Below are 56,061 nucleotides of genomic sequence, written 5' to 3'. Positions count from 1 at the left end.
GAAGGCGAGGAACACCATGGAGATGGCAGCCAGCCCGGTCGGGAAAAGTCGCGTGCGATACCCGCCTTCGAGTTGCGCGACGACGTCTTCTAGAGCGAAGCCCGTCGGGTTGCCGCGCGCGCCGTAGGTGAACATGCGTTCGGTGCCGCGGCGGCGGCGCGCGTCGTTCATGTCGTCCATCGAATCGAACAGCACGGTGGAGGCGCGCACGACGGGCGGGTTGACGGCCCGACCGCCTTCGAATGCCGGCGAGGTGCCGCCTTTGACCAGGCGGGTGGCCAGTCGTGGCTCCGTTTTCTGCGATGACATGGTGTAGATCCTGTCGGTTGCGTGTCATGGCTGCACGGCAGCGGCGCCCACGCGGAAGGCGCCAAGTTCCTGCGCATCGAGCTGGGCGAGCAGGCCGGTTTCCCAGGCCAGGTATTGCCTGGCCGCAGCCTTGTTGCCGTCGTGCCGATCATGCACGAAGAAGAGATAGTCGATGCAATCGGCGTCGGGCGGCGCGCTGTCGGAACCGTCGGTGACGTAGCCGGCGGCGGTCCACGCGGCAATGCCGCCGGCCAGCAATTTGAGACGCGATGCGGCCTGCGGCGCGTGTGCGGCCCAGTCTGTCGCGGCGAGCTGTGCGATGCGCGGGTCGTCGGCAATCAACACGGTATCGCGGTCAGCGGCCAGGGCCGGCAGGCGCGGGCGAATGGCCCAGGTGGCGCCAGGCACATGGGCACGGCGGAACGCCATGCTGGGGCGCAAGTCGACGACGTGCGCGGTGCCTGCCGCCAGCGCGCTGGCAAGTGCCTGCGCGCTGATCTCGGGCAACGGCTGCGGCAGCGTGGTCGTGGGCGCCGGCAGGCTCGCATTGCTGTTCAACCCCTCCCGCAGCACATAGGCATCGTGACCGAGTTGCCGCAGCCAGCTCGCAACGATTGGCGCGCGCACGCCGTCGGCGTCGAACAGCACAAGGCGGGCGTGGCGCACGCCGACGTACTGATCGGTTGCCTGGATCAACTGGCCGCCCGGCGCATGCTGTGCACCCGGCAGGCTGCCGTTGGCGAACTCCTCGGGTGTGCGGACATCGCAGAGGAAGAGGCTGTGTTCGCCTTGCGCAACCCAGCGTGCGAGCGTGGCCGCGTCTACCTCGGGTACGGCAAAGCGCGTGGCGAGTTGCTGGCTGGCCTCGCGCATGTCTTTGACGGTGGCCGGGGCAATGACATCGGGATAGCGCCGCGTGCTGCCGTGCTCCAGCGGCAGGTCTTCCAGATACCAGCCTTGCGTGCCATTCTCCAGCGCCATCACCGGGTTCGGGATGCCGAGGTTGATGAGCGTCTGCGCGCCGATGATGCTGCGCGTGCGGCCCGCGCAGTTGACCACGATCGGCGTGGTCGCGTCGGGCACAAGCTCGCGGATGCGCAGGCCAAGCTCGCCATTCGGGCAGCAGATCGACGACGGGATCGTCATCTTCAGGTATTCGCTGACGGGGCGGCCATCGACGATGACGACGTCGTCGCCGCGTTCACGCATGGCCGCAAGTTCACGCGCGGTGACGCGCGGCGTGTGGTACGCCATCTCGACGAGTTCACCGAAGGTCTTGGAGGGCACGTTGACGCCGGCAAACAGCGTGAAACCTGCGTGCGCCCAGCCCTGTGCGCCGCCTTGCAGCACGTGCACGTTGCTGTAGCCGATGGCGTTCAGGCGTTCGGCCGCGCGCTCGGCAACGCCGTCGTTGTCGTCATAAATGACCATGCGCACAGCGCGACGGGGCGCAAGGCGCGGGGCGTCGATCTCAAGACGGCTGTACGGCAGCGGGATGGCGTAGAAGAGGTGGGCTTCGCCGTACTGGCCGTGCTCGCGCACGTCGAACAGCGCAATCTCGGCGCCGTCGTGCAGCCACGCTTTCAGGGTCTGGGCGGTAACGAACGATGTCATGTCGATGCAAAACGAATCAAAAGGGTGAGCGACGCCCCCGCGCACGCAGCGCGGATTTCAAGCAACGCGAGTTGGATGGCGGCTAGCTGGTTAGCGGCGCGTCTTCACGCCGATGCCCATGGTTTGATAGCGGCCGGTTTCGAGGTCGAACGTGATGCGCTCGGTCAGCGTTTCGAGCGCGCGTCCGTACATGTGCAGATGGCGGATCGGCGCCTCGCCCTTGATCTCGACGGCGTGGATGTCCTCGGCCGCCAGCGCGATGCCGGTGCCGGGCTCGACGACGACGGTGTCGGTCATTTCCAGCGTGCCGACGCCGGGCGTGGCGCGGTCGTCGGTGCGGCGGTAGACATAGTTGTATTCCGTGCCGTCCACCGCGGCGATGCAGGCCCACGTGGTGTGGTTGTGCGGCGTGATCTTCTTGCCGGGGCGCATGACGTTCAGGTACAGCGCGTAGGTCTGGTCGGCGTCTTCGTGGATCAGGTAGCGGGCTTGCAGCTCGCCGTCGGCCGGGGCCGGGAAATCGGTGTCTTGCCAGAACTCGGTGCGCGCGGCGAGGCCTTTGACCTCTTCGAGCACGTCGGCCAGGGCGCGACGCGTTTCACCTTCGGGCGCGAGCGCAGCTTTCATGGCCGCAATGGCATCGGTCACGGCCGCTTGGCGTTGTTGAGGAAGAGACGTGGACATGAATGGATTCTCCTGAGGGATTGGGGCGCCTTGCGTTGTATTTCGCGGCGTTGTTGTCGTTGTCCGTATCAGCGTCAGGCGACGAGTTCGGCAATGCGGGGCGCAGGTCGCAGAACGTCTTGCAGGAAGCGCTGTGCGCGGGCGTGCTTCGGGCGACTGAAGAACTGGTCGGGCGGCGCGTCCTCCAGCAGCTGGCCCTGGTCCATGAACCAGACGCGGCTCGATACGTCGCGCGCGAAGCCCATCTCGTGGGTCACGATCATCATCGTGAGGCCGTCGCCGGCCAGCTCGCGCATCACGTGCAGCACCTCTTGCACCATCTCGGGATCGAGCGCGCTGGTCGGCTCGTCGAACAGCATGAGCGGCGGCTTCATTGCCAGCGCCCGCGCAATGGCCACGCGCTGCTGCTGGCCGCCCGACAGGTTGGCGGGCATCGCGTCGATCTTGTGAGCAAGGCCCACCTTGGCAAGCAGCGCCTCGGCCTGCGCCGTCGCTTCGTCGCGCGACAGACCGAGCACCTTGGTCGGCCCGAGAATCAGGTTCTGCCGCACCGAGAGATTCTGGAACAGGTTGAAGTTCTGGAACACGAAGCCGATGCGCGCACGCAGTTCATTGACACGCATGTCGCGTGCATGGACATCGCGCCCCTCGAAGCGGATGCATCCGCCCTGGATGGCCTCAAGCCGCGTGACCGTCCGGATCAACGTGGATTTGCCCGAGCCCGAGGGGCCGCACACCACGACGACTTCACCGCGCGCGATGGTGGCGTTGACGCCTTTGAGCGCGTGGTAGTCGTCGTAGTACTTGTCGACGTTTTCAAATGCCAGCATGGGATGGGGTCTCCGGCAGGGATTGTTCCTAGGCAAGCCCGGCGCGATGGCGGGCAATGCGGCGCTCCAGCTGTCCCGCGAACCGCGAGATGGCGAAGCACAAAACGAAGTAGAAGGCTGCGAGCACGAGAAACGTCTCCAGCGGCTTGGTCAGCGTGATGGTGTTGACCTGCGCGGCCGAGTACGTCAGCTCCGGCACGCCAATCACATAGGCGAGCGACGTTGCCTTGATGATCGACACGAACTGGTTGACGATCGACGGCAGCATGTTGGTCAGCGCTTGCGGCAGCTGCACGTAACGCATGCTCTGCAGCCACGACAGGCCATTCGAGCGCGCGGCTTCCATTTGCCCGCGCGGCAGGCCTTCGAGCCCGGCGCGCACGATCTGCGAGAGGAATGCGCTTTCGTAGACGATGATTGCGCAGACGGCCGTGGTGAACGCAGACACCTCTTTGCCCACCAGCAGCGGCACCGCAAAGTACGCCCAGAAGATGATCATCAGCAGCGGAATGCCGCGCACCAGGCGCGACCACACACCGGCAATGCGACGCAGCCAGCGCCACGGGCTCACGTGTGCCAGCCCGATCAGCACCGCAATCGGGAACGACATCACCAAGCCCAGCACCGAGAGCACCAGCGTCACCGCCACGCCGCCGAGCGGCCCATTCGGCCACGACCCGACCAGGAACAACGCCAGATAGTCATGCAGGATTTCAAGCATGGCGTCAGACCCCCAGCGGCGTCGTTCGACGCTTGGCCACGCGTTCCGACAGTGCCATCAACGCGAGCGTGCCGAGCAGATACAGCAGCGTGGCGATGAGGAACACGTCGAACGTGCGGAAGGTGAGGTTGTCGATCTGCCGGGTGCGGTAAAGCAGTTCATGCACGCCAATGGCCATCGCCAGCGAGCTGTTCTTGAACAACAGCAGCGCCTGGTTGAGCAGCGCGGGCAGCGCCACGCGAATCGCCTGCGGCAGGATCACGTAGCGCAGCGCCTGCAGATGCGTCAGCCCGATCGACCACGCCGCCTCCTGCTGCGTATGCGGAATCGCACGCAGGCCCGAACGCAGATCTTCGGAGATGAACGCGCCCGAGTTCAGCGCCAGGGCAATCGTCGCAAAGAAGAATTCGGTGTTGCCGGCGTTGATCCAGGCTTTGAGCGATTCCGGCAGCAACTGCGGCACGCCGAAATACCACACCAGGATCTGCACCAGCATCGGCACGTTGCGGTGGTATTCCACAACCACGATGACGAACGCCTTGAACACGCGCACCGGCAGCGCCCGCAGCGTTGCCAGCGACACCCCGACGGCGATGGCCAGCAGGCCCGAGACGACAAACAGACGCAGCGTGGTCAGAATGCCGTCCCGCAAGAGGCGCAAATAGCCGTCTTCGAGCAGGAAGGAGAGATCGAACATGTCGGCCGCCCGGGGCTTACTGCGGCTTGATCGGCTCGACCTTGTAGTCGCGCGAGAACTTGTAGACCGACTTGGCGCCGAGCCACTTGTCGAAGCTCGTCTGCAGGCCGCTCGACTGGTCGTACTCCGCCAGCACCTTGTTGACGGCCGCCATGAGCGCAGGCTCGTTCTTGTTCATCACCACGCCCCAGCGCTCTTCATAAACCGGCGCGTTCAGCAGGCGATATTGCTGGCCGCCTTTCTGCGCCGCCTCGTTGGCAAAGCGCGCCAGCACGAGCTGCCCTGCCACCAGCCCATCGACCTTGCCTTGCTGCAACGCCAGATACGCCGATGAAATATCGTGGAACGTCAGCAGCCGCGAATCCGGCAGGCGCGTCACCGACACCGCCGCCGAGCTGGAACCTTCCGAGGCGGCGATCTTCTTGTTGGCGAGCTGATCGAGCGTCTGGATGGGCGAGTCCGCCCGCACCAGCACACGGATCGGCGCGACGAAATACTGGTTGCTGAAATCGACCTGCGCGGCGCGCGCCGGCATCCACGCCACGGCAGCGGCCAGCACATCGACGCGATGCGTCTTCAGTTCGGGAATGCGGGCATCGGTCGACAGCGCACGGTGCTCCAGCTTGACGCCCAGGCCCTTGGCCAACGCGCTGCACACATCCACGTCAAAGCCGACGATCTGCCGCGTTGCGGCGTCGGGAAAGGCATACGGCTCGCTGGCGTTCTGGGTGCCGCAGACCAGCGTGCCGCGCGACTTGATGTCGGCCAGCGCGTCGGCATGCGCCACGGTCGCCACGCCCAGCGTGCCCAAGGTGAGCGTCGCCGCGGCCTGTGCCCATTTCCATACCCACATGATGTTCCTCCTTTGTATACAACCGATTCTGTGTCGGACCGCGATTTCCCTGCGGCTCGGGTGTCTGCCTGAACGTGGTATTCGTTCAGTGTTATTTGTGTTTCCGGCAGGTTATCGGCCAGAATTGCGCAGAACAATTTAATTTTTGGCGGGAAACGATTAGAAACTCTGAAGTATCGGGGCCGAGATGCGTAATCTGGACATCGATCTGCTGCGCACATTCGTGGCGATCGCACAGCACGAAACGTTTGCCGCGGCAGCCGCGCGGGTGGGGCGCACGCAGTCTGCGGTCACGCAGCAAATGCAACGGCTGGAGGAGGAAATGGGCTGCGCGCTGTTCGAAAAACGCGGCCGCCACAAGACCATGACCCCCGATGGCGTGCGGCTCGTGGCCTATGCGCACAAGATCCTGGCGTTGAACGACCAGGCCGTGCAGGTCATCCAGACCGGTGGCCCGATCGAGAAAATCCGCATCGGTTCACCGCACGATGTGGCCGATTCGATCCTGCCGAATCTGCTGCGACGGTTGTCCAAGCTGTCGCCGGAATTGCAGATGGAAATCAACGTTGGCCGCAGCCCGTTCCTAATGGACGCGCTGCGCGACAAGACGCTCGATCTGGCGATCTCCACGCGCTATGACGATGCCTTTCCCGGCATCAAGCTGCGCACGTCGCCGATGGTGTGGATCTGCGCGGAAGACTTCATCTTCAATCCCGCCGCGCCGGTGCCGCTGGTCATGGCCGACGAGCTGAGCCTGTTCCGCCAGCTGTCGATCGAATGCCTGGACGCGCACCACATTCCGTGGCGCACGAGTTATCTGTCGCCCACGCTGACGGGCATCAAGGCCGCGATCAGCGCGGGGCTGGGCGTGACGGCGCGCACGACCGAATTGCTCGACGCCAACATGCGCGTGCTGACCGAAGCCGATGGCCTGCCGCGCCTGCCCGAAGTGGCGTTTTATTTGTACGTGCAGCCGACGTGTACGAGCGCCGTGCTGCGCGATCTGTTCGATTCCACCGATCGCGTCGCCACCCGCTTCGGGCCGCCGTTCATGTGAGCGGCATCGCCTCGGCCGTGACTGCAGCGCGCGGGCTGCGCCACTCGGGCGGTTTCCACAGGTAGCGAATGTCCCGGTCGCGGAACACGTCGGTCCACATGTCGCGCCATTCGTGGAAGGTGAGGGTGATCGGGTTGTGTGTGTGGACCTGCCGCGTGATGCCGAAAACGGGGGCGTCCTCCTCCGGCACGAAGCTGCCGAACATGCGATCCCAGATGGTCAGCACGCCGGCGTAGTTGCGGTCAATGTACTGCGGATTCTTGGCGTGGTGCACGCGATGCACCGACGGCGTATTCACGTATTGTCCGAGCCACCGCCAGAAACCGGCGTAGCGCGAATCCAGCGCGCCCAGCCGCGTATGGACGAAAAACTGGAACGCCAGGTTCAGGCCCACGGCCAGGATCACCCAGTCCGGCGTAAAGCCGATCCACGCAAGCGGAATCCAGAACAGCCACATGCCGGAAATCGGATAGGTCAGGCTCTGGCGGAATGCCGTCGAAAAATTCATGCCTTCCGACGAGTGGTGCGTCACATGCGACGCCCACATCCAGCGCACGCGATGGCTGGCACGGTGGAAGAAGTAGTACAGAAAATCCTGCAACAGCAGGAGCAGCACGAATGACCACCACGTTTCAGGCACCGCGCGCAGGCCGTGGCTGTACGTCCATGCGTACACCGTCTTGATCATCAGCCACAGGAAGAATGCATCCGACGCCTGGTGCATGAGCGCGAGGCAGGCGTTTGAAACGGTGTCCTTGAAGCTGTAGACGGACGGGTCGCGCTTGCGCCAGTAACATGCCTCGGCGCCGATGGTCAGCAGGAAGACCGGCGCGAAGGCCAGCAGAATCAGGCCGGGGTCGAAACTCGACGCGCCCGGGGCGGCGTTGGCAGGTGTCATTGAATTGTTGTGATGTGTGTTGTCTCCAACCGGCAGGTATACGCCCAACACCCGCGCCGCGAAAGGGGGCACGCTAGAGCCCTTCCTCGCTTCAATACGCGGTCGTGTACAGTGCGAGCCGTGATTTCCACAACAACATCCGAGACATGCAATCCACCGCTTCCCCCGCGCCCCAGGCTGAAGTTCAACCCAACGTGATCGCCGAAGTACGCGGCGGCATCGGCTGGCTGACGCTGAACCGGCCGCAGGCGCTGAACGCGCTGTCGCTGGAGATGATCCGCACGATGTCGCATGCGCTGCTGGCGTGGCAGCACGATCCGGAAGTCCACGCCGTCATCCTGCGTGGCGAGGGCGGCAAGGCCCTGTGTGCCGGCGGCGACATCCGCTTCTTCCACCGCGCCGCCACGGCCGGCGACCCGCAGCTCATCACCTTTTTCACCGAGGAATACCGCCTCAACCACCTCATCTTCAGTTATGCCAAGCCCTACATCGCGCTGATGGACGGCGTCGTCATGGGCGGTGGCATGGGCATCTCGCAAGGCGCATCGCTGCGCGTGGTGACCGAACGCACGAAGATGGCCATGCCGGAAACCAACATCGGCCTGTTTCCGGATGTCGGCGGCGGCTGGTTCCTGGCGCGCGTGCCGGGCCATGTGGGCGAATACCTGGGGGTGACCGGGCAGATGATCGAAGCGGCTGACGCGCTGTCGGTTGGCCTCGCCGATTGCCACGTCACTACCGAAGCGCTGGCGGCCATCGTCCAGCGTCTGCGCGGCGGCAACTGGGGCAGCGCCGAGCAGATCGCCGCGTGCTTTACCGAAGCCGCATCGGCGCCCGATGATGCCAAGGCCATCATCGCGCCGCACCGCGAGGCGATCGATGACTGCTTCAGCCAGAGCAGCGTGCAAGGCATCCTCGCGGATCTGGCCGGCAGCACGGATGCCGAATGGGCCGCTCAGACCGCCGCGCACATGGCCAAGCGCTCGCCGTTGATGATGGCGGTGACGCTGGAGCTGATCCGCCGCGGCCGCCACACCACGCTGGCCGATGAGCTGCGCCGCGAACTCGACATGATGACCCACGTGTTTGCCCAAGGCGACGGTATCGAAGGCATTCGCGCACTCGCGGTCGACAAGGACCATGCGCCCAAGTGGAAGCACGCCAGCATCGACGCCGTGCGTGACGACGAAGTGGCCGCCTTCTTTGTTTCGCCTTGGCGCCGTGAGCAGCATCCGCTGCTGGGGCTGTCGGACTAGAACCGGTAAACTGCGCGCCTGGATGTTGAATCGTTGACTTGCTGTGACCGCTGAACGCCCCACGCCGAACCCCCGCCGCTTGTCGGTGGCGCCCATGATGGATTGGACTGACCGACATTGCCGGTTCTTCCATCGCCAGATCTCGCGCCACACGTGGCTCTACACGGAAATGGTGACCACCGGTGCGCTGCTGCACGGCGACGTGCCGCGTCACCTCGATTTCGACGAAGTCGAGCACCCCGTGGCGCTGCAGCTTGGCGGCAGCGAACCTGACGACCTGGCCCAGGCCGCGCGCCTCGGAGAGCAGTGGGGCTACAAGGAAATCAACCTCAACTGCGGCTGTCCGTCGGAGCGCGTGCAGCGAGGGGCGTTTGGCGCGTGCCTGATGGCCGAGCCCAAGCTGGTCGCGCAGGGTGTCAAGGCGATGCGCGATGCGGTGTCGATTCCGGTCACGGTCAAGCATCGCATCGGCATCGACGCCATCGAGACCTACGATTTCGTTCGGGATTTCGTCGGCACCATCGCCGAGGCCGGCTGCGAGACATTCATCGTCCACGCGCGCAACGCCATCCTCAAAGGCCTGAGCCCGAAGGAAAACCGCGAGATTCCGCCGTTGCGCTACGAGGTCGTCTATCAACTCAAGCGGGATTTCCCGCATCTGGAAATCCTGCTCAACGGCGGGGTGCAGACGCTGGAGCAGATTGACACGCATCTTGCCCACGCGGACGGCGTCATGATTGGCCGCGAGGCGTATCACCATCCGCATCTGATGGCCGCGTTCGATGCGCGGTACTACGGCGCAGGCACCGAGGCCCCCACGCGCGCCGCGGTGGAAGACGCGATGATCGGCTACGTCGGCCGCTGGGTTGAGCGCGGCGGCTACGCGGGGGCGGCGGTGCGGCACATGCTGGGGCTGTACCGCGGTGTGGCGGGTGCGCGCGGCTGGCGGCGCGTGCTGTCGGATTCCAAGGCGCTCGGCCGCGTGAAGACGTTGGCCGACGCGCATGCGTTGTTTGATGAGGCGCGGGCGCACCTGCGGCGCGGCGAGGAGTCAGCCGACGAGGCGGTCGCAGCATAAATCGCACGACCCCCTAGGCACGCCGGAAGAATGTTTGTATAATCTCGTTTTTCGCCGAGCAGCTGTCAGTTTTGCTGTTCGTACGACGGTGGCTGTAGCTCAGTTGGTAGAGTCCCAGATTGTGATTCTGGTTGTCGTGGGTTCGAATCCCATCAGTCACCCCAAGGTTTCAGTAAAAAAGCCCGTTTTTGCGGGCTTTTTTGCGTCTGTGCGCAATGTCTATGCGTCAGCGACCACCGTGCCTTGGTGGTACACAACCTTCCAGCCATCCGCCGTCCGCCGCCACAAGGTGGCTCGCCGCGTCGTCCGATTCGACTGCACCAGCGTGTAGGTCAGCAAGTAGTTATCCGGTGCAATCTCCTGGCAGCGGAAATCACGCGTTTGCCAGAAATCCTCGCCGATATGGCCGTGCCGCGCATCGAGAACGCCGAGCACATAGCTGCGGCTGTAGCGTTGGCCAGAGGCACCGGTTTCCCAGAAATCTTCCGTGGTCATGCGCTCGAAGTCTTCGCGGCGCGTGCCGAATTCCGGGCGATGGAAAATGGGCTCACGCCGGCGCAGTTCTTCCAGCACGTTCAGCAGACCGGGGGCGGTATCCAGAGACGGTTCCATGCGGCAAGCCTCCTGGGAAAGCCCCAAGCATACCCCGCAGCCGGCGTGGTTTAACGTTTTTCGCGGTGCACAATGCGTAGCTGGCACTTCGCCCCTATGATGGCGCCTTCGCCTTTTCCGGAATCCACTTCGATGCAACGCACTGCCCGTATTGGCCTGTCTTCGCTGACGATCGCACTGTCGCTGGCTTGCGGCGCCGGCGCCTTTGCCGCCACGCTTCAGAAACCGCAACTCGACGCGCTGCTCGCCGCCGAACAATCCAAGGCATCGGCTGACCTGAACAGCTTTCTCGCGGCAGCCGCGAAGGCGGATCCGCAAGTTGCAGGCAGTGTCGCCGCGTATCAGAAGAAAGCTCCGCTTGCCGGCGATGACCTCGTCAATATCGGACGCCTGCTGGGGTTGTACAACCGCCTGCACAACCAGCAGGCCGTGATTGCTTCGATCGAGAAGATGGTCGCGCTGCCGACGGTGCGTGACGACAAGATCCCGCAGTACGAAAACCCCGCCATCGTCGCGTTTGGCAAGCTGGTCGAAGGCATGGCGCGCGACTTCGGCCTGAAATACCGCAACGTCGACAACCGCGTCTTTGAAGTCACGCTGCCCGGCACCGGCTCGGACGAATTCGGCATCCTGACCCACGCCGACGTCGTGCCCGCAAAGGCGGAGGAATGGGTGCTCGGCGACGGCACCAAGCTCGACCCGTTCAAGGTCACGCGTGTCGGCAATCTGCTGTACGGCCGCGGCACGATTGACGACAAGGGCTCGATTGCCGCCGCGATGTACGCCATGAAAACGGTCAAGGACAGCGGCGTGCCGCTCGCGCGCACGATCCGCCTGATGATCGAAACCACCGAGGAAACGGGTGGCGACGGCATGAAGTATTACCGTGAGCACACGCAATTGCCTGCGTACAACATCGTGCTCGACAGCAAGTATCCGGCCGTGGTCGCGGAGAAAGGTTCGGGTGCGCTCAAGGTGTTCTTCCCCGCGCAGCCTGCCGATGCTTCGCATACGGCCATCGTTTCGATGACGGGCGCGGCGTCGGCCAGCTCCATCCCGCAAACGGCCACCGCCACGCTCAAGGGCGGGGATCTGGGCGTGGCCGCCGCCGCGCTCGAAGCCAAACGCGACGCGTTTGTGAACAGCCTCGCGGCGCAAGGCAAGTTCTCGATCGACATCGCACGCACGGCGGACAGCATCGTCGTGAAGGTGACCGGCACGTCGGCGCACGGTTCGCGTCCGGAAGAGGGCGTCAACCCGCTGCCGCGCCTGGCGCTGTTCCTGCGTGCAGCCGATCTTGGCCTGGCAGACAACGCCTACGCCCACGCCGTGCGGTATCTGACCGACGTTTACGGCACCGATTACCTCGGCAATACCATGGGCGTCGCCTACAAGGACGACTTCATGGGCCCGCTGACCATTTCACCCACCGTGATCGGTGACAAGAATGGCCGCGTGGAGGTGACCGCCAACGTGCGCATGCCTCGCGGCAAAACGCCCGACGCACTGCGCGGCGAGATCGCCGGCAAGATCAACGCATGGGCCAACGCCAACCATGTCGCCCTCGAGATCAACCACGACCAGGGCAACTGGATGGCGCGCGATCCGAAGGGCGCGTGGCTGTCGACGCTGCTCAACATTTACGGCGACACCACCGGCTTCGACGCCAAGCCCGTGCCGACGGCCGGCAGCACGACGGCCAAGCTGATGCCGAACGCCATCAATTTCGGCCCCGCCATGCCGGGCAAGAAATACACCGCGCACAACGCCAACGAGTACAAGGAAGTGCCGGACCTCGACCTCGATATGCAGATGTTCACCGAGATGCTGGTGCGCATCGGCAATCTCCAGTCGATGCAATAACCGACGTCGACGGACGATCGCCATGAACATCATCCGCGCCAAATCGTTCACTGCCGAGCGTGCCTGGGGCGCGCTCGATATTGCCAATATGGGCGGCATTACCACGCGCCTGCACTGGACGGACCAGCCTTATCGCTGGCACGTAAACGATGGGGAGGAAGTGTTCGTGGTGCTCGACGGCACGGTTGACATGCATTACCGCGAAGCCGGCGAAGAGAAGGTCGCGACGCTGGAACCCGGCGACATCTTCTTTGCCGGTGTCGGGTGCGAGCATGTGGCGCACCCGCGCGGCGAGGCCCGCATTCTCGTGGTCGAGAAAGCGGGGAGTGTTTAGGCCCCCAGGGCCGTCGCAGCGAAAAAAAAGCCCGCAATCTGCGGGCTTCGAATTCAGCGATCTCATTGCCCCTGAGGGCACTGGCAATACTACTGTCACGTACGCCAAACAACATCGGGGTAAACGTCCGTTTTGCTGGCGGAACACTGTCGAATGTGCCGCTGCAGCAACTTCCGGACAGAAAAAACAGCCCGCTCAAACGGCGGGCCGAAAATCAGTTGAAGAAAGCCCTGTCCTCAGGGCACGGCAAGTGTATGAAATCAGTTGCGGCGGCAGCATTGGGGTATGCCCTGATCGGGCGCCGCGACGCGGTTTGCGGTCCTTGCCCGTCGTTCTTTTCCTCAGCAGCTTTCCGCCCCAGCGGCACGTGAGGCCACCGGGATCGCATCCAGCATGCGGCAGATGGCGGCCATGCTGCCGACCATCGTACGGCGCTGCTCCCCCTGATAGATGCGCACGCCCTGGGTTTGGCGGAAGGGCACCGGCTGTACCGGGCGGCGGCGGGAAGACATCGATCCGAGTCGCATGGCAGACCTCGTGAGTTCGGGTGGAAAAGCGAGTGACAAGACTCCGCCCTGGCGAGCCCATGGCTCACCTCCAGGTTGGATCAAACAGCGAAGATTTGGCGCGGAGATGCGCCGAAGACTTTATGGAGCGGCAGGCCGGATCAGACCGACGGCCAAGCCCTCCAGGTGAAACTCATCACGATCCAGATCAACGTGGATCGGTTCGAAATCGGGATTCTCGGCAATCAGTTCGACATGGCGGCCCTTGCGCTGGAAGCGCTTGACCGTGACGTCATCGCCAAGTCGGGCCACGACGATCTTGCCGTTGGTGGCTTCGGCGGCACGTTGCACGGCCAGCAGGTCGCCATCCAGAATGCCGGCGTCGCGCATGCTCATGCCGCGCACCTTCAACAGAAAATCGGGCTGTGCAGAGAACAGCGACGGATCCACCTGATATTGGCGATCGATGTGCTCTGCAGCCAGGATCGGACTACCGGCGGCCACGCGGCCCACCAGCGGGAGTGTCAGTTGCATCAATCCCATCGACGGCAGCGAGAACTGATGCTGCGCCGTGTCGCCTGCCGCCCGCAGCCGAATGCCACGCGAGGCGCCCGGCGTCAGTTCGATCACGCCCTTGCGTGCCAGCGCGCGCAGGTGTTCCTCGGCCGCATTGGGCGACGAGAAGCCGAACTCCGCGGCGATCTCGGCGCGCGTGGGCGGAAAGCCCGTGCGCTGGATCGTCTGGCGGATCAGGTCGTAAATCTGCTGTTGGCGGGGGGTGAGGGTGGCCATCGGCGTACTGTATATTTGAACAGGTGCTGTGATTTTATACAGTGACGCAGGAAGCGCAAGTGATTTTGTTGTGACCTGTTGCGCGCGCGCCCGGTCCTTCTGATCGTCGTCAAAACCTACGCGACTGGTTAGAAGCTTATGCGCAATCCATGCAGGCGCGGCTGCAGGGAATCGCATAAAATCAAGGCCTTGACCGATTTTTGCATCGCCACATAACCCGATTGAGCTTCATTGGGTTGGCCCGAATGTCACCATGTCCGCCTTCAATCAAGAGACCGTTCTGAGCGTCCATCACTGGAATGACTCGCTGTTCAGCTTCAAGACCACGCGCGACCAGGCGCTGCGCTTCCATAACGGCCACTTCGTCATGATCGGGCTGGAGGTCGAAGGCAAGCCGCTGATGCGCGCTTACAGCATCGCGAGCCCGAACTACGAAGAGCACCTCGAGTTCTTCAGCATCAAGGTGCAAAACGGTCCGCTGACGTCGCGACTGCAGCATCTGAAGGTGGGCGACAAGCTGCTGGTGAGCAAAAAGCCCGTCGGCACGCTCGTGCTGGATGACCTGCTGCCCGGCAAGAACCTGTACCTGTTCGGTACCGGCACGGGTCTCGCGCCGTTCATGAGCATCATCCAGGACCCGGATACCTACGAGCGCTTCGAGAAGGTCGTGCTGCTGCACGGCGTGCGCCAGGTGAGTGAATTGGCTTATGCCGACTTCATCACCAGCGAGCTGCCGAACAACGAATTCTTCGGCGATCAGGTGCGCGAGAAACTGATCTACTACCCCACCGTCACGCGCGAGCCGTTCCGCAACATGGGGCGCCTGACGGACCTCGTCGACAGCGGCAAGCTGTCTGCCGACATCGGCCTGCCCCCGATGGACCCGGCAGTCGACCGCGCCATGATCTGCGGCAGCCCGGCCATGCTGGAAGACACCTGCAAGCTGCTCGACGCCCGCGGTTTCAAGATCTCGCCGCGTATGGGCGAAGCGGGCGACTACGTGATCGAGCGCGCCTTCGTCGAGAAATAATCGATACGGCTTCTGCTGCAAACGCCGGCCTGTGTGCCGGCGTTTTGTTTTTGTCGGCGCCCCGGGCAATCCCGCGTCGGCAAAGGCGCGGCGGGCGGCTACAATGCGCGCCTTGCCCACCACGCATGTCTGCAACGATGTCCTTGCCTACCATCGCCATCCTCGCCACCGGCGGCACGATCGCCGGCTCTGCCGACGACGCTGGCTCCGCCGCACGCTATCGCGCTGGCGCCGTCCCCATCGATCAACTGCTCGCTGCCAGCAAGCTCGGTTTGGAGCGCCTCGCCAACGTGCGCGCCGAACAGGTCGCACAGATCGACAGCAAGGACCTGACGTTCGACGTATGGGAAAAGCTGGTGGCGCGTATCCGTCATTGGATCGACGTCGAGCGTGTGGACGGCGTGGTCATCACGCACGGCACCGACACGCTGGAAGAAACCGCGATGCTGCTGCACCTGACGCAGCAGACCGATACGCCGATCGTACTGACGGCGGCGATGCGGCCGTCGACGTCGCTGTCGGCGGATGGTCCGTTGAATCTGCTGAATGCGGTGCGGCTGGCGGCCAGCCCGTCTGCCCGCGGGCGCGGCGTTCTCGTCGCGCTTAACCAGCGGGTGCATGCCGCACGCGATGTGCAGAAGGGTCACACCTATGCGGTGGAGGCGTTCGTCTCGCCGGATGCGGGGCCGCTGGGTTTCGTGCTCGACGCCCAGGTGCAGTTTCAGCGGGCAGCGCAGCGCGTGGCTGCGGAAGACGTCTTGCCGATGCCGCCGGCGGGCCAGTGGCCATGGGTTGAAGTGCTGGCGAGCTATGCGCAGCCTGATGCGCGTGTGGTCGATGCGTTGGTCAATGCCGGGGTGAAGGGGCTGGTGATTGCCGCAACGGGGGCCGGCTCCATCCACGCCAATCTTGAAGCGGCGCTGAACCGGGCCAGTCAGCAGGGTGTTTTCGTTGTGCGCTCAACCCGTACCGGTGCCGGCGTGGTGCCCGCGCAGCCGGGTGCGGAACGCTGGGCAGCAAGCGGTTCGCTCAATCCATATAAGGCGCGTGTGCTGCTGACGTTGCTTCTGGCATCGGGCCGCGCCCAGGCAGAAGTTGCCTCCCTGCAGCAAGTCATTGATCGATATTGAAAAAATCGCCAAAGCCTGCGTATAATGGCAGGCTAACTAACCTTGCTGCACCGGAGTGTGACGCCCGGGCGGCTTAATCCACAAGGAGCGTCAATGCGTCATTACGAAATCGTATTCATCGTCCATCCGGACCAGAGCGAGCAAGTGCCCGCGATGATCGAGCGCTACAAGAGCACGGTCACCACGCAAGGCGGCCAAGTGCACCGCGTCGAAGACTGGGGTCGTCGTCAACTGGCCTACATGATCCAGAAGCTCGCGAAGGCTCACTACGTGTGCCTGAACATCGAGTGCGGCAAGGAAACCCTGGCTGAACTCGAGCACGCGTTCAAGTTCAACGACGCCGTGCTGCGTCACCTCATCGTTCAGACCAAGAAGGCTGAAACGGCTCCGTCGCCGATGATGAAGGAAGTCGCACGCGAAGAGGCCAAGAAGGCCGCTGCTCAGACCGAACAGGCCGCCTGATGCCGCGCGGTGCTGCGCAAGCCTGATCGCGCATCGCCAGCATGAACGAAGCCCACGGGGACAACGCCATCAACCATCTGCAGCTCGTCGCCACTTTGGTCGAGCGCGAGGTGATGCGATACACCCCAGCCGGCGTGCCGATCGTCAATTGTCTGCTTGCCTACAGCGGACAGGTGATCGAAGCGCAGACAGTGCGACAGATCGAGTTTTCGATGGAAGCACTGGCGGCCGGCAAGATGGCTTCCGTTCTGGATCGCATTGCTCCGGGCACCGTTCTGGATTGCGTCGGATTCCTGGCTCGCAAGCATCGCAGCAGTAAGGCACTGGTCTTTCACATCTCCGGATGTAACGTATTCGTAAAGGATTGAATCATGGCATTCATGAACAAGAAGCAGCGCGACGCGAAGAACAAGAAGCGCTTCCAGCAGCAAAACCCGTTGTTCAAGCGCAAGAAGTTCTGCCGCTTCACCGTGGCCGGCGTTGAGCAGATCGACTACAAGGATCTGGACACGCTCAAGGACTTCATCGGCGAGAACGGCAAGATCACCCCGGCCCGCCTGACCGGCACGCGCGCGATCTATCAGCGCCAGCTGGACACGGCCATCAAGCGCGCACGTTTCCTCGCGCTGATGCCGTACACCGATCAGCACAAGCACTAATCAGCGGGATAAGGAGAACTCACAATGCAAATTATTCTGCTCGAGAAGGTCGTCAACCTGGGTAACCTGGGCGACGTGGTGCGCGTGAAGGACGGTTACGCTCGTAACTTCCTGATCCCGAACAAGCAGGCCCGCCGCGCTACCGATTCCGCCATCAAGGAATTCGAAGCCCGCCGTGCTGAGCTGGAAAAGCTGGCTGCTGAAAAGCTGGCCGCTGCGCAAGCCGAAGGCGAAAAGCTGAACGGCCTGACGCTGCAACTGTCGCAAAAGGCTGGTGTGGATGGCCGTCTGTTCGGCTCCGTTACCAACCACGACATCGCTGACGCACTGGTTGCACAAGGCTTCAAGGTCGAGAAGGCGCAAGTGCGTCTGCCGAACGGCCCGCTGAAGACCGTGGGCGACCATCCGGTCGTCGTGTCGCTGCACACCGACGTGGCAGTTGACGTGAACGTGTCGGTGCAGGGCGAGTCAGTCTAAGCACGCACGCAGTACCTCGCGGCGCCCGGGTCACCCGTCGACGCGAGTCAAGAAGGCAGGGACGAAAGTCTCTGCCTTTTTTTGTTGTCCTTTGTGTCAGGGGTTCAGATTGAAGACTGAGCAGCGCCGTTATAATCCCGCCATGAACGCGCCCTCCGATCCCCAGCTCGATTCCCTCAAGGTGCCGCCGCATTCCATCGAGGCCGAACAATCGGTGCTCGGCGGGTTGCTGCTGGATAACGCCGCCTGGGATCGCATTGCCGATTTCATCAACGAGCACGATTTCTACCGCTACGATCACCGGCTGATTTTCCACAACATTGGCAAGCTGATCTCGCAGGCCAAGCCGGCCGACGTGATCACGGTGTACGAGCAGCTGCAGGCGGCCGGCAAGGCGGAAGAGGTGGGCGGTCTGGCCTACCTCAACGCCCTGGCACAGAACACGCCGAGCGCCGCCAACATCCGCCGCTATGCGGAAATTGTTCGTGACCGCGGTGTGCTGCGCCAGCTGGTGACGATTGCGGATGAGATCTCCGCCGGCGCTTTTAACCCGCAGGGCCGCGACGTGCGGCAGCTGCTGGATGAGGCCGAATCCAAGGTGTTCGCCATTGCCGAAGAGGGCTCGCGCGGGCAGAAGGGCTTCCTGGAAATCCAACCGCTGCTGACGCAGGTGGTCGAGCGTATCGACGAGCTGTACCACCGCGACAACCAGAGCGACATCACCGGTGTGCCAACCGGCTTCGTTGACCTCGACCGCATGACCAGCGGTATGCAGGGCGGCGATCTGATCATCGTTGCCGGTCGCCCCTCGATGGGTAAGACGGCGTTCTCGCTCAATATCGGCGAACACGTTGCGGTGGAGCAGGGCCTGCCGGTGGCCGTGTTCTCGATGGAAATGGCGGGCACGCAGCTCGCCATGCGTATGTTGGGTTCCGTCGGCCGATTGGATCAGCACCGCCTGCGTACCGGCCGACTGCTCGACGAGGATTGGCCGCGCCTGACGCACGCTATCCAGAAGATGAACGATGCGCAGCTCTTCATTGATGAGACGCCCGCGTTGAACCCGATGGAATTGCGGGCGCGTTCGCGCCGGCTTGCACGGCAGTGCGGGCAGCTCGGCCTGATCGTCATCGACTACCTACAGCTGATGTCGGGCTCGGGCGGCGGTGAAAACCGTGCGACCGAGATTTCGGAAATCTCGCGTTCTCTCAAGGGCCTGGCGAAGGAACTCAACTGCCCCGTGATTGCGCTGTCGCAGTTGAACCGAAGCTTGGAGCAGCGTCCGAACAAGCGTCCGGTGATGTCGGACTTGCGTGAATCCGGCGCTATTGAGCAGGACGCCGACGTGATCCTGTTCATCTATCGTGACCAGGTGTACAACCCCGATTCTCCGGACAAGGGGACGGCCGAAATCATCATCGGTAAGCAGCGTAACGGCCCGATTGGTACCGTTCGTCTCACGTTCCTGGGTGAATACACGAAGTTCGATAATTTCACCGGGGGCAATGCCTTCTTTGACAACGATACGTAACGTGTAATACGTGTCGGCCGGTCACAACGTGCCGCGTGTCGCGGGGCCGGTTCCGGTAAAATATTGCGTTTTAATGACAGCGCCGGCGGTGATCCCGTCCGGCGTTGTTTTTACGACTCCTGCTTTTTTCCGTTCCCAAGGATCATCATGTTCGGTCGCTTCATGCCCACCGAAGGCAAGTTTTTTGAGTACTTCAACCAGCACGCCGAGTGCGCCGTCAAGGCGGCCCACGCGCTCACGGAACTGGTCAATGACTTGCCCAATGCCGAAATGCATGCACGCAATGTGCAGAACTTTGAAAAGAAAGCCGATCGCATCACGCATGACACGATCGAGCTGCTGCACAAGACCTTCATCACCCCGCTCGACCGCGACGAGATCCACAAGCTGATCACGACGATGGACGACATCCTTGACCTGATGGAAGACGTGTCGCTCACCATCTCGTTGTACGACGTGACCAACCTGACGGACGAATCGCGCCAGCTCGCGACGATCTGTGTGGCGTGCTGCGAGGAAGTCCGCAAGGCGGTCGCGCTGCTCAGCGACATGAACAACGGCCGTCAGATTCTGACCATCGCCCAGGAAATCGACCGCCTCGAGTCGGAAGCCGATCGCGTGATGCGCGCCGCCATGGCCAAGCTGTTCCGCACCGAAAACGACATCAAGCTGTTGATCAAACTGAAGGCCATCTACGAGCAGCTGGAAAGCGTCACCGATCGTTGCGAGGATGTCGCCAACATCATCGAAGGCATCGTGCTCGAAAACGCCTGACGAGACGACGCCTCATGCATACGCTTCAGATCAGTCTCTGGGTGGTCGTTCTACTGGTGGCGCTGGCCATCGTGTTCGACTTCATGAATGGCTTCCACGACGCCGCCAACTCCATTGCGACGGTGGTGTCGACCGGCGTGCTCAAGCCACAGCAGGCAGTAGCGATGGCTGCGGCCTGCAACGTGATCGCCATTTTCATCTTCCACCTCAAGGTGGCAACCACGGTGGGGCGGGACACGATCGATCCGTCCATCGTCGATCACTACGTCATCTTCGGAGCGTTGGTGGGCGCCATCGCGTGGAACATCATCACGTGGTACTACGGCATTCCGTCAAGCTCGTCGCATGCGCTGATCGGTGGCTTGGTCGGCGCGGCTGTGGCCAAGTCTGGCACGGGCTCGCTGGTGGCCAGCGGCTTGCTCAAGACCGTGGCGTTCATCCTGATTTCGCCGCTGCTGGGTTTTATTCTCGGCTCGCTCTTGATGGTGGCGGTGTCCTGGCTGTTCTTCCGAACGCCGCCATCCAAGGTGGATCGATGGTTCCGGCGCTTGCAGTTGCTGTCGGCCTCGCTGTACAGCCTTGGCCACGGCGGCAACGATGCGCAAAAGACGATCGGCATTATCTGGATGCTGCTGATTGCCGGTGGGTACGCCTCCGCTACTGCAACCGAACCGCCGATCTGGGTCATCGTCTGCTGCTATGTGGCGATTGGCCTGGGTACGCTGCTGGGCGGCTGGCGGATCGTGCGCACGATGGGGCAGAAGATCACCAAGCTCAAGCCGGTGGGCGGTTTCTGCGCTGAAACCGGTGGCGCCATGACGCTGTTCTTCGCGTCGGCGTTGGGCGTGCCGGTGTCGACCACGCATACCATCACGGGCGCCATCGTCGGTGTCGGTGCGGCGCAAAAAGCTTCCGCCGTGCGTTGGGGGGTGGCAGGCAACATCGTCTGGGCGTGGGTGTTGACGATTCCCGCGTCGGCGTTCATGGCCGCGATCGCCTGGTGGATTGGTCGACACGTCCTGTAACGAAAGCCGGCCGCTGATTTACAGCGAAAAACGAAACGCCCACCAAACCGGTGGGCGTTTTGCATTGGCGCGAGCGATGCGCTATTGCGTGGCGAAGCGCGCGATGGGGTCGTCGTCCGCTGGCGGCGTTGCAGTCGGCGGTATCCGCGTCGACATCAGGCTCTCAGCCTGGGCCTCGCGCGTGCGGGCGAGGGTGCCGAGCGGGTCATCGTCGATCGGGCGGGCAGGGCTGGCAGGTGCCGGCGTGATTGGCGTGTTGGCGGGCGCGGGTCCATCCGGCAGGTTGCTCGCGGCGACGACGCGGCGCGCGCCCATGTAGCGGCTTGCCCAGTACGACTTGGTCATGTCTTCCAGACGCACCGTGCCACCTGTGGCCGGTGCATGAACAAACCGATTCTGGCCGACATAGATGCCCACGTGCGAATTGGGCTGGCCGGTCGTGTTGAAGAAGACGAGGTCGCCTGACGCAACTTCGCGACGGTCGAGCGAGGTGCCGCGGCGGCCCATTTCGGCGGCGGTGCGCGGCAGGTTCACGGAAGCGGCGCGCTGCACGACGTAGCGCACGAGCCCGCTGCAATCGAAGCCGCTGTCGGGCGTATTGCCGCCGTAGCGGTAGGGCGTGCCGACCAGCGCCATGGCTTCGATGGAGATTTCTTCCAGACCCGCGCTCGGATCCTGGATAGGCGCGCCGCGTGTGCGCAGTCCTTGGTCGCGGGAGGCGGTGGAACGCGTGGGTGTCGACGAGCAGGCGGACAGCAGGCAGACCAGTGCAAGCAGAGCCGCGCCTGCGAGTCGGGTAGTGCCATCGGAAGAGCTGTACCGCGTCAGCATGCGCCATCAGGAGAGTCCGGATAGCGAGCATGCTATGCGCGCCGCGTCAGAAAGCCAAACTGCGTGTTGGCGAGGCGCAACGCCAAGCAGGGCGCGGGTCTGCGAATTTTGCCCTGATGGCGTCGCGTTTTGCGGGCAGTTTTACCAGCGCAGTTGGACGTTACGCGTGCTGCCGGTCTGCACCGTTGCTCGTTTGGTGGTGCCTTGGTATGTGGCGATGACGTTATAGCTGGCCGGCGGTGCCTTGATCAGACAGCGCGGGCCGTCGGCGCGAAAGCTTGCGACCTCCTTGCCGTGCCGCGTGAGTTGGACGTCGACATCGGCCAGATACTCGCCGCGCGCGCCTTGGGTGAATAGCAGAGAGAGGTTGTAGTTGCGCGACTCACTGTTCAGCGCCTGCTGTTCGTCCTGTGCAACGCCGCCGCAGACGTAGCTGATCTGGCCGGCGGTCTTTGGCGTGAGGTCGTCGGCGAGCGCAACGGATGCGCCGGCGGACAGCATCATCGCCAGCGCGGCCGACGTCAGGGTCAAGCGCGATCGGGTCTGCAGGTTTGGCTGCATGGGCATCTTTGTCCTCCATCGGGAAAAAAGACAGGTGCCCGGAGTGCAGCAAAAAAAAGGCCGCGCAAAAGCGCAGCCTGATAGCATAACGGTTTGCGGCAGAGGATTTTGCCGCGGCGTGATTTTTACAGCACGTCGGAGGCGTGATCTGCGAGTCGCGAGCGCTCGCCGCGCGCCAGCGTGATATGCCCGCTGTGGCTCCATCCCTTGAAGCGATCCACCACGTAGGTCAGGCCCGACGACCCTTCGGTCAGATACGGCGTGTCGATCTGCGCGATGTTCCCCAGGCAGACGATCTTGGTGCCAGGGCCCGCGCGCGTGACCAGCGTCTTCATCTGCTTGGGCGTCAGGTTTTGCGCCTCATCGATGATCAGGAACTTGTTGACGAAGGTACGGCCGCGCATGAAGTTCATGCTCTTGACCTTGATGCGCGAGCGGATCAATTCCTGCGTGGCTGCGCGGCCCCATTCGCCGGCGTTGTCGTCGGACTTTTGCAGCACCTCGAGGTTGTCGTCGAAGGCGCCCATCCACGGCTGCATCTTTTCTTCTTCCGTGCCGGGCAGGAAGCCGATGTCTTCGCCCACGGGCACTGTGGCGCGCGTGATGATGATCTCGTTGTAGAGCTTCTGATCCAGCACCTGCTCCAGGCCCGCCGCCAGTGCCAGCAGCGTCTTGCCCGTGCCGGCTTGACCCAGCAGCGAAACGAAGTCCACTTCGGGGTGCATTAGCAGGTTCAGCGCGAAGTTCTGCTCGCGGTTGCGCGCGGTCACGCCCCAGACGTTGTTCTTCTGGTGCGTGTAGTCCTTGAGCGTCTGCAGCACGGCGGTCTTGCCGTTCAGTTCCTTGACTTGCGCATACAGCGGCAGGCTGCCGTCATTCGGCTCCAGGAAGACAAACTGGTTGACCAGGAACGACGGCACCAGCGGGCCCGACAGGCGGTAGAACGTCGTGCCCGTCTTCGGGTCCTGCCAGCTCTCGATGTTCTTGCCGTGCTTCTGCCAGAAGTCCGCCGGCAGGGCCATGATGCCGCTGTAGAGCAGGTCGGTGTCTTCCAGCACGCGGTCGTTGAAGTAGTCCTCCGCCGGCAGGCCGAGGGCGCGCGCCTTGATCCGCATGTTGATGTCTTTGGACACCAGCACGACCGATCGGTCCGGACGCTGCTGCTGCAACGCGGCCACCACGCCGAGGATCTGGTTGTCCGCCTTGCCCTGCGGCAGCCCATCGGGCAGCTTGATGTCGTTCAGGCGCGTCTGGAAGAACAGGCGCCCCTGCGCATCGCGGTTACCCAGCTTGGCAAGCGGCAGGCCGTCGTCCATGACGCCGTCGGTGCCCCCCACGAGCTGGTCAAGCGTGCGGCTCACCGTGCGGGCATTGCGCGCGACTTCGCTCATGCCCTTCTTGTGGTTGTCCAGCTCTTCCAACGTCATCATCGGCAGATAGACGTCGTGCTCTTCAAAACGGAAGAGCGATGTCGGGTCGTGCATCAGCACGTTGGTGTCGAGCACGAACAGCTTGGTGGGCCCCTCGTCGCGGCGCGTGCGGCGGCGGGCGGCTGTTTCGGTCGATTTGCCTGTCGCGCTTACTTTGTCGACGGCCTTGGCGAGAATGCCCGCATGTTCGCGCGAACTGTCTTTTGCCATGGGAGACGCTTCGCCCGAGCGGGCGCGGGCCGTGCTGGCGGCATTGCGTTTAGGTTGCGCACGGCCCGTTTCTGACAGCGCCTCGCGCTCGAGCGCTGGCACCGGTTTTCGAGGTTCCTGACCCGCCTTCGGCTTTCCGGCTTTGCCGAAAGGCTTGAATTCAGCCGGGTCAAGCAATTGGGCTGGCTGGGTGGGCATGGTCGGCAGCGGCATGCTTCGATTACCTCTCTGGGTGGAACAACGACGAACCACCGCCCGCGCACATGGCGAGGCGGTGCTGGCGGAAAGCATGGGAAAACGGATGGGCGCGTCGCAGGGTTTGATGCATGGGCGACGGCCACAAAAAAGCCGCCATGACCTGCGAGAGGTGAGGCGGCCTGGATGAACGCCACGACAAGCTGCACGATTCGGACGTTCTGCCCAGCCTGTTTGCCGGGAAAAACGCAGAAGCGGTATCAGGCCAACTTGGCCGCCGGTACCGTCGTGGGCTATCGGAATGGCATCCGGATTTCGTACTCATCGGTTCCGACTGTATCGGAAGCTTTTGTGATTTGCAATCCGTCACACATGACGTGTGGCGCCGTCCAAACTGCGCCACGATTGATGACGAAATCAACGGAAAAGCAAGCGCCTGCATGCCGTGCACGGCGCTTTCGTGCGCGATCGGCTTTACGCGCAGTTATAACGCCCGCACCGCCGCCAGCACATCGTCCACGTGGTTGGGCACCTTCACGCCCCGCCATTCCTTGCGCAGCACGCCCTTGCTGTCGATGAGGAAGGTGCTGCGCTCGATGCCGCGCACGTCCTTGCCGTACATCTTCTTCATCTTGATCGTGTCGAAGATGTTGCAGACGGCTTCGTCGGCGTCGGAGATCAGCTCGAACGGCATCTCGAGTTTCGCCTTGAAGTTTTCGTGCGATTTCAGGCTGTCGCGTGAGATGCCGAACACCACAGCGCCGGCGGCCTCAAAGGCGTCGTACTGGTCGCGGAAATTCATCGCCTCGGTGGTGCAGCCGGGCGTGTTGTCCTTCGGATAGAAATACAGCACGACGATCTTGCCGCGCTGCGATGCCGGCGAAAACGTGATGCCGCTGGTGGCTGGTGCGGAGAAATCGGGAAGAGGCTTGTCGATCGTGACGGGCATGGTGTGTTCCGGAAAACCTCGGGAAGAGACAGGAAGCTCGTGGACGAGCAATGCTGAGGCACTGCGCCAGCCGCCAAACCGGCGATCGGAAGGATCAGGCCGGTTGAACGATCAGGCTGCCGCTGCGGCCGGCAACTTCGCCCCACGTAACGGGCTGCACGGGCAGGGTACTGCGATCGAGCGTTGCGTAGTAATCGCCCATCGACCCGAGCCGATGGCCTTGCGCGCGCCAGCCTCGCAGCAACTCGCGGAAGATCGGGGCGAGTTTCTGCCCTTCAAGTTCCGCATGCAACGTAAAGACCTGGTCGCGGTCGGACTCGGTCATCTTCAGGATGTGCCGGGCGACGTTGTCGAGGGTGATGTCCTCCACGCCGATCAGTTCGTCCAGCGTGGGCAGCGTGGTCGGCAATTGCACGTGGTTCAGCGCTTTGCCGTCAACGCTCGGGATGTACGGATGCGTGCCCCGGCCGTCGGAGGCGTAGGCCATGCCCCAGTTGTCGATCTGGCGGAACGCGTGATCGTTCATTTGCCAGCCGGCGGCACCGTGGGTCACGGGGGGCTTGCCGAATACCTGGATGAAGCGCGCATGAGCGGCGGCCATTTGGCGGGCGGTCCAGCCGGCATCGCGCTGGCGCACGTTGTCTTGCCAGAGCACGTGATCCCACGTGTGAATGCCTGTCTCGAAACCTGCCTCGGCAATGGCTCGCATTTCGGCAGCGGCTTTGCGGCCGATGTCGGGGCCGGGCAGCAGCACGCCATACATCAGCGTACGAAAGCCGTAATGCTCGACGACCGACGTGCGGGAAACCTTTTTAAGGAAGCCGGGACGGAAGGCCCGACGCAGCGCCCAGCCGGTGTGATCCGGTCCGAGGCTGAAGAGGAAGGTCGCGCCCGCCTCGTGCTCGCGCAACATGCGCGCGAGGTTGGGCACGCCTTCGCGGGTGCCGCGCAGGGTGTCGACGTCGATCTTGAGAACGATGAGAGCCATGAACCTGCGCGGGGTGTTGCCTTTACTTGTTGCCGTTGCCGTCTTCGACCAGGCTGCGGGCTTCAGCCACGTGCGTGCGATACGCTTCGAAGATGTTCGCCAGCGCGTCCTTCATCACCGTGGTCGGCTTCCAGCCGAGGTCTTCCATGGTGTTGGTGATCTTCGGCACGCGGTTCTGCACGTCTTGGTAGCCGGTGCCGTAGTAGGCGCCGGAAGTCGTTTCCACCAGCTGGACCTGCTTGGCAGTGTCTTTGTACTCGTCGATCTGGGCGGCCTGTTCCAACATCATGTTGGCCAGTTCACGCACCGAGTAGTTGTTCGACGGGTTGCCGATGTTGTAGATCTTGCCCGAGGCGACGCCGTCCTTGTTGGCGATGATGCGCACCAGCGCGTCGATGCCGTCGTCGATATACGTGAACGCGCGTTTCTGGCTGCCGCCGTCGACGAGCTTGATGTTCTCACCGCGCACGATGTGGCCAAGGAACTGCGTCACCACGCGGGACGAACCTTCCTTCGGGGTGTAGATCGAGTCGAGGCCGGGGCCGATCCAGTTGAACGGACGGAACAGCGTGAAGTTCAGGCCTTCCATGCCGTAACCCCAGATCACGCGGTCCATCAGCTGCTTGGAGCAGGCGTAGATCCAGCGCGGCTTGTTGATGGGGCCGTAGATCAGCGGCGAGGCTTCCGGATCGAATTCCGAATCGCTGCACATACCGTAGACCTCGGAGGTCGACGGGAAGACCAGATGCTTGCCGTACTTAGCAGCCGAGCGAACGATCGGCAGGTTGGCTTCAAAGTCCAGCTCGAACACGCGCAGCGGGTCTTTGACGTAGGTCGACGGCGTGGCGATTGCCACCAGGGGCAGGATCACGTCGCACTTCTTCACGTGATACTCGACCCACTCCTTGTTGATGGTGATGTCCCCCTCGAAGAAATGCATGCGGGGGTGGTTGATCAGGTCGCCCAGACGCTCGGTCTGCATGTCCATGCCGTAGACCTCCCAGTCGGTGGTCTCCAGGATGCGCTTGGACAGGTGGTGGCCGATGAAGCCGTTGACGCCGAGGATCAGTACTTTTTTCATGAAGGCAAACTCAAGATCAGGAGAGGGCGAGCTGGCTGGCGAGCTGCTGCGCGGTCACGACGGACGTTCCGCTGGCAGCTTGGGGCTCGACACGCCAGAGCTCGTGGATGGCGATGGCTCCCCCATCGCCGCACACGCCGAACATCGCATTATCCACGACGTGCAAGCCCGGCGGCAAATTCGTAAAGTTTTGATGCGCCAGACGGGCTCGCGCGACAACGTAGCGCTCGCCGCCGGCGTCCGTAAAGGCGCCGGGGTAGGGCGGCGCGACGGCGCGGATCAGGTTGTAGACCTGCTGTGCCGGTTTGGACCAGTCGATGCGGCCGTCTTCGGGCTTGCGGCCGCCAAAGTAGCTGCCGTTGGCCAGTACGTTCGGGTGCTGCGGGATTTGCCCGGCAATCATCGCGGGAAGCGCACGCCACAGGGTTTGCTCGGCCGCAACAGTGGCCTTTTCGAACACTTCGTGTGAGGTGTCGTCCGGCAGGATCGGCACGATGGTCTGGTCGACGATGTAGCCGGCATCCGGCTTTTCGACCATTTCGTGCAGTGTGGCGCCGGTTTCGGTCTCGCCGTGCAGCACCGCCCAGTTGATGGGCACACGGCCGCGGTACTTGGGGAGCAGCGAACCGTGCATGTTGAACGCGCCAAATTTGGCGAGGCTCAACAGGCGCATCGGAATCATGTGCCGGTAATAGAACGAAAAGATGAAGTCCGGCGCAATGGCGGCGATGCGCGCTTGCAGGTCTTCGCCGTTTGCGTTGTCCGGCGTGATGAAGGGGATACCTAATTCCTGTGCGGTGGCGCGCACGCTGCCGAACCAGATATTTTCCGCAGCGTTGTCCTCATGCGTGACGACGAGTTCCACCTGGATGCCGCGCGCGGCCAGCACGCGCAGGCAACGCACGCCGACGTTGTGATACGCGAAAACGACGGCGCGCCGTTGGGCGTCAGCACTCATGCAACACCTCGCTGCGTGCCCGTCTTCAGGTCGGCGGCACCGGCTTCATGCAGGTGCGAGGTTTCTTCCAGCACGCCCTGCACCAGATAGCGCGGGCGCTCGCGCACTTGTTGATAAATCCGGCCGATGTACTCGCCGAGCAAGCCGATACCGAACAGCAGTACGCCCATCAGGAAGAACGTGATGGCGAACAGCGTGAACACGCCCTGGACTTCCGCGCCCAGGACGAAGCGGCGTATCACCAGCAGAATGAACAGGACCGCCGAGGCGAACGAGAGCAGCATCCCGATCGCCGAGAACCACTGCAGCGGCACCACCGAGAAGCCCGTCACCAGATCGAAATTCAGGCGTACGAGCTTGTACAGCGAGTACTTCGACTCGCCCGCGAAGCGCTCTTCGTGGTCGACTTCGATTTCGGTGGGGTTCTTGCTGAAGGTGTAAGCCAGCGCCGGGATGAAGGTGTTGACTTCGCGGCAGCGGTTGATGGTGTCGACGATGGTCCGGCTGTAGGCGCGCAGCATGCAGCCTTGGTCGGTCATCTTGATGTGCGTGATGCGCTCGCGAAGCGAGTTCATTGCGCGCGACGCGGTGCGGCGGAACCAGCTGTCCTGGCGCACGCGGCGGATGGTGCCGACGTAGTCGTAGCCTTCGTCGAGCTTTTCGACCAGGCGGCCGATTTCTTCCGGCGGGTTCTGCAAGTCGGCATCGAGCGTGACGACGCGTTCGCCGCGCGCATGTTCGAAGCCGGCCAGGATGGCCATGTGCTGGCCGTAGTTGCCGTTGAACAGCACGACGCGCGTGCTGTCCGGACGCGCGCGGAACTGTTCGGCCAGCATGGCGGCGGAGCGGTCGCGGCTGCCGTCGTTGACGAACACGACCTCATACGAGATGCCGAGCGCGTCGAGTGCGGGATACAGACGCGCAAACAGCGCGGCGAGCCCGTCTTCTTCGTTGTAAACAGGAATGACGACCGAGAGAGCGGGTGTCTTCATTATTGGATTATTGGTACTGGGCGCAAAGTTGGCGGACCGCGCTGACCACGCGATCCACATCGGAATCTTCCATGCCGGCAAACATCGGCAGCGTAACGATGGCACGGCCAATGCGCTCGGCCACCGGGAACATGCCCGGCTTCCAGCCGAGTTCGCGATAGAGCTTGAACAGGTGGATCGGCGGGTAGTGCACGCCCGCGCCGATGCCCAGCGTCTTCAGGCCGGCCATGAACCCGGCGCGATCGACCTTCAGGCGGTCCAGCGGCAGCACGATCTGGAACATGTGCCAGTTGGTATTCGTAAAGTTCTCCACCGGCAGTTCGACGCCGAACGACTCGATGTCGGCTGCGCGCATGCCGGCAAAGTAGCGGCGGGCCAGCGCAGCGCGTCGGGCAGTGACGGCTTCCAGCTGAGCGAACTGCCCCAGGCCGATCACCGCATTCACGTCGGTCAGGTTGAACTTGCCGCCCACCAGATCGACTTCCATGCCGTCAAAGCCGGTGCGCACGACGCCCTGCAGGCGATATTTTTCGGCCAGCACGGCTTCTTCGGGTGTGTTGAGCACCAGCGCGCCGCCTTCGATGGTCGTGATGTTCTTGTTGGCCTGGAAGCTGAAGCTGACCAGGTCTCCGATCTCGCCGATGCGCTTGTCGCCCCAGCGCGAACCAATGGCCTGTGCGGCGTCTTCCACCACGCGCAGTTTGTGGCGGCGGGCGATGTCGTACAGACGGTCCATGTCGACGGGCAGCCCCGACAGATAGACCGGAATGATCGCCTTGGTGCGCGGCGTGATGGCGGCCTCGACCTTGTCCAGGTCGATGTTGCGCGTCACGGGGTCGATATCGACGAAGACAGGCTTGGCGCCGACCGTCAGCACCACGTTGGAGGTGGCGACCCACGAGATCGGCGTCGTAATGACTTCGTCGCCAGGGCCGATACCCGCGATGCGCAGCGCGACTTCCATCGTGGCCGTGCCGTTGGCGAATGTGCGGACGATACGGCCGCCGAAGTATTCCGACAGCGCGGCTTCGAATGCGGCGACCTTGGGCCCCGACGTGATCCAGCCCGAGCGCAGCACATCGGCCACGGCAGCGATGGTCGCTTCGTCAATGGTCGGGCGCACGAAGGGTAGGAAGGGAAGCTCGGCAGTGGCGGTGGTTTGCGTCATGACTTGAATGAGGTTGGAGGCTGGGTGTGAGCGGATCGGCTCACGAACGAGCCAGCACAAGGACGCCGACGAGAATGATCGCGATGCCGATCAGGCGCTGCACCGTCAGCACTTCGCCAAACAGATACCACGCCAGGAAGGCGTTGACCACGTAGCCCAGCGACAGCATCGGATACGCGATGGTCACATCCACGCGTGACAGCCCGAGAATCCACACCACCACCGAGATGACGTAGCACGACAGCCCCCCAATGATGGGCCACTGCGTTGCAAGCTTGATGCCGATCGGCAGGATGTTGTCAGCCGAAAACGCAAAGCGGCCGATGTTGTTGACGCCCGCCTTGAGCAGCAGTTGGGCGCAGGCATTGAGCATGACGCCCGTCAGGATCAGCCCGAAAGTGACCAGATTCATGTGTTCTTTTGATGTTTTGCAGACTGCGGCGGTTTCCCCGTACGAACATTCTCAATCCCGCCGCCGGGGCGCATGTTACGACAATTCCGCTTGCGCGCCCCTTTCGAGAATCCGTGGCGGTAAAACCTAGTTGCGCCGGACGATGACGCGGCGGGCATCGCGGGCGATCACGATCATCGGTACGCCTTGGGCCGTCAGTCGATCATAGGTCCCCGGCCCCATCATGGCGACGGCCTGGTCGCCGGCTTTCCAGCGCGCCACGAACGCTTCGGTGGTCGGCACCCACTTGGTCGGCTCCTGCGCCACGCCGAAGGCCAATTCGTCGGGTTCCTGCACCATGATGGTGGGCCTGCCGAGGTAAAACGGCATTGTATGGTCCAGACGCTCCACCGCATAGAACGGCACGTCGGGCTTGAGCCACGGCCGGACGGCAGGCACGAGATCGATACCCGACATCGAGCGCCCAAAGGCTTCGTGGCCGAGCATCGCCGCCGTAAACGTCAGGAACCACGCGCACGCAAACGCGACGACGCTCTCGAAGCGCCGGCCTGCCAAGCGAATGGCGAGCCACGTGAACGCAGCTCCCGCCGCGAATGCCACGGCCAGGAATACCGCAAAGCGGGAAAACACTGCATTCGGGTACATGCCGGACGACATCGTCGCCACGTAACCGCTGGCTGCGAGGCCGACCAGCGCAAGCGCCAGGAAGGCCCTGAGTTGCCAGCGCCACGCGCGCTCGCTGGTTTGCTCCAGTACCAGGGCCGCCAGAATCGCCAGCGCGGGAATGATCGGGAAGATGTAGCCCGGCAGCTTCGAGTCGGAAATGCTGAAAAACGCGAAGATCAGGACGGCCCACAGGCCGAGCACCAGCGTCGGGCGGAAGCCGTTGCTGGCGGTTTCGGCGCGCGCCATGGTCAGGCGTGCGGCGCCGGGCAATTGCGCTAGCCAAGGCAGGAAACCGGCCACCAGCAGCGGCACGAAATACCAGAACGGCGCATTGCGGTTGTGCACGGTCGACGTGAAGCGCTGGAAATGCTCGTGCACGAAGAAGAACCAGGCAAATTCCGGGTTGCGCATGGAGATCAACACGAACCAAGGCGCGCCCACGGCAAAGAAGATGATCAGCCCAGTCACGAGATGCAGGCGCTTCCAGAGCGCCCAGTCGCGCGCGACCAACGTATAGACCACCAGCACGAAGCCTGGCAGCACCACGCCGATCAGGCCCTTGCTCAATACCGCAAGCGCCATCGACGCCCAGCAGGCCCACATCCAGCCGCGCTGCTGCGCGCGCGTCGCATTCGGATGCTGCGCCAGCAACAGCGAGCCCAGCGCCATCGTCATGCAGCCGGCCACCCCCATGTCCAGCGAATTGAAGTGCGACCCCACATTCCACAGAGGCGCACTCGCCAGCACCAGCCCACTGATGACGGCCGTCCGCCTGCCCCACCAGCGCGCCGCCGCCAGCATCGTGAAAACAATGCCGACGATGCCGGAAAGCGCGGTGAACAGCCGCGCCTGCCAGTCGCCGATGCCGAACAACGTATAGGCGAGCGCGGTGCCCCACATCTGCAGTGGTGGCTTCTCGAAATACTTCAGGGCGTTGTAACGGATGGTCACCCAGTCGCCGGAGACGAACATCTCGCGCGCAATTTCGGCGTAGCGGCCTTCGTCGGTGGGAATCAGGTGCCGGTAGCCCAGCGTACCGAGCCAGACGGCCAGGAACGCAGCGGCCAGCAGCCAAAGGGAAGCGTTGCGCCAGGGGAGGGTGGGCGCTTGGGCGGTGCGGTCGATCGACATGCGGTCAGGCGCGCTCGATCAGCAGGGCGGCGGCCACCTTGCGGCCTTCCAGCATTAGGATGTTGTAAGTGCGGCCGGCGGCCTGCAGGTCCATGGCGTCCACGCCGATGCGCTTCTCGGTGAGCGGCACCGTCAGCCGCGGATGCGGGAAACGCAGCTTGTTGCCTGTCCCGAAGATCACCACTTCGGCACCGAGTTCGAGCAGGCGGGAGAAATGTTCGGGCGTCAGGTCCTCAAAGCGCGCAAGGTCCCACGGCACCACGGCGCCCTCGGGCATCACCAGCACGGAGTGCTCGTAGCGCACCTTGTTGATTTCGATATACCCGTCGCCATAGCCGGTGACGGTATTGAGGATGGTCGACGAATCGGATGAATGGAGCTTCAAGGCGGGAATCCCATCGGGCGCGATGCCTGCGGCGCATGCGGCGGCACGCTGGCAGGGCGCTAGGTTTCAGACGTCCGGGCGGGTTTCGCTGCGTTGCAAAAATGCCCGCCTAAGTCTGTCATAATGGGCTAAATTATATCTTTTTCTCTCCTTCGCCCGCCGCGCCATAAGCGATGCCCGGCAAGGAATAAGCGCAGCGGTGCCTGCCGCTGTGTGGCGTTACCGTCGCCGCTGTGCTGTGCCACAGAATGCCCGTAGTTCAAGCCCGTTCAACGTCGCCCATCGCCGCCTTGCCCGTGAAAACGATCCAGAAATCCGCCAAGCTCAACAACGTCTGCTATGACATTCGCGGCCCCGTGCTCGAAAAGGCCAAGCAGATGGAAGAAGACGGCCACAAGATCATCAAGCTGAATATCGGCAACCTCGCCCCATTCGGTTTCGATGCGCCGGAAGAGATCCAACTGGACATGATCCGTAACCTGCCGAATTCGGCCGGCTATTCGGATTCCAAAGGCATCTTCGCGGCGCGCAAGGCGGTGATGCACTACACGCAGGAACAGGGCATCAAGAACGTCACGCTGGACGACATCTATCTGGGCAATGGCGCGTCCGAGCTGATTTCGCTCGCCACCAACGCGCTGCTCGACGCCGGCGACGAGCTGCTCCTGCCGGCTCCCGACTATCCGCTGTGGACCGCCGTGACGAGCCTTTCGGGCGGCACGCCGGTGCACTACACCTGCGACGAAGCCAATGGCTGGATGCCGGACCTGGACGACATCCGCGCCAAGATCACGCCCAACACCAAGGGCATCGTCGTCATCAACCCGAACAACCCGACCGGCGCGCTGTATTCGGACGAACTGCTGCTCGGCATCGTTGCCATTGCGCGCGAGCATGGCCTGGTGATCTTCGCCGATGAGGTGTACGACAAGGTCTTGTTCGACGACAACAAGCACACCGCGATCGGCTCGCTGTCGGAAGACGTGCTGACCGTGACGTTCAACAGCCTGTCGAAGAGCTACCGTTCGTGCGGCTACCGCGCGGGCTGGATGGTCGTGTCCGGTGACAAGCGCCCGGCCAAGGATTACATCGAAGGCCTCAACATGCTGTCGTCGATGCGCCTGTGCGCCAACGTGCCGGGCCAATGGGCGATCCAGACTGCGCTGGGCGGTTACCAGAGCATCAAAGACCTGGTGGCGCCGGGCGGCCGCATGCGCCGTCAGCGTGACCTGGCGCACGAGCTGATCACGGCGATCCCCGGCGTGACGTGCGTGAAGCCCAAGGCTGCGCTGTACATGTTCCCGCGCCTGGACCCGGCCGTGTACCCGATCGAAGACGATCAGACCTTCATCCGCCAGCTGCTGGAAGAAGAGCGTGTGCTGCTGGTGCAGGGCACGGGCTTCAACTGGCACTCGCCAGACCACTTCCGCATCGTCTTCCTGCCGCACGAAGACGATCTTCGTGAAGCGATTGGTCGAATTGCGCGCTTCCTGGAGCGGTACCGTCAACGTCACGGTACTGGCATCCGGGCCGCATAAGATCGGTCTTCCGCCAGATCAGTCACTTGCGGGGCAGACCGAGGCGTCTGCCCTGTGTGTTTTTTGCTTCTCCGCTTTTTCGTTTCTCTACGACACGTCTCATGAATCCCATCAAGATCGGCCTGCTCGGGCTCGGTACCGTCGGTGGCGGTACCCTCAAGGTTCTGCAACGGAACCAGGAAGAAATCCGCCGTCGCGCGGGTCGCGGCATTGAAGTCGCCATGATTGCCGTTCGCAATCTCGACCGCGCGCGCGCCATCGTGCAGGAAGCCGGTGCGACCGTGCCGGTGGTGAACGACCCGTTTGCGATTGTGGATTCGCCCGAGATCGATATCGTCGTGGAACTGATCGGCGGCTATGACCTGACGCGCGAGCTGGTGCTGCGCGCCATCGCCAATGGCAAGCACGTTGTCACCGCCAACAAGGCGCTGCTGGCCGTGCATGGCAACGAGATCTTCAAGGCCGCACAGGACAAGGGCGTGATGGTGGCATTCGAAGCCGCCGTGGCCGGTGGCATCCCCATCATCAAGGCACTGCGCGAAGGCCTGACGGCCAACCGCATCGAGTGGATCGCCGGCATCATCAACGGCACCACGAACTTCATCCTGTCCGAGATGCGCGACAAGGGCCTGGACTTCGACACCGTGTTGAAGGAAGCCCAGCGCCTGGGCTACGCCGAGGCCGATCCAACCTTCGACATCGAGGGCTTTGACGCCGCGCACAAGCTGACGCTCATGAGCGCCATCGCGTTTGGCGTGCCGGTGCAGTTCGACCGTGCCTACGTGGAAGGCATCACCAAGCTGGAAGCCGTCGACATTCGCTATGCCGAAGAACTGGGCTACCGCATCAAGCTGCTGGGCATCACGCGCCGTGCCGAGGCTGGCATCGAGCTGCGCGTGCATCCGACGCTGGTGCCGGCCAAGCGCCTGATCGCCAACGTCGAGGGCGCGATGAACGCCGTGGTCGTCAACGGCGATGCCGTCGGCCCGACGCTGTACTACGGCAAGGGCGCCGGCGCCGAGCCGACCGCTTCGGCCGTCGTCGCCGATCTGGTGGACGTGACGCGCCTGCACACGGCCGACCCGGAACACCGCGTGCCGCATCTGGCGTTTCAGCCGGACGCGCTGTCCGATACGCCCGTGCTGCCGATCGACGAAGTGCGTTCGAGCTACTACCTGCGCATGCGCGTGGCAGATGAAACCGGCGTGCTGGCCGACATCACGCGCATCCTGGCCGAAGGCGGCATCTCGATCGACGCCATGCTGCAGAAGGAATCGCGCGAAGGCGAGCCGCAGACCGACATCATCATGCTGTCGCACGTGACGGTCGAGAAGCGCGTGAACGCTGCCATCGCCGCCATCGAAGCGCTGCCGACCGTGCTGTCGAAGGTCACGCGCATCCGCATGGAAGAACTGAACTAAGCGCAGGACACGAGCATGCAATACCGATCGACCCGCGGCCATGCAGAGCCGCAAAGTTTCTCCCGCATCCTGCTGGGCGGCCTGGCGCCGGACGGCGGCCTGTACCTGCCCGAGCAGTATCCGCAAGTCAGCGTTGAGGAGCTGACCCGCTGGCGCGACCTGCCGTACGCCGACCTCGCCTTTGAGATCCTGCGCAAGTTCGCCACCGACATTCCGGAAGACGACCTGCGCGCACTGACCCGCCGTACCTATACGCCCGAGGTCTACTGCAACGCACGCGCGGGCGACAACACCGCGGACATCACCCCGCTGCACAAGCTGGGCGAGGAGGGCGGCACGTCGCTGTCGCTGCTGTGCCTGTCGAACGGCCCGACGCTGGCCTTCAAGGACATGGCGATGCAGCTGCTGGGCAACCTGTTCGAATACGCGCTCGATCGTGAGCACGCCGAGCTGAACATCCTCGGCGCCACCTCCGGCGACACGGGCAGCGCCGCCGAATACGCCATGCGCGGCAAGCGCGGCGTGCGCGTGTTCATGCTGAGCCCGCATCGCAAGATGAGCGCGTTCCAGACCGCGCAGATGTTCAGCCTGCAAGACAAGAACATCTTCAACATCGCCATCGAAGGCGTGTTCGACGACGCGCAGGACATCGTCAAGGCGGTGTCGAACGATCTCGACTACAAGGCCCGCCAGAAGATCGGTACGGTCAACTCGATCAACTGGGCACGCGTCGTTGCCCAGGTCGTTTATTACTTCAAGGGCTACCTGCTTGCCGCCCCGAAGATTGGCGACAAGGTGTCGTTCTGCGTGCCGTCGGGCAACTTCGGCAATGTTTGCGCGGGCCACATCGCACGCATGATGGGTTTGCCGATCGACAAGCTGGTCGTGGCCACCAACGAGAACGACGTGCTCGACGAGTTCTTCCGCACCGGCACGTACCGCGTGCGTTCGGCCGCCCAGACGTACCACACCTCCAGCCCCAGCATGGACATCAGCAAGGCGTCGAACTTCGAGCGCTTCGTGTTCGACCTGCTGGATCGTGATCCGGCACGCCTCGCGCAACTCTTCCGCGACGTGGACGAAAAGGGCGGTTTCTCGATGACGGGCAAGCCGGAGTTCGACCGCATCGCCGAGTTCGGCTTTGTCTCGGGCCGCAGCTCCCACGACGACCGCGTCGATACAATCCGCGACGTGTTTGCCACGTACGGCACGATGATCGACACCCACACCGCTGACGGCGTGAAAGTGGCGCGCGAAAACCTGACGCCGGGCGTGCCGATGGTGGTGCTGGAAACGGCGTTGCCGGCCAAGTTTGGCGACACCATTCGCGAAGCGCTGGACCGCGAGCCGGAGCGCCCGGCTGGCTACGCCGATATCGAGTCACTGCCGCAGCGTTTCGAAGTCATGCCGGCAGACGTTGACCGCATCAAGGGCTATATCGCCCAGCACACCGGTCTCTAAAACGATGCAAGCAGTGCCGGATGACGTCGCCGGAGCAGCCTTCGAGCGCTGCCTGCACGACATCCGTGCCTGCCGTGAGTGCCAGGGCGCATTGGCACACGAGCCTCGCCCTGTTGTCGTCGCGGACCGCCGCGCCCGTGTCCTGATCATCGGTCAGGCCCCGGGCCGCATCGTCCACGAGACGGGTATTCCGTGGAACGACCGCTCGGGCGACCGCCTGCGTCAGTGGCTGCACATCTCGTACGACGATTTCTACGCCGACCGCCGCATCGCCGTGGTGCCGATGGGTTTCTGCTTTCCGGGCACCGGCGCGAACGGCGATTTGCCACCCCGCCCGGAATGCGCGCCCAAATGGCACCGGCCGCTGCTGACGGCGATGCCCGATGTGCGGCTCGCGCTGCTGGTGGGCACCTATGCCCAGCGCAACTACCTCGATGTGCCGCGCGACTGGTCATTGACCGACGTCGTGCGCAACGGGCCCGTGCACGACGCTAACGGCCGCGTGCTGTTTCCGCTGCCGCATCCGAGCCCACGCAACCTGGCCTGGTTCAAACACAACCCGTGGTTCGACGCGCACATCGTGCCGGCGCTGCGGGCGGCGCTGGCCGACGCATTCGCTTGATACGCCCGGGCTGATGCATGGCATCGGCCTGGAACCGATACAATCGAAATCTCCTTTTCGATTCTGCTTTCCCATTCCCGCATGTCCGCCAACGATGCTCCCGCCGTCAAACCGTCCTTGCTGACGCTCGATGCGGCGCTGTCGCAACTGCTTGCCGCAGTGCGCGCTTTGCACGAGACCGAAACCGTGTCGACGTTGCATGCCAACGGGCGCGTGCTCGCTGAGGCCGTGCGCAGCAGCCTGAACGTGCCGCCCGCCGACAACACGCAGATGGACGGATACGCCGTGCGCGCCGCCGACATCACCGCGCCGGGCACGCGCCTGAAGGTGGCGCAGCGCATTCCCGCCGGCCATGTCGGCCAGCCGCTGAATGCGGGCGAGGCGGCGCGCATCTTCACCGGCGCGCTGATCCCGCCGGGCGCCGATGCGGTCGTCATGCAGGAGCAATGCAAGGCTGACCCGGACACGGGCACCGTCGTCATCGACCACGTGCCGGAGTCCGGCGAATGGATCCGTCGCGCCGGCGAGGACATCGCCGACGGCGCCGAAATCCTGCCGCGCGGCACGCGCCTCGGCCCGCAGCAACTGGGCCTGGCGGCTTCGGTGGGCTGCGCCAATCTGCACGTCGTGCGCCGTCCGCGCGTGGCCGTGTTCTTTACCGGCGATGAACTCGCCATGCCCGGCGAGCCGCTCAAGCCCGGCGCCATCTACAACTCCAACCGCTTCACGCTGCGCGCGCTGCTGGAAAACCTCGGTTGCGACATCACCGATTTCGGCATCGTGCCCGACACGCTGCAAGCCACGCGCGACACGCTGCGCGAAGCGGCCGAGGCGCACGACCTCATCATCACCTCCGGCGGCGTGTCGGTGGGCGAGGAAGACCACATCAAGCCCGCGGTGGAAGCCGAAGGGCGCCTGAACCTCTGGCAGATCGCCATCAAGCCGGGCAAGCCGCTGGCCTTTGGCGAGGTGCGCCGCCCCGAAGGCATGGTGGGCGGCCCGACCGCATTTTTCATTGGCCTGCCGGGCAACCCGGTGTCGAGCTTCGTCACCTTCCTGCTGTTCGTGCGGCCGTTCATCCTGCGCCTGCAGGGCGTGGCCGACGTGGCACCGAAGCGCATCCCGATGCGCGCAGACTTTGCGCTGCCCAAGGGGGATCGCCGCAACGAGTTCCTGCGGGCGCGCATCAATGCCAACGGCGGGCTGGACCTCTTCCCGAATCAAAGTTCGGGCGTGCTGACCTCCACCGTGTGGGGCGATGGCCTGATCGACAACCCGCCCAACCAGCCGATCGCGCCGGGCGATGTCGTCAGCTTCCTGCCGTTTGCAGGCCTGGTGTAAGGAGCGATGGCCATGCAGATCGAGCTTCGTTTCTTTGCCAGTGTGCGTGAACAGCTGGGGACCTCGCAGGAGCAGGTGGTCGTGCCGGAGGCCGTGCGCACCGTGGGTGATGTGCGCCGCTGGCTCGCGCAGCGCGGCCCGGTCTGGGGTGAAACCCTGGCCGAAGGCCGTGCGCTGCGCATGGCGGTCGACCATCAGATCGTGCCGGCCGATACCGCCGTGCACGACGGCTGCGAAGTCGCTTTCTTCCCGCCGGTGACCGGCGGCTGAGCGCGGGAGACCAAACATGTCCGTCCGCGTGCAGGAAGCCGACTTCGACCTCGGCGCCGAGATTGCAGCGCTCCGTGCCGGCCGCTCGAACATTGGCGCGGTGGCCAGCTTCATCGGCACCGTGCGCGACATCAACGACGGCACGGGCGTGTCGGAGATGGAGCTGGAGCACTATCCCGGCATGACCGAAAAGGCGCTCGCCGACATCGTGAGCGCGGCCATGCAGCGCTGGGAATTGATCGACGCGCTCGTCATCCACCGCGTTGGCAAGCTCAAGCCGCAAGACCAGATCGTGCTGGTGGCGGTGGCGTCCAAGCATCGCGGCGAGTCCTTTGCCGCGTGCGAATTCATCATGGATTACCTCAAGAGCGAGGCGCCGTTCTGGAAGAAGGAACAGACGCCCGAAGGCGCGCGCTGGGTCGACGCGCGTGTCACCGACGACAAGGCGCTCGCCCGCTGGGGCATTGCCACCTCCAACGCCGCGACACGCACGGCTGACCAGCCCGGCGCATCGGCGCAACCCAACGACTACGAATAACAAGGACGCGACCGCATGAGCGGAATGGGCTTTCTGGCAGTTGGGGTGGGTGCTGCGCTGGGAGCCTGGTTGCGCTGGGCGCTCGCCGTCTTGTTGAACGCCATCAATCCGGCCTTGCCGTACGGCACGCTGGCGGCCAATCTGGTGGGGGGCTACCTCATCGGCGTCGCGGTGGGTGTTTTCGATACGCACGCGGGGCTGCCCCCGGAATGGCGTTTGCTGGCCATCACCGGTTTTCTGGGCGGGCTGACGACGTTCTCGACGTTTTCCAGCGAGGTTGTCGCCAACATCCTGGCCGGCGACCACCTGATGGGCGCGCTGCACATCGTGGCGCATCTGGGCGGCTCGCTGTTCCTCACGATGCTCGGTCTCTGGACGGTGCGCACCTTCAGTTGATCGCAAGCCCCGCCTGCAAATCGAGTTGCGAATGAGAAGTTTGGTTCACATACTGGTAGTGCCTGCGGTGGCTTAGGGATGTCCAGTAGGGACGTGCAGTATCGAAGGCCGCCGCGGGTTTGCTTTGTGTTGTTCCATCCATAACGAGAAGGAGACGCAATGAAACCCACCCGAACGGCGCGCCTGCGACGGCACGTCTCGCCCAGCAACCTGATCGCCGCCGGTGCCGTGCTGCTGGCCGGCTGCGGCGTGTTGAGTGCCTGCGGCGGCAGCAATGACGGCAACAACGTGCCGGGCAATACCAAACCGGCCTTTGCCGGCAAGGTGACCGTCACGCGGTACGACGGCGTATCGGACGACCTGCTGACCGCCGGCCTGGGAGCAAGCGGGCTGGCTTCCGCCACCGCACCGACTATCGCCAACCCCACCGCGCCCACGCCAGCCGAGCTGCGCCGCCTGGCGATCTACGCGAACTACCGGGCGCTGGTCGACACGGCGGCCAAGGGCGGCTACGGCACGCTCTATGGCCCGAATGTCGACGCGAGCGGCAACGTCACACAGGGCTCCGGCATGATCGCCGGCACCGAATACGTGACGTACTCCGACGACGGCACCGGTCAGCAGAACGTGGTGCTGCTCGTGCAGATTCCGGACAGCTTCGACGTCAACAACCCCTGCATCATCACCGCCACCTCGTCTGGCTCGCGCGGCATCTACGGCGCGATTTCCACCGGCGAATGGGGCCTCAAGCGCAAGTGCGCCGTCGCCTATACCGACAAGGGCACCGGCGCCGGTCCGCACGACCTGGCCACCGACACCGTCGCCCTGCAGGACGGCACGCGCACCACGCGCAGCGCAGCCGGGTCGAACGCGCACTTTGCCGCGCCGCTCACCAGCAGCCAGCTTTCTGCCTTCAACGCGGCCACGCCGAACCGGCTGGCGTTCAAGCACGCGCATTCGCAGCGCAACCCCGAGAAGGACTGGGGTCTGTTCACGTTGCAGGCTGTGCAGTTCGCGTTCTGGGCGATCAACGACAAGGTCTCGGCGACGAGCGGTGCGCTGGTGGGCAGCGCGTTGCCGGTGCGTCCGGACAACACCATCGTCATCGCGTCGAGCATCTCCAATGGCGGCGGCGCAGCCATCGCGGCGGCCGAGCAGGACACCGGCGGGTGGATCGACGGGGTGGCCGTCGGCGAGCCCGGCCTGAACCTGCCGCCCAACACCGGCGTGCAGGTCGTGCGCGGCGGCACCGCGCTGCCGACGACCGGCAAACCGCTGTTCGACTACGTGAGCTACGCCAATGTGTTCCGGCTGTGCGCGGCGTCGTCTGCGAGCGTTGCCACGGCACCGGCGCAGGCGTTCTTTGGCAGCCTCACGACGTTCCCGGCAGGCGCGCAGGCCAACCGCTGCGCCGCGCTGAAGGCGGCCGGGCTGCTGACCTCCACCACGGCGGCCGCCCAGGCCGACGAAGCCCTGCAGAAGATGCGCACCTACGGCTGGGAGCCTGAGTCGGATCTCGTGCACGCCTCGATGTCGTTCTACGAGATCGACCCGTCCGTGGCGACCACCTTTGGCAACGCCCTCTCGCGCGCCAGCGTGACCGACAACCTGTGCGGATTGAGCTTCGCGGCAACCGATGCGTCGTTCCATCCGACGGCGGTGAACGCCACGGCGCTTGCGCAGATGGCGGCGGTTGGCAACGGCATTCCGCCCACCTCCGGCGTGCAGCTCGTCAACAACAACGCCCAGGGCGGCCCGACGCGCAGCAACCAGTCGGTCGACTCCACCGGCACGCAGGCCGCCAACCTCGATGGCGCGCTGTGCCTGCGCAACCTGCTGACGGGCGCCGATGCCGCGTCGCAGTCGCTGCAGACCGGCATCAGCCAGACGCTGCGCACCGGCAACCTGCAGGGCAAGCCGGCGCTGATCGTCCAGGGCCGCAACGACGCGCTGCTGCCGGTCAACCATGGTTCGCGGCCGTACCTGGGGCTGAACGCCAAGGTGGAGGGCGGCTCGAGCAAGCTGTCGTATATCGAGGTGATGAACGCGCAGCATTTCGACGGCTTCATCGACCTCGTGCCTGGCTACGACACGCTGTTCGTGCCGCTGGTGCTGTATGAGCAGCGCGCGCTGGACGCCATGTACGCCAACCTGAAGAACGGCACGCCGTTGCCACCTTCGCAGGTGGTGCGCACCACCCCGCGCGGTGGCACGCCCGGTGCTGCACCGGCCATCAACGCGGCCAACGTGCCGAACTTCACGAGCACACCGGCCGCCGGCGACCGCATCTCGGTGACTGTGTCGGGCGGTGTGGCGACGGTCTCGGTGCCCAACTGATGCGATAGCCACGACGGTTTTGATGCACTTCGGACGGCGGCGTTGCCGACAGGCGCGCCGCCGTTTGTTTTGGCGCAAATCTGCATCAAAAGCCGCGTTTCCACGCTTGAAATGCCACCGAAGCTCCCTATCTTTCGGAGCAGTGAAACATTTTCCGCAAGGGGTTTTTAATGCGTTTGGACAAACTGACCACCCGCTTCCAGGAAGCGCTGGCCGACGCGCAGAGCCTGGCGCTGGGCAACGACAATCCGTACATCGAACCGGTCCACCTGCTGCTGGCCATGCTGCGCCAGCCGGATGGGGCCACCAAGAACCTGCTGGCCCGTGCGGGCGTCAATACCGGCGCCCTGGACACGGCGCTGGACCGCGCCATCAAGCACCTGCCGCAGGTGCAGGGTGGCGAACAGGTGCAGGTGGGGCGAGACCTCGGCAGCCTGCTGCAGGCGACCGAGAAGGAAGGCATCAAGCGCGGCGACCAGTTCATCGCCAGCGAGCTGTTCCTGCTGGCCGTGGCTGACGACAAGGGCGAGGCCGGCCGCATTGCGCGCGAACACGGCCTGTCGCGCAAGCCGCTCGAAGCCGCCATCGACGCCGTGCGCGGCGGCCAGACCGTCGGCAGCGCCGAGGCCGAGAGCCAGCGTGAAGCGCTCAAGAAGTACACCATCGACCTCACGGAGCGTGCACGCATCGGCAAGCTCGACCCCGTCATCGGCCGCGATGACGAGATCCGCCGTGCCATCCAGATCCTGCAGCGCCGCACCAAGAACAACCCGGTGCTGATCGGCGAGCCGGGCGTCGGCAAGACGGCCATCGTCGAAGGCCTGGCGCAGCGCATCGTCAACGGCGAAGTGCCTGAGAGCCTGAAGAACAAGCGCGTGCTGGTGCTGGACATGGCGGGCCTGCTGGCCGGTGCCAAGTACCGCGGCGAGTTCGAAGAGCGCCTGAAGGCCGTGCTGAACGACATCGCCAAGGAAGAGGGCCAGACCATCCTCTTCATCGACGAGATCCACACCATGGTGGGCGCGGGCAAGGCCGAAGGCGCGATGGACGCCGGCAACATGCTCAAGCCGGCGCTGGCACGTGGCGAGCTGCATTGCATCGGCGCGACCACGCTGGACGAATACCGCAAGTACATCGAGAAGGACGCGGCGCTGGAGCGCCGCTTCCAGAAGGTGCTCGTGGGCGAACCGAGCGTGGAGGCGACCATCGCCATCCTGCGCGGCCTGCAGGAGAAGTACGAACTGCACCACGGCGTGGAGATCACCGACCCGGCGATCGTGGCCGCGGCTGAACTCAGCCACCGCTACATCACCGATCGCTTCCTGCCGGACAAGGCCATCGACCTGATCGACGAGGCTGCGGCGCGTATCAAGATGGAAATCGACTCGAAGCCCGAGGCGATGGACAAGCTCGACCGCCGCCTGATCCAGCTGAAGATCGAGCGCGAGGCCGTGAAGAAGGAAACCGACGAAGCCTCGCAGAAGCGCCTGGAGCTGATCGAGCAGGAGATCGAACGCCTGCAGAAGGAATACGCCGATCTGGACGAAATCTGGAAGGCCGAGAAGGGCGCCGCGCAAGGTGCGGCCGCGCTCAAGGAAGAGATCGACAAGATCAAGCTGGAGATCACCAAGCTGCAGCGCGAAGGCAAGCTCGAGAAAGTGGCCGAACTGCAATACGGCAAGCTGCCCGAGCTGGAAGGCAAGCTGAAGGCCGCGACCGCCGCCGAGTCGGCCGGCCAGAAGCAGCCGAACAAGCTGCTGCGCACGCAGGTGGGCGCCGAAGAGATTGCCGAAGTCGTCAGCCGCGCCACGGGCATCCCCGTGTCGAAGATGATGACCGGCGAGCGCGAGAAGCTGCTGAAGATGGAAGACCGCCTGCACGAGCGCGTGGTCGGCCAGGACGAGGCCGTGCGCCTGGTGTCGGATGCCATCCGTCGCTCACGCGCCGGCATTGCGGACGAGAACAAGCCGTATGGCTCGTTCCTGTTCCTGGGGCCCACGGGCGTCGGCAAGACCGAGCTGTGCAAGGCGCTGGCAGGCTTCCTGTTCGATTCGGAAGACCACCTCATCCGCATCGACATGAGCGAGTTCATGGAGAAGCATTCCGTGAGCCGACTGATCGGCGCGCCGCCCGGCTATGTCGGCTACGAGGAAGGCGGTTACCTGACCGAAGCCGTGCGCCGCAAGCCGTACAGCGTGGTGCTGCTCGATGAAGTGGAGAAAGCGCACCCGGACGTCTTCAACGTGCTGCTGCAGGTGCTGGACGACGGCCGCCTGACCGACGGCCAGGGCCGCACGGTGGACTTCAAGAACACGGTGATCGTGATGACGTCGAACCTCGGCTCGCAGCTCATCCAGCAGATGGCGACCGAACCGGCGGATGTGATCAAGGGTGCCGTGTGGCAGGAAGTGAAGACGCATTTCCGCCCCGAGTTCCTGAACCGGATCGACGAGGTGGTGGTGTTCCACGCGCTGGACCAACGCAACATCGAATCGATCGCGCGGATCCAGCTCAAGCGTCTGTCGGCACGCCTGGCGCAGATGGACCTGGCGCTGGAGATCAGCGACGAGGCGGTGGCCAAGCTGGCATCAGCGGGTTACGACCCGGTGTTTGGGGCACGGCCGCTGAAGCGGGCGATCCAGCAGCAGCTCGAGAATCCGGTGGCACGGATGATTCTGGAGGGCAAGTTCGCGCCCAAGGATGTGGTGCCGGTGGATTATCGGGATGGGGCGTTTTCGTTTGAGAGGGTTGTGCACTGAGGCTGTGTAGTGGTGCGTTAAAAAGCCGCTCCGGAGGGTTCCGGAGCGGCTTTTTTGTTTTTGGCTTTTTGTTTTTTTGGTGGTGCATCTCTGTTTCACCCCCTGCCGGGGGCGACTCACTTTCTTTGTCTTGCCAAAGAAAGTAAGCAAAGAAAGGCGCGCCCGAGATGGCGACTTCCCCTTGGATTTTTGTAACCGGGCGGAGACGGGGAAAACTCGCTGCGCTCAGACAGTTCCCCGTCTTTTTTCCGCCCGCTTACAAAAATCCAAGGCGCCATCAAGGGCAGGAACGTCAACGGCCACACCGTCGGTGTGCTGGCCTGGGTGGCACTGGTTTGCTGCTGGTGTTGCTCGCTTTGCTTCGCGTTGTGCTGTTGGTGCCTGCTGCACAGGTGATCGATGGTTTGGCTTCTCCCTGCCCTATGCGGCGCCTTGAATTTCTGTTGCAAGGAGGAAAAAGAGGGGAGGCTTGTCTGAGCGCAGCGAGTTTGCCTCCCCTCCCTCCTTGCGACATAAATTCAAGGAGGGGGTCGCCGCATCGGGCGCGCCTTTCTTTGCTTACTTTCTTTGGCAAGACAAAGAAAGTGAGTCAGCCCCGGCAGGGGATGAAACAAGGGATCCACCACCACCAAAAAAACCGGCAAGGAAGCCCCTTTTGAACACCGAAATCCTGACACTCCCCCCCCGCGCCCCCAAAACCCTCAAGCCCCACCGTCTAAGACCCAAGCCCCACCCTAAAACCCTCAAGTCCCACCCTCCAAGCCCCGAACTCCACCCTAAAACCCTCAAGCTCCACCCTCCAAGCCCCGAACTCCACCCTAAAACCCTCAAGCTCCACCCCCAAAGACCCAACCTCCACCCCCAAACCTTCAATCTCGACCCTCCAACACTCAAGCGTCACCCTAAAACCCTCAAGTTCCACCCTCCAACCCTCAAGCTCCACCCAAAAACAGTCGACCCAACGTCTCTCCAAGGCCCGACCTCCACCCCAAACCCCTGGAGTCCCGCTGTCCAAGGCCCAAGCTCGAGTCTCCGACATCCAGCGCCGAGGGTTTGACCCTCAAGCACCACGCCCGCACGCCCGCTCGCGGCCCTTTGCTTTGCATCCGCGCAGCCCCCAACCCCGCCTTTATGCAAAAAACGATGAACATTCCCTGAAACCATTCGTTCCCCGTACAAGACCCGCTCGGTAGTCTTGCTCCTATTCCAAATCCATCAGAGATCAGAAACGGAGCTGCAAGATGATTCGCAAGTTTGTGTTCAATACCATCGCGGCTGCCATCGTGGCGGGGGGAACCGTGGGTGCGCATGCGGCAACGACACTGTTGAATGTGTCGTACGACCCGACGCGCGAGCTGTACAAGGAAATCAACACCGAATTTGCCAAGAAGTGGAAGGCCGAAACGGGTGAGGACATCACCCTGCGCGCTTCGCATGGTGGTTCGGGCAAGCAGGCGCGCTCCGTGATCGACGGGCTGGATGCCGATGTGGTGACGCTGGCGCTGGGCTACGACATCGACGCGATCGCCGAGAAGGGCCTGACCGGCAAGGACTGGCAGAAGCGCCTGCCGCACAACGCCTCACCGTACACGTCGACCATCGTCTTCCTGGTACGCAAGGGCAACCCGAAGGGCATCAAGGACTGGAATGACCTGGTCAAGCCGGGCATCGCCGTCATCACGCCGAATCCGAAGACCTCCGGCGGTGCACGCTGGAATTACCTGGCCGCCTGGGCCTATGCGCTGAAGCAGCCGGGCGGTTCGGACGCCACCGCCAAGGATTTCGTGCAGAAGCTCTACAAGAACGTGCCGGTGCTCGATTCGGGCGCGCGCGGTGCGACCACCACCTTTACCGAGCGCGGTATCGGCGACGTGCTGATCGCGTGGGAAGACGAGGCGCTGCTGGCGGCGCGCGTGGAAGGCAAGGACAAGTTTGACGTGGTGGTGCCGTCGATTTCCATCCTGGCCGAGCCGCCGGTGGCGGTGGTGGACAAGGTGGCCGACAAGAAGGGCACGCGCAAGGCCGCGGAGGCTTATCTCAAGTTCCTGTACACGACGCAAGGGCAGGAGATCGGTGCGAAGAACTTCTATCGCCCGACGGACCCGGCCGTGGCCAAGAAGCACGAGAGCGAATTCCCGAAGGTGAAGCTCGTGACCATCGACGACACGTTCGGCGGCTGGCAGAAGGCGCAAAAGACGCACTTTGCCGACGGCGGGCAGTTCGATCAGCTCTATCAACCGGGCAAGTAAGGCCCACACGACGTAACGACATCGGGTGATCCGCATCATGCAAATCCTGACGATTTCCGGCAGCCCTTCGGCGCAATCGCGATCTGCACGCCTGCTGGGCCACGTGCGTGCGCAGCTCGAACGCGCCGGCGAGCAGGCGGACCACCTGGACCTGCGCAGCCTTCCGGCCGACGCGCTGCTCGGCGCGCAAGTGTCCGACCCCGCCATCGCCGATGCGGTGGCGCGGGTGGAAGCGGCGGGCGTGGTGATTCTTGCCACGCCGGTCTACAAGGCGGCCTACAGCGGGCTGCTCAAGACGTTTCTTGATCTGCTGCCGCAGAGCGGGCTGCGCGACAAGGTCGTGCTGCCGATTGCCACCGGCGGCAGCCTCGCCCACACGCTGGCGATCGACTACGCGCTGCGTCCCGTGCTGACGGCGCTGGCGGCGCGCTCGATCCTGCCGGGCATCTTTGCAGTCGACTCGCAGATCGTTGTGGCAGATGACGGCGTGACCGTTGACCCGTCGCTGCAGCAGCGCCTGGATGACGGCGTGGAGCGCGTGCATCAGGCGCTGGCGCTGGCACGGCATCCGGCCGTGGCGCAGGTCATCGTTTCGAGCCGCAGCGCGGTGCGTGCCACGTTCCAGGCCGCCGACGAAGAACGAATGCGATGTCTGGCGTGATGCGCTGACCGCGCCGCCGTTACACACGCCGCTCACTGCTTTCCCGTTGTTGTCACGCCGCGCAGCCGCTGCGCGCGGATCGTGCCGCCCATACACCCCGCATCGACCGAACTTGCCATGAAAACCCATTCGCCCCTGCGCAGGACTTTGACCATTGCCGCCACGCTGCTTGCCACGCTCGGCGCGCCCGCCGCATTTGCCAACAGCGATGCGCCGCCCCCGACCGCTGCCAAGCAACTGCGCATCGGCTATCAGAAATACGGCACGCTGACGGTGCTCAAGGCACGCGGCACGCTGGAAAAGCGCCTTGCCGCCCAGGGCATCGAAGTGAAGTGGACCGAGTTTCCGGCGGGCCCGCAATTGCTGGAAGGCCTGAACGTGGGCGCCATCGATTTCGGCACCACGGGTGAAGCGCCGCCGATCTTCGCGCTGGCTGCCGGCGCGAATCTCGTCTATGTCGGCAACCAACCGCCTGCGCCCACCGGCGAGGCGATCATCGTGCCGAAGACTTCGCCGCTCAAGAGCGTGGCCGATCTCAAGGGCAAGCGCGTCGCCTTCAACAAGGGTTCGAACGTGCATTACCTGCTGGTGAAGCTGCTGGAAAAGGCCAATGTGCCTTACAGCGATATCCAGCCTGTGTACCTCACGCCCGCCGATGCGCGCGCCGCCTTCGAGCGCGGCGCCGTCGACGCCTGGGTGATCTGGGATCCGTTCTTTGCCGCGGCTGAACAGCAGCTGGGCGCGCGTGTGCTGGCCGACGGCACGGGCGTGGTCAACAACTCGCAGTACTTCCTGGCCTCGAAGGGCTATGCGGGCGCACGGCCCGATGTGCTGAACATCGTGCTGGATGAACTGAAGAAGACCGACACCTGGGCCGCGGCCAACCCGAAGGATGTGACGACCATTCTCGGCCCGCAGCTCGGCCTGGAGCCGGCCGTGGTGGCGCGTTCGGTGTCGCGCATTGCCTACGGCATCCAGCCGGTCGGGGCCGAGGCGCTGGCCGACCAGCAGCGCATTGCCGATACGTTCCACGCACTCAAGCTGATTCCGCGTCCCGTCAAGGTGGCCGATGCTGCGTGGCAGCCGACCACCCAACAGGCCGCGCGCTGATTGCCATGACGATCGACATCCAACGCCGCCGTCTGCTGAGCGCCACCGTGGCGGGCGCATCGCTTGCCACGCTGGGGCCGGTCGCGCACGCTGCCAATGCCGCAACCGCCGCCCCGGCCGCGGCAGGCTTGCCCAAGGTGACGCCGCCCGCGCAACTGCGCATCGGTTTCCAGAAGAGCGCGGTCAACCTGGTCATCGTGAAAGAAAACCGGGCGCTGGAGCAGCGCTTTCCGGGCACCAAGATCAGCTGGCTGGAGTTTCCGGCCGGGCCGCAGCAGCTCGAAGCGCTGTCTGCGGGCAGTCTGGACCTCGCCATCACGGGCGATACGCCGCCGGTGTTCGCGCAGGCTGCCGGCAAGGATTTGCGCTACGTCGGCGTGGAGCCGCCCAAGCCGGACAGCTCGGCCATCCTCGTGCAGCAGGATTCGACGCTCAAGACGCTGGCCGACCTGAAGGGCAAGCGCGTGGCATTGCAGAAGGGTTCGAGCGCGCATTTCCTGATCGTGCGGGGCCTGCAGAAGGGCGGCCTGAGCTTTGCCGACATCCAGCCCGTGTACCTGACGCCGGCCGACGCGCGCGCCGCCTTCGAGCGCGGCAGCGTGGACGCCTGGGGCATCTGGGATCCGTACTACGCCGCCACGGAACTGGCGATCAAGCCGCGCGTGCTGGCCACCGGGCGCACGCTGTCGTCCAACAACTCGTTCTACTTCGCGCCGACGGCCTTTACGGAAAAGCACGGCGACACCATCGCCGCCATCTTTGCAGAGCTGTCGCGCGCCGATCGCCTCGTGCAGGAGAACCGCAAGGAAGCCGCGCAGCGCATTGCAGAGTTCTCCGGGCTGTCGCTGGCGACGGTGCATCTGTTCCTGTCGCGTCGGCCGCCTTCGCCCGTGCGGCCGGTCACGCCCGAAGCGGTGGCCGAGCAGCAGCGCGTGGCCGATGCCTTCCACGGGCTGGGGCTGATTCCGCGCCCGGTCAAGCCGGTCGAACTGGTCTGGCACCCGACCCCGGCGCAACTGGCCATCGCCCGCGCTTGAGTTGTTGCGTTGATCTGAGAACAACACAGTCCAAGGAGCTGTCATGCAAGTTTTCTGGTTCATCCCGACGCACGGCGACAGCCGTTATCTCGGCACTGCCGAGGGCGCTCGCCAGGTCGATCAAACCTATCTGCAGCAGGTGGCCGTGGCCGCCGATACGCTCGGCTACGAGGGCGTGCTGATTCCCACCGGCCGCTCGTGCGAAGACCCGTGGATCGTGGCCGCAAGCCTGATTCCCGTCACCAAGCGCCTGCGTTTCCTGGTGGCGGTGCGCCCCGGGCTGATGGCGCCGACGCTGGCGGCCCGCATGGCGGCCACGTACGACCGTCTGTCGAACGGCCGCTTGCTGGTGAACCTCGTCACCGGTGGTGACCCGTCGGAGCTGGCCGGCGATGGCCTGTTCCTGGACCACGCGCAACGCTACGAAGCCTCGGAAGAATTCATCCGCATCTGGCGCGAAACCCTGGCGGCCAGCCACGAAGGCGCCGCGCTGGATTACACCGGCAAGCATCTCAGCGTGAAGGGCGCGAAGGTGCTGTATCCGCCCGTGCAGCGGCCGCATCCCCCGGTGTATTTCGGTGGGTCGTCGGAAGCAGCACATGAACTGGCAGCCGAGCAGGTCGACACCTATCTCACCTGGGGCGAACCGCCTGCCGCCGTGGCCGAGAAGCTGGCCGACGTGCGGGCGCGCGCTGCCAAGCATGGCCGCACCGTGCGCTTCGGTATCCGCCTGCACGTGATCGTGCGCGAGACGGACGATGAAGCCTGGGCTGCCGCAGACAAGCTCATCAGCAAGCTCGACGACGACACCGTCGCACGTGCGCAGGAGGCGTTCCGCAAGATGGATTCGGCCGGCCAGCAGCGCATGGCCGCGCTGCATGCCAATGGTGTCAAGCGCACGCGTGCGGATCTGGAGATCAGCCCGAACCTGTGGGCCGGCGTAGGGCTGGTGCGCGGCGGTGCCGGCACGGCGCTGGTGGGCGATCCGCAAACCGTGGCCGCGCGCATGCAGGAATACGCCGAGCTGGGCATCGATACGTTCGTGCTGTCCGGTTATCCGCATCTGGAAGAGGCCTACCGTTTTGCCGAACTGGTGTTCCCGCTGTTGCCGCGCTCGGTGCGCGACAAGCTGCCGGGCAATGTGCTGAACGGCCCGTTTGGCGAAGTGATTGCCACCGGCATCGTGCCGCGCGTGGCGGCAAGCTGAGCCGGGAGGAGCAGGGCGATGGCATCCGAGTCGAAATCCAAATCAACATCGAAACCGAAGGCTAAGGCGAAGGCAAAGGCAAAGGCAAACGCCTTCCTGCGCACCGCCCAGCAACGCCTGGCGCCGTGGATCGTGCCGCTTGTGCTGCTGGTGCTGTGGCAGGCCTCGGCCCAATGGGGCTGGCTGTCGAACCGCATCCTGCCGGCACCGCTGGACGTGGCGAAATCCGCCGTGGCGCTGGCGCGCTCGGGTGAGCTGTGGACGCATGTGGCCGTGAGCACGTGGCGCGCGCTGCTGGGCTTTGCGATCGGTGGTTCGCTGGGGCTGGCGCTGGGCTTGCTGACCGGCACCTTCCGCACTGCCGAGACCCTGCTCGACACCACGCTGCAGATGGTCCGCAACATTCCCGTGCTGGCGCTGATTCCGCTCGTGATCCTGTGGTTCGGCATCGACGAATCGGCCAAGCTGTTCCTGGTGTCGCTGGGCGTGTTCTTCCCGATCTACCTGAATACGTATCACGGCATCCGTTCGGTCGATCCGGCCCTGGTGGAGATGGCCCGCAGCTACGGCCTGTCGCGTGCGCAGCTGTATCGCGAGGTGATCCTGCCCGGTGCGCTGCCGCAGATCCTGGTGGGCGTGCGGTTTTCGCTCGGCCTGATGTGGGTGACGCTGATCGTGGCGGAGACGGTGTCTGCGCAGGCCGGCATCGGCTACATGACGATGAATGCGCGCGAGTTCCTGCAGACCGACGTCGTGCTGCTGGGCATCCTGCTGTACGCGCTGCTGGGCAAGCTGGCGGATCTGCTCTCGCGTGCGCTGGAGCGCTTCTGGCTGCGCTGGCACCCTGGTTATCAAGCAGCGGCCTGAGGCTGAATTGGAGAGACGCATGCAAAGCAACGCCACTGAACACGCCGCGCTGGCCGGCACCGCCTTGCACATCGAGCACGTCGTCAAACGCTATGGCGACCGTGAAGTGCTGCACGGCATCGATCTGGAGATCACCCCGGGCGAGTTTGTCGTCATCGTCGGGCGCAGCGGCTGCGGCAAGAGCACGCTGCTGCGGCTGATCGCCGGGCTGGAAGGCATTGACGATGGCCACCTGCGTCGCGATGGCGATGCCGAAGACGGCCTGCACGACGATGCTCGCGTGATGTTCCAGGACGCCCGCCTGCTGCCGTGGAAGAAAGTGCTCGACAACGTCGCGCTCGGCTTGCCGAAAACACAGCGCGCGCAGGCCGCCGAAGTGCTCGCGCAAGTCGGTCTGGCCGAGCGGGCAGGGGAATGGCCGGCGCGCCTGTCGGGCGGGCAGCGCCAGCGCGTGGCATTGGCGCGTGCACTGGTGCATCGACCGCGCCTGCTGCTGCTGGACGAACCGCTGGGCGCGCTGGACGCGCTGACCCGCATCGACATGCAGAACCTGATCGAAGGCCTGTGGCAGCGCCTGGGCTTTACGGCCGTGCTCGTCACGCACGATGTGGCCGAAGCGGTGGCGCTGGCCGACCGCGTGGTGCTGATCGAAGACGGCCGCATCGCGCTGGACGAACGCATCGACCTGCCGCGTCCGCGCCATCGTGGTTCGCCCGCGTTTGCCCGGCTGGAAGAAGCGATCCTCAACCGCGTGATGCAGCGCAAGATCGATCCGAATGAAGTGACCGATGTGCGCCCGCACACGGCGTGGGCATCACCGTTTGACGTGTCTGCCACCGCCGTGCGCTGGGCCGTGTAAGGCGCTGCAAACCTTTCTCCTGAAAACATTCATTGGCACGTAGTGCCGTTGTCACCTAAGAAGGAACATCATGAGCATTCAAGCGATTAACGTACGCAACCAGTTTCGCGGGCAGATCAAGGAGATCATCCGGGGCGACGTGCTCTCCGAGATCGACGTGGAGACGCCGGCGGGCATCGTCACCTCGGTCATCACCACGCGCTCGGTCGATAGCCTTGGCCTGAAGATCGGCAGCGAAGTGGTTGCGCTGGTGAAGGCGACTGAAGTCTCGATCGCCAAACTGTAAGGACGGGGAGGAGACGGCGACCCAACAAGGAGCCTCACCCATGAGCCTGATGCACACCACAGCAGTCGCACAATTTCTCGGCACGCTGCCGAATGCGCCCGCGCCAGATCGCCACTTGTGGCGTGATGCCACCGGCCGCGTACAGGGCCAGTTCTTCCACTGCGCGCTCACCAGCCTGTTTGAACCGGTCTGGCAGCTTGCCGCCGATGGCGCGCTGGCCCCCGCCGGCCACGAAGCGCTGATGCGCACCTGGACGCGCGACGGCGAGCTGGGCTTGAACCCGTGGAAGGTGTTTTCGCTGGCGTCGGATGACAGCACGCTGGTTGAACTGGACCGCCTGTGCCGGCTGGTGCATACGCTCAACTATTTCTCGCGCACCGATGCGGGGCGGCTGGTCGTCAATGTGCATGGCCGGTTGCTGGCAGCGGTGGCGGCCGACCACGGCAAGGCGTTTCACCGCGCGGTGACGGCGCTGGGGCTGCACCCGGAACAGTTCGTCATCCAGGTGCCGTCGACGGCGAATGACGATCTGGGGCTGCTGCTGTTCGTGGTGGACAACTACCGGCGCAATGGTTTTGCCGTCGCCGTGCAGGCGTCGGACCCGGCGGAGGCTGGCGCGCTGCTCGTGCATGCCAAGCCCGCCTATCTGAAGCTCGATGCGCGTCGCGATTGGCGTACGCGGAACGTGGTGTCGCTGGCCGATTCGGCACGCGAGCTGGGCGTCACGCTGGCCTTGCGGCGTTGCGAGCGCCCGAGCGACCTGGAACTGGCCCGTGCCGCCGGTATCACGTATGTGCAGGGCAGCATCCTGCCCGGCGCGGAGGCTGAGCCAGACGCGGCCCCCGCGCCACAGGTGGTGCCAATGGCGCAGGCGCCGTTGGTGCAACAGCAGCAATCCGCGGCCGGCCTTTCTCTGACGCAATGAGCACGACATGGCACGCAGCGCACCCGCAACCGCATCGGACGCACCTGCCTGGCAGTGGCCGGCAGACGCCGTCATCCTGACCGTTCCCGGCTTGCATGGCAGCGGCCCCGGCCACTGGCAGACGCGCTGGGAGCAGCGCTTCCCGGCATGGCGCCGCGTGGAGCAGACGGACTGGTCGACGCCTGACCTGCCGCGCTGGTCGGCCCGTGTGGGTGAAGCGGTGCATGCGGCGCTTGCCGAGCGTCCGCCCACGCGCAACAGGCGCCCGGTCATCCTGGTGGCGCATAGCTTCGGCTGCCTGGCGTCATTGCATTGGGCGGTGCAGACCAAGGAGGCGGTGGCGGCGGTGCTGCTCGTCGCGCCGGCCGATCCGGACAAGTTCGGCGTGCGGGATCTGCTTCCCGGCCGCACGCTGCCGTTCCCGGCCACGCTTGTCGCCAGCCGCAATGACCCGTGGATGCCGCAAGGCAGTGCCATCGACTGGGCCGCGCGTTGGGGCACGGAGTTTGTGGATGCCGGCGAGGCCGGCCATATCAACGCCGATTCCAACCTCGGTGAATGGGACGCCGGCCTGGCCTTGCTCGATCGCCTGATCGGCCGTGCAAGTGCACAAGACACCACCCGCGACGGCGCCGACTGGCAAGCGCAGTGGGATGTCTTACCGAGCACCCCTTATATCTAAAACGATGATGCACATGCGCAAATATTCGTTTTCGTCATAAGAACAGTCCGCCACAATCGGTTCATCTGCATATCGGCCGCAGTGTTTTGCTCTGCGGCCATTTTTATCGGTGCGCTGATGAGCCTGCCTTCCGCGTTTTTTTCCTCCAAGCGGCGTAAGCCCGCCAATGTGCTGCCCGGCTTCGGGCTGGCGCTGGGGTTTTCGCTGCTGTACCTGGCGCTGATCGTCCTGATCCCGCTGTCGGCAACGGTCCTCAAGACGTTCACCATGACGTGGGATGCGTTCTGGACGACCGTCACCGCGCCGCGCGTGGTGGCGTCGTACAAGCTGACGTTCGGGGCTTCGC

General features: G+C 64.1%; 58 protein-coding genes and 1 tRNA gene (2 of these 59 running past the window's edge). 36 read left to right on the top strand and 23 right to left on the bottom strand.

The genetic code is table 11. The annotated features are described in order from the left end of the window. The 7 genes from metC to N511_RS0100835 form a co-directional block, all read right to left on the bottom strand. Positions 1 to 309, bottom strand: the 5' end (the start) of a protein-coding gene (gene metC, locus N511_RS0100865) for a cystathionine beta-lyase (protein ID WP_027677569.1). Its footprint begins 879 nt before the window's first position; only the first 309 of its 1,188 coding nucleotides appear in the window; its start codon is at positions 307 to 309; its stop codon lies off the left edge, out of view. Between the two features lie 24 nt (positions 310 to 333). Continuing rightward, positions 334 to 1,923, bottom strand: coding sequence for a rhodanese-like domain-containing protein (locus tag N511_RS0100860; protein WP_027677568.1), 1,590 nt, complete (start codon positions 1,921 to 1,923; stop codon positions 334 to 336). A 90-nt stretch (positions 1,924 to 2,013) separates the two neighbouring features. Beyond that, positions 2,014 to 2,607, bottom strand: coding sequence for a cysteine dioxygenase family protein (locus N511_RS0100855; RefSeq protein WP_027677567.1), 594 nt, complete (start codon positions 2,605 to 2,607; stop codon positions 2,014 to 2,016). Between the two features lie 74 nt (positions 2,608 to 2,681). Next, entirely contained in the window at positions 2,682 to 3,437 is a 756-nt protein-coding gene (locus N511_RS0100850; protein ID WP_027677566.1) for an amino acid ABC transporter ATP-binding protein, read from the bottom strand. A gap of 28 nt (positions 3,438 to 3,465) precedes the next feature. Further along, a complete protein-coding gene (locus N511_RS0100845; protein WP_024975903.1) occupies positions 3,466 to 4,158 on the bottom strand; it encodes an amino acid ABC transporter permease in 693 nt (230 codons plus the stop codon). A gap of 4 nt (positions 4,159 to 4,162) precedes the next feature. Next, a complete protein-coding gene (locus N511_RS0100840; RefSeq protein WP_027677565.1) occupies positions 4,163 to 4,855 on the bottom strand; it encodes an amino acid ABC transporter permease in 693 nt (230 codons plus the stop codon). Positions 4,856 to 4,871: 16 nt separating this feature from the next. Next, complete coding sequence (locus N511_RS0100835; RefSeq protein ID WP_037026176.1) at positions 4,872 to 5,708, bottom strand: transporter substrate-binding domain-containing protein; 837 nt, start codon at positions 5,706 to 5,708, stop codon at positions 4,872 to 4,874. Positions 5,709 to 5,895: 187 nt separating this feature from the next. On the opposite strand from N511_RS0100835, the gene N511_RS0100830 reads away from it, so the two are divergent. Further along, on the top strand, positions 5,896 to 6,765 hold the full coding sequence (locus tag N511_RS0100830; RefSeq protein WP_027677563.1) for a LysR substrate-binding domain-containing protein: 870 nt from the start codon (positions 5,896 to 5,898) through the stop codon (positions 6,763 to 6,765). Here the strand turns inward: N511_RS0100830 and N511_RS0100825 are convergent. Further along, a complete protein-coding gene (locus N511_RS0100825; RefSeq protein WP_027677562.1) occupies positions 6,758 to 7,663 on the bottom strand; it encodes a sterol desaturase family protein in 906 nt (301 codons plus the stop codon). The genes N511_RS0100830 and N511_RS0100825 overlap by 8 nt on opposite strands. Positions 7,664 to 7,809: 146 nt before the next feature. Here N511_RS0100825 and N511_RS0100820 point away from each other — a divergent pair, with 146 nt between their 5' ends. The 3 genes from N511_RS0100820 (at position 7,810) to N511_RS0100810 (ending at position 10,161) form a co-directional block, all read left to right on the top strand. Further along, entirely contained in the window at positions 7,810 to 8,919 is a 1,110-nt protein-coding gene (locus N511_RS0100820; protein WP_027677561.1) for an enoyl-CoA hydratase/isomerase family protein, read from the top strand. Between the two features lie 43 nt (positions 8,920 to 8,962). After that, positions 8,963 to 9,997, top strand: a complete 1,035-nt coding sequence (dusA, locus tag N511_RS0100815; protein ID WP_081785302.1) for a tRNA dihydrouridine(20/20a) synthase DusA — start codon at positions 8,963 to 8,965, stop codon at positions 9,995 to 9,997. An 88-nt stretch (positions 9,998 to 10,085) separates the two neighbouring features. Next, positions 10,086 to 10,161: transfer RNA gene (locus tag N511_RS0100810), tRNA-His, on the top strand. Positions 10,162 to 10,216: 55 nt separating this feature from the next. On the opposite strand, the gene N511_RS0100805 is transcribed toward N511_RS0100810, so the two are convergent. Then, positions 10,217 to 10,609, bottom strand: coding sequence for a nuclear transport factor 2 family protein (locus N511_RS0100805; protein WP_027677559.1), 393 nt, complete (start codon positions 10,607 to 10,609; stop codon positions 10,217 to 10,219). A gap of 132 nt (positions 10,610 to 10,741) precedes the next feature. Between N511_RS0100805 and N511_RS0100800 the strand changes: the two genes are divergently transcribed. Next, entirely contained in the window at positions 10,742 to 12,472 is a 1,731-nt protein-coding gene (locus N511_RS0100800) for a dipeptidase (protein WP_027677558.1), read from the top strand. Between the two features lie 22 nt (positions 12,473 to 12,494). Beyond that, the gene (locus N511_RS0100795; RefSeq protein ID WP_009238331.1) at positions 12,495 to 12,806 is read left to right on the top strand and encodes a cupin domain-containing protein; all 312 of its coding nucleotides are present in this window, start codon (positions 12,495 to 12,497) and stop codon (positions 12,804 to 12,806) included. Between the two features lie 341 nt (positions 12,807 to 13,147). Here N511_RS0100795 and N511_RS0100790 read toward each other — a convergent pair whose 3' ends face one another. Together N511_RS0100790 and lexA are read right to left on the bottom strand one after the other, a co-directional pair. Then, complete coding sequence (locus tag N511_RS0100790; RefSeq protein ID WP_027677557.1) at positions 13,148 to 13,333, bottom strand: hypothetical protein; 186 nt, start codon at positions 13,331 to 13,333, stop codon at positions 13,148 to 13,150. A gap of 120 nt (positions 13,334 to 13,453) precedes the next feature. Then, the gene (gene lexA, locus N511_RS0100785) at positions 13,454 to 14,104 is read right to left on the bottom strand and encodes a transcriptional repressor LexA (protein ID WP_027677556.1); all 651 of its coding nucleotides are present in this window, start codon (positions 14,102 to 14,104) and stop codon (positions 13,454 to 13,456) included. 253 nt (positions 14,105 to 14,357) lie between these two features. On the opposite strand from lexA, the gene N511_RS0100780 reads away from it, so the two are divergent. The 9 genes from N511_RS0100780 to N511_RS0100740 all read left to right on the top strand — a co-directional run bounded on the left by N511_RS0100780 (position 14,358) and on the right by N511_RS0100740 (position 21,192). Further along, complete coding sequence (locus N511_RS0100780) at positions 14,358 to 15,134, top strand: ferredoxin--NADP reductase (protein ID WP_027677555.1); 777 nt, start codon at positions 14,358 to 14,360, stop codon at positions 15,132 to 15,134. A gap of 137 nt (positions 15,135 to 15,271) precedes the next feature. After that, a complete protein-coding gene (locus N511_RS0100775) occupies positions 15,272 to 16,264 on the top strand; it encodes an asparaginase (protein ID WP_027677554.1) in 993 nt (330 codons plus the stop codon). A gap of 93 nt (positions 16,265 to 16,357) precedes the next feature. Further along, a complete protein-coding gene (gene rpsF, locus N511_RS0100770; protein ID WP_027677553.1) occupies positions 16,358 to 16,726 on the top strand; it encodes a 30S ribosomal protein S6 in 369 nt (122 codons plus the stop codon). 41 nt (positions 16,727 to 16,767) lie between these two features. After that, positions 16,768 to 17,094, top strand: a complete 327-nt coding sequence (gene priB, locus N511_RS0100765; RefSeq protein WP_027677552.1) for a primosomal replication protein N — start codon at positions 16,768 to 16,770, stop codon at positions 17,092 to 17,094. A gap of 12 nt (positions 17,095 to 17,106) precedes the next feature. Further along, on the top strand, positions 17,107 to 17,385 hold the full coding sequence (rpsR, locus tag N511_RS0100760) for a 30S ribosomal protein S18 (RefSeq protein ID WP_037022304.1): 279 nt from the start codon (positions 17,107 to 17,109) through the stop codon (positions 17,383 to 17,385). A 24-nt stretch (positions 17,386 to 17,409) separates the two neighbouring features. Beyond that, positions 17,410 to 17,862, top strand: a complete 453-nt coding sequence (rplI, locus tag N511_RS0100755) for a 50S ribosomal protein L9 (protein WP_027677551.1) — start codon at positions 17,410 to 17,412, stop codon at positions 17,860 to 17,862. 142 nt (positions 17,863 to 18,004) lie between these two features. Then, entirely contained in the window at positions 18,005 to 19,393 is a 1,389-nt protein-coding gene (locus N511_RS0100750) for a replicative DNA helicase (RefSeq protein ID WP_027677550.1), read from the top strand. Between the two features lie 147 nt (positions 19,394 to 19,540). Beyond that, entirely contained in the window at positions 19,541 to 20,167 is a 627-nt protein-coding gene (locus N511_RS0100745; RefSeq protein WP_027677549.1) for a DUF47 domain-containing protein, read from the top strand. 14 nt (positions 20,168 to 20,181) lie between these two features. Then, on the top strand, positions 20,182 to 21,192 hold the full coding sequence (locus N511_RS0100740; RefSeq protein WP_004626498.1) for an inorganic phosphate transporter: 1,011 nt from the start codon (positions 20,182 to 20,184) through the stop codon (positions 21,190 to 21,192). Positions 21,193 to 21,273: 81 nt separating this feature from the next. Here the strand turns inward: N511_RS0100740 and N511_RS0100735 are convergent, their stop codons facing one another. From N511_RS0100735 to N511_RS0100680, 12 genes are all read right to left on the bottom strand, one after another. Then, complete coding sequence (locus N511_RS0100735; protein WP_027677548.1) at positions 21,274 to 22,023, bottom strand: C40 family peptidase; 750 nt, start codon at positions 22,021 to 22,023, stop codon at positions 21,274 to 21,276. A gap of 141 nt (positions 22,024 to 22,164) precedes the next feature. Then, positions 22,165 to 22,590: a hypothetical protein gene (locus tag N511_RS0100730; protein ID WP_027677547.1), complete on the bottom strand. Its 426-nt coding sequence runs from the start codon at positions 22,588 to 22,590 to the stop codon at positions 22,165 to 22,167. Positions 22,591 to 22,709: 119 nt separating this feature from the next. Then, complete coding sequence (locus N511_RS0100725; RefSeq protein WP_027677546.1) at positions 22,710 to 24,437, bottom strand: PhoH family protein; 1,728 nt, start codon at positions 24,435 to 24,437, stop codon at positions 22,710 to 22,712. 466 nt (positions 24,438 to 24,903) lie between these two features. Further along, positions 24,904 to 25,368: a peroxiredoxin gene (locus N511_RS0100720; protein ID WP_009238321.1), complete on the bottom strand. Its 465-nt coding sequence runs from the start codon at positions 25,366 to 25,368 to the stop codon at positions 24,904 to 24,906. Between the two features lie 94 nt (positions 25,369 to 25,462). Beyond that, positions 25,463 to 26,356, bottom strand: coding sequence for a 4-deoxy-4-formamido-L-arabinose-phosphoundecaprenol deformylase (locus N511_RS0100715; protein ID WP_027677545.1), 894 nt, complete (start codon positions 26,354 to 26,356; stop codon positions 25,463 to 25,465). 22 nt (positions 26,357 to 26,378) lie between these two features. Then, positions 26,379 to 27,437 carry a bifunctional UDP-4-keto-pentose/UDP-xylose synthase gene (locus N511_RS0100710; protein WP_027677544.1) on the bottom strand — a complete coding sequence of 353 codons (1,059 nt, stop codon included), beginning with the start codon at positions 27,435 to 27,437 and terminating at the stop codon, positions 26,379 to 26,381. A gap of 16 nt (positions 27,438 to 27,453) precedes the next feature. Then, complete coding sequence (locus N511_RS0100705; protein ID WP_027677543.1) at positions 27,454 to 28,395, bottom strand: formyltransferase; 942 nt, start codon at positions 28,393 to 28,395, stop codon at positions 27,454 to 27,456. Continuing rightward, complete coding sequence (locus N511_RS0100700; RefSeq protein WP_027677542.1) at positions 28,392 to 29,387, bottom strand: glycosyltransferase; 996 nt, start codon at positions 29,385 to 29,387, stop codon at positions 28,392 to 28,394. Before N511_RS0100700 ends, N511_RS0100705 begins: the two co-directional genes overlap by 4 nt. 7 nt (positions 29,388 to 29,394) lie before the next feature. After that, a complete protein-coding gene (locus tag N511_RS0100695; RefSeq protein WP_027677541.1) occupies positions 29,395 to 30,555 on the bottom strand; it encodes a DegT/DnrJ/EryC1/StrS family aminotransferase in 1,161 nt (386 codons plus the stop codon). 40 nt (positions 30,556 to 30,595) lie between these two features. Next, positions 30,596 to 30,967: an SMR family transporter gene (locus N511_RS0100690; RefSeq protein WP_012761830.1), complete on the bottom strand. Its 372-nt coding sequence runs from the start codon at positions 30,965 to 30,967 to the stop codon at positions 30,596 to 30,598. A gap of 126 nt (positions 30,968 to 31,093) precedes the next feature. After that, positions 31,094 to 32,764, bottom strand: coding sequence for a glycosyltransferase family 39 protein (locus N511_RS0100685; protein ID WP_027677540.1), 1,671 nt, complete (start codon positions 32,762 to 32,764; stop codon positions 31,094 to 31,096). A 4-nt stretch (positions 32,765 to 32,768) separates the two neighbouring features. Next, entirely contained in the window at positions 32,769 to 33,149 is a 381-nt protein-coding gene (locus tag N511_RS0100680) for an Mth938-like domain-containing protein (protein WP_027677539.1), read from the bottom strand. Between the two features lie 296 nt (positions 33,150 to 33,445). Here N511_RS0100680 and N511_RS0100675 point away from each other — a divergent pair, with 296 nt between their 5' ends. From N511_RS0100675 to cysT, 21 genes are all read left to right on the top strand, one after another. After that, a complete protein-coding gene (locus N511_RS0100675) occupies positions 33,446 to 34,687 on the top strand; it encodes a pyridoxal phosphate-dependent aminotransferase (RefSeq protein WP_009277534.1) in 1,242 nt (413 codons plus the stop codon). A gap of 101 nt (positions 34,688 to 34,788) precedes the next feature. Further along, on the top strand, positions 34,789 to 36,108 hold the full coding sequence (locus N511_RS0100670) for a homoserine dehydrogenase (RefSeq protein ID WP_027677538.1): 1,320 nt from the start codon (positions 34,789 to 34,791) through the stop codon (positions 36,106 to 36,108). A gap of 15 nt (positions 36,109 to 36,123) precedes the next feature. Beyond that, positions 36,124 to 37,569: a threonine synthase gene (thrC, locus tag N511_RS0100665; RefSeq protein ID WP_027677537.1), complete on the top strand. Its 1,446-nt coding sequence runs from the start codon at positions 36,124 to 36,126 to the stop codon at positions 37,567 to 37,569. Positions 37,570 to 37,573: 4 nt separating this feature from the next. Further along, positions 37,574 to 38,191: a uracil-DNA glycosylase family protein gene (locus N511_RS0100660; protein ID WP_027677536.1), complete on the top strand. Its 618-nt coding sequence runs from the start codon at positions 37,574 to 37,576 to the stop codon at positions 38,189 to 38,191. An 81-nt stretch (positions 38,192 to 38,272) separates the two neighbouring features. Next, a complete protein-coding gene (locus tag N511_RS0100655; RefSeq protein WP_027677535.1) occupies positions 38,273 to 39,532 on the top strand; it encodes a molybdopterin molybdotransferase MoeA in 1,260 nt (419 codons plus the stop codon). A 12-nt stretch (positions 39,533 to 39,544) separates the two neighbouring features. Next, positions 39,545 to 39,802, top strand: coding sequence for a molybdopterin converting factor subunit 1 (moaD, locus tag N511_RS0100650; protein WP_009238308.1), 258 nt, complete (start codon positions 39,545 to 39,547; stop codon positions 39,800 to 39,802). Between the two features lie 16 nt (positions 39,803 to 39,818). Continuing rightward, positions 39,819 to 40,340 (top strand): molybdenum cofactor biosynthesis protein MoaE, encoded by a 522-nt coding sequence (locus N511_RS0100645; protein WP_027677534.1) that lies wholly within the window; start codon positions 39,819 to 39,821, stop codon positions 40,338 to 40,340. 15 nt (positions 40,341 to 40,355) lie between these two features. Continuing rightward, entirely contained in the window at positions 40,356 to 40,736 is a 381-nt protein-coding gene (crcB, locus tag N511_RS0100640; protein WP_027677533.1) for a fluoride efflux transporter CrcB, read from the top strand. Positions 40,737 to 40,895: 159 nt separating this feature from the next. Beyond that, positions 40,896 to 43,073, top strand: a complete 2,178-nt coding sequence (locus N511_RS0100635) for a 3-hydroxybutyrate oligomer hydrolase family protein (RefSeq protein WP_027677532.1) — start codon at positions 40,896 to 40,898, stop codon at positions 43,071 to 43,073. Positions 43,074 to 43,243: 170 nt separating this feature from the next. Then, complete coding sequence (gene clpB, locus N511_RS0100630) at positions 43,244 to 45,832, top strand: ATP-dependent chaperone ClpB (RefSeq protein ID WP_027677531.1); 2,589 nt, start codon at positions 43,244 to 43,246, stop codon at positions 45,830 to 45,832. 1,241 nt (positions 45,833 to 47,073) lie between these two features. After that, a complete protein-coding gene (locus N511_RS0100620; RefSeq protein ID WP_027677530.1) occupies positions 47,074 to 48,081 on the top strand; it encodes a sulfate ABC transporter substrate-binding protein in 1,008 nt (335 codons plus the stop codon). Between the two features lie 37 nt (positions 48,082 to 48,118). Further along, on the top strand, positions 48,119 to 48,742 hold the full coding sequence (gene ssuE, locus N511_RS0100615) for an NADPH-dependent FMN reductase (protein ID WP_004626546.1): 624 nt from the start codon (positions 48,119 to 48,121) through the stop codon (positions 48,740 to 48,742). Positions 48,743 to 48,859: 117 nt separating this feature from the next. Continuing rightward, on the top strand, positions 48,860 to 49,852 hold the full coding sequence (locus tag N511_RS0100610; RefSeq protein ID WP_027677529.1) for a sulfonate ABC transporter substrate-binding protein: 993 nt from the start codon (positions 48,860 to 48,862) through the stop codon (positions 49,850 to 49,852). Positions 49,853 to 49,857: 5 nt separating this feature from the next. Further along, a complete protein-coding gene (locus N511_RS0100605) occupies positions 49,858 to 50,889 on the top strand; it encodes a sulfonate ABC transporter substrate-binding protein (RefSeq protein ID WP_027677528.1) in 1,032 nt (343 codons plus the stop codon). 43 nt (positions 50,890 to 50,932) lie between these two features. After that, complete coding sequence (gene ssuD, locus N511_RS0100600; RefSeq protein ID WP_027677527.1) at positions 50,933 to 52,096, top strand: FMNH2-dependent alkanesulfonate monooxygenase; 1,164 nt, start codon at positions 50,933 to 50,935, stop codon at positions 52,094 to 52,096. Positions 52,097 to 52,114: 18 nt separating this feature from the next. Next, positions 52,115 to 52,963, top strand: coding sequence for an aliphatic sulfonate ABC transporter permease SsuC (gene ssuC / locus N511_RS0100595; RefSeq protein ID WP_037026170.1), 849 nt, complete (start codon positions 52,115 to 52,117; stop codon positions 52,961 to 52,963). Between the two features lie 19 nt (positions 52,964 to 52,982). Next, on the top strand, positions 52,983 to 53,822 hold the full coding sequence (locus N511_RS0100590) for an ATP-binding cassette domain-containing protein (protein WP_027677525.1): 840 nt from the start codon (positions 52,983 to 52,985) through the stop codon (positions 53,820 to 53,822). Positions 53,823 to 53,892: 70 nt separating this feature from the next. Continuing rightward, on the top strand, positions 53,893 to 54,108 hold the full coding sequence (locus N511_RS0100585) for a TOBE domain-containing protein (protein ID WP_004626558.1): 216 nt from the start codon (positions 53,893 to 53,895) through the stop codon (positions 54,106 to 54,108). A gap of 40 nt (positions 54,109 to 54,148) precedes the next feature. Continuing rightward, positions 54,149 to 55,033: an EAL domain-containing protein gene (locus tag N511_RS0100580; protein ID WP_027677524.1), complete on the top strand. Its 885-nt coding sequence runs from the start codon at positions 54,149 to 54,151 to the stop codon at positions 55,031 to 55,033. Positions 55,034 to 55,040: 7 nt separating this feature from the next. Continuing rightward, entirely contained in the window at positions 55,041 to 55,715 is a 675-nt protein-coding gene (locus N511_RS0100575; protein WP_027677523.1) for an RBBP9/YdeN family alpha/beta hydrolase, read from the top strand. Positions 55,716 to 55,832: 117 nt separating this feature from the next. Continuing rightward, a protein-coding gene (cysT, locus tag N511_RS0100570; protein ID WP_027677522.1) for a sulfate ABC transporter permease subunit CysT crosses the window boundary here: on the top strand, positions 55,833 to 56,061 show its 5' end (the start). It continues 686 nt past the right edge of the window; only the first 229 of its 915 coding nucleotides appear in the window; the start codon lies at positions 55,833 to 55,835; its stop codon lies beyond the right edge, outside the window.

The organism is Ralstonia sp. UNC404CL21Col (assembly GCF_000620465.1).
In the GTDB taxonomy this organism is placed as follows: Bacteria; Pseudomonadota; Gammaproteobacteria; order Burkholderiales; family Burkholderiaceae; genus Ralstonia; species Ralstonia flatus.
This window is presented reverse-complemented; position numbering and strand designations above follow the sequence as displayed.

Excerpts from the sequence above, each read along its gene's own strand:
- N511_RS0100860 (WP_027677568.1), bottom strand. The coding sequence starts at position 1,923 with ATGACATCGTTCGTTACCGCCCAGACCCTGAAAGCGTGGCTGCACGAC.
- N511_RS0100855 (WP_027677567.1), bottom strand. The coding sequence starts at position 2,607 with ATGTCCACGTCTCTTCCTCAACAACGCCAAGCGGCCGTGACCGATGCC.
- N511_RS0100850 (WP_027677566.1), bottom strand. The coding sequence starts at position 3,437 with ATGCTGGCATTTGAAAACGTCGACAAGTACTACGACGACTACCACGCG.
- N511_RS0100845 (WP_024975903.1), bottom strand. The coding sequence starts at position 4,158 with ATGCTTGAAATCCTGCATGACTATCTGGCGTTGTTCCTGGTCGGGTCG.
- N511_RS0100840 (WP_027677565.1), bottom strand. The coding sequence starts at position 4,855 with ATGTTCGATCTCTCCTTCCTGCTCGAAGACGGCTATTTGCGCCTCTTG.
- N511_RS0100835 (WP_037026176.1), bottom strand. The coding sequence starts at position 5,708 with ATGTGGGTATGGAAATGGGCACAGGCCGCGGCGACGCTCACCTTGGGC.
- N511_RS0100830 (WP_027677563.1), top strand. The coding sequence starts at position 5,896 with ATGCGTAATCTGGACATCGATCTGCTGCGCACATTCGTGGCGATCGCA.
- N511_RS0100825 (WP_027677562.1), bottom strand. The coding sequence starts at position 7,663 with ATGACACCTGCCAACGCCGCCCCGGGCGCGTCGAGTTTCGACCCCGGC.
- N511_RS0100820 (WP_027677561.1), top strand. The coding sequence starts at position 7,810 with ATGCAATCCACCGCTTCCCCCGCGCCCCAGGCTGAAGTTCAACCCAAC.
- N511_RS0100805 (WP_027677559.1), bottom strand. The coding sequence starts at position 10,609 with ATGGAACCGTCTCTGGATACCGCCCCCGGTCTGCTGAACGTGCTGGAA.
- N511_RS0100800 (WP_027677558.1), top strand. The coding sequence starts at position 10,742 with ATGCAACGCACTGCCCGTATTGGCCTGTCTTCGCTGACGATCGCACTG.
- N511_RS0100795 (WP_009238331.1), top strand. The coding sequence starts at position 12,495 with ATGAACATCATCCGCGCCAAATCGTTCACTGCCGAGCGTGCCTGGGGC.
- N511_RS0100790 (WP_027677557.1), bottom strand. The coding sequence starts at position 13,333 with ATGCGACTCGGATCGATGTCTTCCCGCCGCCGCCCGGTACAGCCGGTG.
- lexA (WP_027677556.1), bottom strand. The coding sequence starts at position 14,104 with ATGGCCACCCTCACCCCCCGCCAACAGCAGATTTACGACCTGATCCGC.
- N511_RS0100780 (WP_027677555.1), top strand. The coding sequence starts at position 14,358 with ATGTCCGCCTTCAATCAAGAGACCGTTCTGAGCGTCCATCACTGGAAT.
- N511_RS0100775 (WP_027677554.1), top strand. The coding sequence starts at position 15,272 with ATGTCCTTGCCTACCATCGCCATCCTCGCCACCGGCGGCACGATCGCC.
- rpsF (WP_027677553.1), top strand. The coding sequence starts at position 16,358 with ATGCGTCATTACGAAATCGTATTCATCGTCCATCCGGACCAGAGCGAG.
- priB (WP_027677552.1), top strand. The coding sequence starts at position 16,768 with ATGAACGAAGCCCACGGGGACAACGCCATCAACCATCTGCAGCTCGTC.
- rpsR (WP_037022304.1), top strand. The coding sequence starts at position 17,107 with ATGAACAAGAAGCAGCGCGACGCGAAGAACAAGAAGCGCTTCCAGCAG.
- rplI (WP_027677551.1), top strand. The coding sequence starts at position 17,410 with ATGCAAATTATTCTGCTCGAGAAGGTCGTCAACCTGGGTAACCTGGGC.
- N511_RS0100750 (WP_027677550.1), top strand. The coding sequence starts at position 18,005 with ATGAACGCGCCCTCCGATCCCCAGCTCGATTCCCTCAAGGTGCCGCCG.
- N511_RS0100745 (WP_027677549.1), top strand. The coding sequence starts at position 19,541 with ATGTTCGGTCGCTTCATGCCCACCGAAGGCAAGTTTTTTGAGTACTTC.
- N511_RS0100740 (WP_004626498.1), top strand. The coding sequence starts at position 20,182 with ATGCATACGCTTCAGATCAGTCTCTGGGTGGTCGTTCTACTGGTGGCG.
- N511_RS0100735 (WP_027677548.1), bottom strand. The coding sequence starts at position 22,023 with ATGCTGACGCGGTACAGCTCTTCCGATGGCACTACCCGACTCGCAGGC.
- N511_RS0100730 (WP_027677547.1), bottom strand. The coding sequence starts at position 22,590 with ATGCCCATGCAGCCAAACCTGCAGACCCGATCGCGCTTGACCCTGACG.
- N511_RS0100725 (WP_027677546.1), bottom strand. The coding sequence starts at position 24,437 with ATGCCGCTGCCGACCATGCCCACCCAGCCAGCCCAATTGCTTGACCCG.
- N511_RS0100720 (WP_009238321.1), bottom strand. The coding sequence starts at position 25,368 with ATGCCCGTCACGATCGACAAGCCTCTTCCCGATTTCTCCGCACCAGCC.
- N511_RS0100715 (WP_027677545.1), bottom strand. The coding sequence starts at position 26,356 with ATGGCTCTCATCGTTCTCAAGATCGACGTCGACACCCTGCGCGGCACC.
- N511_RS0100710 (WP_027677544.1), bottom strand. The coding sequence starts at position 27,437 with ATGAAAAAAGTACTGATCCTCGGCGTCAACGGCTTCATCGGCCACCAC.
- N511_RS0100705 (WP_027677543.1), bottom strand. The coding sequence starts at position 28,395 with ATGAGTGCTGACGCCCAACGGCGCGCCGTCGTTTTCGCGTATCACAAC.
- N511_RS0100700 (WP_027677542.1), bottom strand. The coding sequence starts at position 29,387 with ATGAAGACACCCGCTCTCTCGGTCGTCATTCCTGTTTACAACGAAGAA.
- N511_RS0100695 (WP_027677541.1), bottom strand. The coding sequence starts at position 30,555 with ATGACGCAAACCACCGCCACTGCCGAGCTTCCCTTCCTACCCTTCGTG.
- N511_RS0100690 (WP_012761830.1), bottom strand. The coding sequence starts at position 30,967 with ATGAATCTGGTCACTTTCGGGCTGATCCTGACGGGCGTCATGCTCAAT.
- N511_RS0100685 (WP_027677540.1), bottom strand. The coding sequence starts at position 32,764 with ATGTCGATCGACCGCACCGCCCAAGCGCCCACCCTCCCCTGGCGCAAC.
- N511_RS0100670 (WP_027677538.1), top strand. The coding sequence starts at position 34,789 with ATGAATCCCATCAAGATCGGCCTGCTCGGGCTCGGTACCGTCGGTGGC.
- thrC (WP_027677537.1), top strand. The coding sequence starts at position 36,124 with ATGCAATACCGATCGACCCGCGGCCATGCAGAGCCGCAAAGTTTCTCC.
- N511_RS0100660 (WP_027677536.1), top strand. The coding sequence starts at position 37,574 with ATGCAAGCAGTGCCGGATGACGTCGCCGGAGCAGCCTTCGAGCGCTGC.
- N511_RS0100655 (WP_027677535.1), top strand. The coding sequence starts at position 38,273 with ATGTCCGCCAACGATGCTCCCGCCGTCAAACCGTCCTTGCTGACGCTC.
- moaD (WP_009238308.1), top strand. The coding sequence starts at position 39,545 with ATGCAGATCGAGCTTCGTTTCTTTGCCAGTGTGCGTGAACAGCTGGGG.
- N511_RS0100645 (WP_027677534.1), top strand. The coding sequence starts at position 39,819 with ATGTCCGTCCGCGTGCAGGAAGCCGACTTCGACCTCGGCGCCGAGATT.
- crcB (WP_027677533.1), top strand. The coding sequence starts at position 40,356 with ATGAGCGGAATGGGCTTTCTGGCAGTTGGGGTGGGTGCTGCGCTGGGA.
- N511_RS0100635 (WP_027677532.1), top strand. The coding sequence starts at position 40,896 with ATGAAACCCACCCGAACGGCGCGCCTGCGACGGCACGTCTCGCCCAGC.
- clpB (WP_027677531.1), top strand. The coding sequence starts at position 43,244 with ATGCGTTTGGACAAACTGACCACCCGCTTCCAGGAAGCGCTGGCCGAC.
- N511_RS0100620 (WP_027677530.1), top strand. The coding sequence starts at position 47,074 with ATGATTCGCAAGTTTGTGTTCAATACCATCGCGGCTGCCATCGTGGCG.
- ssuE (WP_004626546.1), top strand. The coding sequence starts at position 48,119 with ATGCAAATCCTGACGATTTCCGGCAGCCCTTCGGCGCAATCGCGATCT.
- N511_RS0100610 (WP_027677529.1), top strand. The coding sequence starts at position 48,860 with ATGAAAACCCATTCGCCCCTGCGCAGGACTTTGACCATTGCCGCCACG.
- N511_RS0100605 (WP_027677528.1), top strand. The coding sequence starts at position 49,858 with ATGACGATCGACATCCAACGCCGCCGTCTGCTGAGCGCCACCGTGGCG.
- ssuD (WP_027677527.1), top strand. The coding sequence starts at position 50,933 with ATGCAAGTTTTCTGGTTCATCCCGACGCACGGCGACAGCCGTTATCTC.
- ssuC (WP_037026170.1), top strand. The coding sequence starts at position 52,115 with ATGGCATCCGAGTCGAAATCCAAATCAACATCGAAACCGAAGGCTAAG.
- N511_RS0100590 (WP_027677525.1), top strand. The coding sequence starts at position 52,983 with ATGCAAAGCAACGCCACTGAACACGCCGCGCTGGCCGGCACCGCCTTG.
- N511_RS0100585 (WP_004626558.1), top strand. The coding sequence starts at position 53,893 with ATGAGCATTCAAGCGATTAACGTACGCAACCAGTTTCGCGGGCAGATC.
- N511_RS0100580 (WP_027677524.1), top strand. The coding sequence starts at position 54,149 with ATGAGCCTGATGCACACCACAGCAGTCGCACAATTTCTCGGCACGCTG.
- N511_RS0100575 (WP_027677523.1), top strand. The coding sequence starts at position 55,041 with ATGGCACGCAGCGCACCCGCAACCGCATCGGACGCACCTGCCTGGCAG.